Source organism: uncultured Photobacterium sp., from assembly GCF_947502415.1.
Taxonomy (GTDB): domain Bacteria; phylum Pseudomonadota; class Gammaproteobacteria; order Enterobacterales; family Vibrionaceae; genus Photobacterium.
In genome coordinates this window covers 1-57,671 of sequence record NZ_CANMZV010000010.1, presented here as the reverse complement: position 1 = coordinate 57,671, position 57,671 = coordinate 1, and the positions used below count along the sequence as shown (strand labels likewise).

The 57,671-nt window shown below is 45.9% G+C and carries 47 protein-coding genes, 1 pseudogene and 1 CRISPR repeat array (1 of these 49 running past the window's edge); of the genes and pseudogenes, 28 read left to right on the top strand and 20 right to left on the bottom strand.

The features are described 5' to 3' along the window. The 6 genes and pseudogenes from cas4 to Q0852_RS12295 all read right to left on the bottom strand — a co-directional run. Nucleotides 1-237 carry the start of a CRISPR-associated protein Cas4 gene (cas4, locus tag Q0852_RS12320; RefSeq protein WP_299018331.1) on the bottom strand. Its footprint begins 387 nt before the window's first position, so only the first 237 of its 624 coding nucleotides appear in the window; its start codon is at nucleotides 235-237; its stop codon lies off the left edge, out of view. Nucleotide 238: 1 nt separating this feature from the next. Next, on the bottom strand, nucleotides 239-1,111 hold the full coding sequence (cas7c, locus tag Q0852_RS12315; protein WP_299018330.1) for a type I-C CRISPR-associated protein Cas7/Csd2: 873 nt from the start codon (nucleotides 1,109-1,111) through the stop codon (nucleotides 239-241). Nucleotides 1,112-1,121: 10 nt separating this feature from the next. Next, a complete protein-coding gene (cas8c, locus tag Q0852_RS12310) occupies nucleotides 1,122-3,116 on the bottom strand; it encodes a type I-C CRISPR-associated protein Cas8c/Csd1 (protein WP_299018328.1) in 1,995 nt (664 codons plus the stop codon). Continuing rightward, a complete protein-coding gene (gene cas5c / locus Q0852_RS12305; RefSeq protein ID WP_299018326.1) occupies nucleotides 3,113-3,847 on the bottom strand; it encodes a type I-C CRISPR-associated protein Cas5c in 735 nt (244 codons plus the stop codon). The genes cas8c and cas5c overlap by 4 nt, the downstream gene beginning before the upstream one ends. 12 nt (nucleotides 3,848-3,859) lie before the next feature. Further along, on the bottom strand, nucleotides 3,860-6,355 hold the full coding sequence (gene cas3, locus Q0852_RS12300; RefSeq protein ID WP_299018325.1) for a CRISPR-associated helicase Cas3': 2,496 nt from the start codon (nucleotides 6,353-6,355) through the stop codon (nucleotides 3,860-3,862). A 341-nt stretch (nucleotides 6,356-6,696) separates the two neighbouring features. After that, a CRISPR array of direct repeats spans nucleotides 6,697-8,181; the repeat unit is 32 nt; unit sequence GTCGCTCCCTCCGCGGGAGCGTGGATTGAAAC. A gap of 24 nt (nucleotides 8,182-8,205) precedes the next feature. After that, nucleotides 8,206-9,390 (bottom strand): annotated as a pseudogene (locus Q0852_RS12295) (acyltransferase family protein). 687 nt (nucleotides 9,391-10,077) lie between these two features. On the opposite strand from Q0852_RS12295, the gene tal reads away from it, so the two are divergent. The 12 genes from tal to Q0852_RS12235 all read left to right on the top strand — a co-directional run bounded on the left by tal (nucleotide 10,078) and on the right by Q0852_RS12235 (nucleotide 22,289). Then, complete coding sequence (gene tal / locus Q0852_RS12290; protein WP_007465273.1) at nucleotides 10,078-11,028, top strand: transaldolase; 951 nt, start codon at nucleotides 10,078-10,080, stop codon at nucleotides 11,026-11,028. An 83-nt stretch (nucleotides 11,029-11,111) separates the two neighbouring features. Further along, nucleotides 11,112-13,106 carry a transketolase gene (gene tkt, locus Q0852_RS12285; protein WP_299018323.1) on the top strand — a complete coding sequence of 665 codons (1,995 nt, stop codon included), beginning with the start codon at nucleotides 11,112-11,114 and terminating at the stop codon, nucleotides 13,104-13,106. A gap of 637 nt (nucleotides 13,107-13,743) precedes the next feature. Next, on the top strand, nucleotides 13,744-14,121 hold the full coding sequence (locus Q0852_RS12280) for a RidA family protein (protein WP_299018322.1): 378 nt from the start codon (nucleotides 13,744-13,746) through the stop codon (nucleotides 14,119-14,121). Between the two features lie 679 nt (nucleotides 14,122-14,800). Continuing rightward, nucleotides 14,801-16,144, top strand: a complete 1,344-nt coding sequence (locus tag Q0852_RS12275) for an APC family permease (protein ID WP_299018321.1) — start codon at nucleotides 14,801-14,803, stop codon at nucleotides 16,142-16,144. A 57-nt stretch (nucleotides 16,145-16,201) separates the two neighbouring features. Then, nucleotides 16,202-17,365 (top strand): amidohydrolase, encoded by a 1,164-nt coding sequence (locus Q0852_RS12270; protein ID WP_299018319.1) that lies wholly within the window; start codon nucleotides 16,202-16,204, stop codon nucleotides 17,363-17,365. Nucleotides 17,366-17,376: 11 nt separating this feature from the next. Then, nucleotides 17,377-18,162 carry a phytochelatin synthase family protein gene (locus Q0852_RS12265; protein ID WP_299018317.1) on the top strand — a complete coding sequence of 262 codons (786 nt, stop codon included), beginning with the start codon at nucleotides 17,377-17,379 and terminating at the stop codon, nucleotides 18,160-18,162. Nucleotides 18,163-18,388: 226 nt separating this feature from the next. Next, on the top strand, nucleotides 18,389-18,790 hold the full coding sequence (locus tag Q0852_RS12260; protein ID WP_299018315.1) for a DUF2170 family protein: 402 nt from the start codon (nucleotides 18,389-18,391) through the stop codon (nucleotides 18,788-18,790). Then, nucleotides 18,787-19,473 (top strand): PspA/IM30 family protein, encoded by a 687-nt coding sequence (locus Q0852_RS12255; protein WP_299018314.1) that lies wholly within the window; start codon nucleotides 18,787-18,789, stop codon nucleotides 19,471-19,473. Before Q0852_RS12260 ends, Q0852_RS12255 begins: the two co-directional genes overlap by 4 nt. 61 nt (nucleotides 19,474-19,534) lie before the next feature. Further along, complete coding sequence (locus Q0852_RS12250) at nucleotides 19,535-20,557, top strand: potassium channel family protein (protein ID WP_299018313.1); 1,023 nt, start codon at nucleotides 19,535-19,537, stop codon at nucleotides 20,555-20,557. A gap of 26 nt (nucleotides 20,558-20,583) precedes the next feature. After that, a complete protein-coding gene (locus tag Q0852_RS12245; protein WP_299018312.1) occupies nucleotides 20,584-21,216 on the top strand; it encodes a YjfK family protein in 633 nt (210 codons plus the stop codon). Between the two features lie 30 nt (nucleotides 21,217-21,246). Further along, nucleotides 21,247-21,663 carry a DUF350 domain-containing protein gene (locus Q0852_RS12240; protein ID WP_299018311.1) on the top strand — a complete coding sequence of 139 codons (417 nt, stop codon included), beginning with the start codon at nucleotides 21,247-21,249 and terminating at the stop codon, nucleotides 21,661-21,663. 11 nt (nucleotides 21,664-21,674) lie between these two features. Next, nucleotides 21,675-22,289 carry a DUF1190 family protein gene (locus tag Q0852_RS12235; protein WP_299018310.1) on the top strand — a complete coding sequence of 205 codons (615 nt, stop codon included), beginning with the start codon at nucleotides 21,675-21,677 and terminating at the stop codon, nucleotides 22,287-22,289. Between the two features lie 61 nt (nucleotides 22,290-22,350). On the opposite strand, the gene Q0852_RS12230 is transcribed toward Q0852_RS12235, so the two are convergent. The 5 genes from Q0852_RS12230 to Q0852_RS12210 all read right to left on the bottom strand — a co-directional run bounded on the left by Q0852_RS12230 (nucleotide 22,351) and on the right by Q0852_RS12210 (nucleotide 26,999). Beyond that, nucleotides 22,351-23,643 carry a cytochrome c peroxidase gene (locus tag Q0852_RS12230; RefSeq protein WP_299018309.1) on the bottom strand — a complete coding sequence of 431 codons (1,293 nt, stop codon included), beginning with the start codon at nucleotides 23,641-23,643 and terminating at the stop codon, nucleotides 22,351-22,353. A 224-nt stretch (nucleotides 23,644-23,867) separates the two neighbouring features. Then, entirely contained in the window at nucleotides 23,868-24,164 is a 297-nt protein-coding gene (locus tag Q0852_RS12225; protein WP_299018308.1) for a hypothetical protein, read from the bottom strand. 156 nt (nucleotides 24,165-24,320) lie between these two features. Beyond that, nucleotides 24,321-24,920, bottom strand: coding sequence for a short chain dehydrogenase (locus tag Q0852_RS12220; protein ID WP_299018307.1), 600 nt, complete (start codon nucleotides 24,918-24,920; stop codon nucleotides 24,321-24,323). A gap of 192 nt (nucleotides 24,921-25,112) precedes the next feature. After that, nucleotides 25,113-25,583 carry an arsenate reductase ArsC gene (locus tag Q0852_RS12215; RefSeq protein WP_299018306.1) on the bottom strand — a complete coding sequence of 157 codons (471 nt, stop codon included), beginning with the start codon at nucleotides 25,581-25,583 and terminating at the stop codon, nucleotides 25,113-25,115. Nucleotides 25,584-25,820: 237 nt separating this feature from the next. Further along, the gene (locus Q0852_RS12210) at nucleotides 25,821-26,999 is read right to left on the bottom strand and encodes an MBL fold metallo-hydrolase (RefSeq protein ID WP_299018305.1); all 1,179 of its coding nucleotides are present in this window, start codon (nucleotides 26,997-26,999) and stop codon (nucleotides 25,821-25,823) included. Between the two features lie 110 nt (nucleotides 27,000-27,109). Between Q0852_RS12210 and Q0852_RS12205 the strand changes: the two genes are divergently transcribed. Together Q0852_RS12205 and Q0852_RS12200 are read left to right on the top strand one after the other, a co-directional pair. Beyond that, complete coding sequence (locus Q0852_RS12205; protein WP_299018304.1) at nucleotides 27,110-27,721, top strand: TetR/AcrR family transcriptional regulator; 612 nt, start codon at nucleotides 27,110-27,112, stop codon at nucleotides 27,719-27,721. Nucleotides 27,722-28,526: 805 nt separating this feature from the next. Further along, nucleotides 28,527-29,039 carry a TetR/AcrR family transcriptional regulator gene (locus tag Q0852_RS12200; RefSeq protein ID WP_299018303.1) on the top strand — a complete coding sequence of 171 codons (513 nt, stop codon included), beginning with the start codon at nucleotides 28,527-28,529 and terminating at the stop codon, nucleotides 29,037-29,039. Between the two features lie 924 nt (nucleotides 29,040-29,963). Here Q0852_RS12200 and Q0852_RS12195 read toward each other — a convergent pair. The 3 genes from Q0852_RS12195 to Q0852_RS12185 are packed head-to-tail and all read right to left on the bottom strand — an operon-like array spanning nucleotide 29,964 to nucleotide 33,164. After that, nucleotides 29,964-31,088 carry an ABC transporter ATP-binding protein gene (locus tag Q0852_RS12195; RefSeq protein WP_299018302.1) on the bottom strand — a complete coding sequence of 375 codons (1,125 nt, stop codon included), beginning with the start codon at nucleotides 31,086-31,088 and terminating at the stop codon, nucleotides 29,964-29,966. Between the two features lie 46 nt (nucleotides 31,089-31,134). Continuing rightward, nucleotides 31,135-32,148 carry a UDP-3-O-(3-hydroxymyristoyl)glucosamine N-acyltransferase gene (locus Q0852_RS12190; RefSeq protein ID WP_299018301.1) on the bottom strand — a complete coding sequence of 338 codons (1,014 nt, stop codon included), beginning with the start codon at nucleotides 32,146-32,148 and terminating at the stop codon, nucleotides 31,135-31,137. Nucleotides 32,149-32,171: 23 nt separating this feature from the next. Continuing rightward, nucleotides 32,172-33,164 (bottom strand): hypothetical protein, encoded by a 993-nt coding sequence (locus Q0852_RS12185; RefSeq protein ID WP_299018300.1) that lies wholly within the window; start codon nucleotides 33,162-33,164, stop codon nucleotides 32,172-32,174. A gap of 449 nt (nucleotides 33,165-33,613) precedes the next feature. Between Q0852_RS12185 and Q0852_RS12180 the strand changes: the two genes are divergently transcribed. From Q0852_RS12180 to Q0852_RS12135, 10 genes are all read left to right on the top strand, one after another. Further along, nucleotides 33,614-34,846, top strand: a complete 1,233-nt coding sequence (locus Q0852_RS12180) for a maltose ABC transporter substrate-binding protein (RefSeq protein WP_299018299.1) — start codon at nucleotides 33,614-33,616, stop codon at nucleotides 34,844-34,846. A 48-nt stretch (nucleotides 34,847-34,894) separates the two neighbouring features. Beyond that, the gene (locus tag Q0852_RS12175; RefSeq protein ID WP_299018298.1) at nucleotides 34,895-36,181 is read left to right on the top strand and encodes a carbohydrate ABC transporter permease; all 1,287 of its coding nucleotides are present in this window, start codon (nucleotides 34,895-34,897) and stop codon (nucleotides 36,179-36,181) included. Nucleotides 36,182-36,183: 2 nt separating this feature from the next. Further along, nucleotides 36,184-37,020, top strand: coding sequence for a sugar ABC transporter permease (locus Q0852_RS12170; protein WP_299018297.1), 837 nt, complete (start codon nucleotides 36,184-36,186; stop codon nucleotides 37,018-37,020). A gap of 13 nt (nucleotides 37,021-37,033) precedes the next feature. After that, nucleotides 37,034-38,881 (top strand): glycoside hydrolase family 13 protein, encoded by a 1,848-nt coding sequence (locus Q0852_RS12165; protein ID WP_299018296.1) that lies wholly within the window; start codon nucleotides 37,034-37,036, stop codon nucleotides 38,879-38,881. Between the two features lie 245 nt (nucleotides 38,882-39,126). Next, a complete protein-coding gene (locus tag Q0852_RS12160; RefSeq protein ID WP_299018295.1) occupies nucleotides 39,127-40,989 on the top strand; it encodes an alpha-amylase family glycosyl hydrolase in 1,863 nt (620 codons plus the stop codon). A gap of 221 nt (nucleotides 40,990-41,210) precedes the next feature. Continuing rightward, the gene (locus tag Q0852_RS12155) at nucleotides 41,211-42,011 is read left to right on the top strand and encodes a TrmB family transcriptional regulator (RefSeq protein WP_299018294.1); all 801 of its coding nucleotides are present in this window, start codon (nucleotides 41,211-41,213) and stop codon (nucleotides 42,009-42,011) included. A 207-nt stretch (nucleotides 42,012-42,218) separates the two neighbouring features. Beyond that, on the top strand, nucleotides 42,219-43,382 hold the full coding sequence (locus tag Q0852_RS12150) for a glutathionylspermidine synthase family protein (RefSeq protein ID WP_299018293.1): 1,164 nt from the start codon (nucleotides 42,219-42,221) through the stop codon (nucleotides 43,380-43,382). A gap of 148 nt (nucleotides 43,383-43,530) precedes the next feature. Next, nucleotides 43,531-44,964, top strand: coding sequence for a hypothetical protein (locus Q0852_RS12145; RefSeq protein WP_299018292.1), 1,434 nt, complete (start codon nucleotides 43,531-43,533; stop codon nucleotides 44,962-44,964). 179 nt (nucleotides 44,965-45,143) lie between these two features. Then, nucleotides 45,144-46,697, top strand: a complete 1,554-nt coding sequence (locus Q0852_RS12140; protein ID WP_299018291.1) for a hypothetical protein — start codon at nucleotides 45,144-45,146, stop codon at nucleotides 46,695-46,697. 344 nt (nucleotides 46,698-47,041) lie between these two features. Further along, complete coding sequence (locus tag Q0852_RS12135) at nucleotides 47,042-48,028, top strand: DUF3187 family protein (protein ID WP_299018290.1); 987 nt, start codon at nucleotides 47,042-47,044, stop codon at nucleotides 48,026-48,028. Between the two features lies 1 nt (nucleotide 48,029). Here the strand turns inward: Q0852_RS12135 and Q0852_RS12130 are convergent, their stop codons facing one another. Next, complete coding sequence (locus tag Q0852_RS12130) at nucleotides 48,030-48,962, bottom strand: LysR family transcriptional regulator (protein ID WP_299018493.1); 933 nt, start codon at nucleotides 48,960-48,962, stop codon at nucleotides 48,030-48,032. Nucleotides 48,963-49,090: 128 nt separating this feature from the next. On the opposite strand from Q0852_RS12130, the gene Q0852_RS12125 reads away from it, so the two are divergent. Together Q0852_RS12125 and Q0852_RS12120 are read left to right on the top strand one after the other, a co-directional pair. Beyond that, nucleotides 49,091-50,134, top strand: a complete 1,044-nt coding sequence (locus Q0852_RS12125) for an HlyD family secretion protein (RefSeq protein ID WP_299018289.1) — start codon at nucleotides 49,091-49,093, stop codon at nucleotides 50,132-50,134. 25 nt (nucleotides 50,135-50,159) lie between these two features. Continuing rightward, nucleotides 50,160-51,719, top strand: a complete 1,560-nt coding sequence (locus tag Q0852_RS12120) for a DHA2 family efflux MFS transporter permease subunit (RefSeq protein WP_299018491.1) — start codon at nucleotides 50,160-50,162, stop codon at nucleotides 51,717-51,719. Nucleotides 51,720-51,770: 51 nt separating this feature from the next. Here Q0852_RS12120 and Q0852_RS12115 read toward each other — a convergent pair whose 3' ends face one another. The 3 genes from Q0852_RS12115 to Q0852_RS12105 form a co-directional block, all read right to left on the bottom strand. Further along, nucleotides 51,771-52,085: an AzlD domain-containing protein gene (locus Q0852_RS12115; protein WP_299018288.1), complete on the bottom strand. Its 315-nt coding sequence runs from the start codon at nucleotides 52,083-52,085 to the stop codon at nucleotides 51,771-51,773. Next, nucleotides 52,082-52,828: an AzlC family ABC transporter permease gene (locus tag Q0852_RS12110; RefSeq protein ID WP_299018287.1), complete on the bottom strand. Its 747-nt coding sequence runs from the start codon at nucleotides 52,826-52,828 to the stop codon at nucleotides 52,082-52,084. The genes Q0852_RS12115 and Q0852_RS12110 overlap by 4 nt, the downstream gene beginning before the upstream one ends. A gap of 142 nt (nucleotides 52,829-52,970) precedes the next feature. Beyond that, the gene (locus Q0852_RS12105) at nucleotides 52,971-53,858 is read right to left on the bottom strand and encodes a DMT family transporter (RefSeq protein WP_299018286.1); all 888 of its coding nucleotides are present in this window, start codon (nucleotides 53,856-53,858) and stop codon (nucleotides 52,971-52,973) included. Between the two features lie 113 nt (nucleotides 53,859-53,971). On the opposite strand from Q0852_RS12105, the gene Q0852_RS12100 reads away from it, so the two are divergent. Beyond that, nucleotides 53,972-54,289: a DUF4442 domain-containing protein gene (locus tag Q0852_RS12100; RefSeq protein ID WP_299018285.1), complete on the top strand. Its 318-nt coding sequence runs from the start codon at nucleotides 53,972-53,974 to the stop codon at nucleotides 54,287-54,289. Between the two features lie 74 nt (nucleotides 54,290-54,363). On the opposite strand, the gene Q0852_RS12095 is transcribed toward Q0852_RS12100, so the two are convergent. Beyond that, entirely contained in the window at nucleotides 54,364-54,909 is a 546-nt protein-coding gene (locus Q0852_RS12095; protein ID WP_299018284.1) for a 3'-5' exonuclease, read from the bottom strand. Nucleotides 54,910-55,048: 139 nt separating this feature from the next. Here Q0852_RS12095 and Q0852_RS12090 point away from each other — a divergent pair, with 139 nt between their 5' ends. After that, nucleotides 55,049-56,542 (top strand): tyrosine-type recombinase/integrase, encoded by a 1,494-nt coding sequence (locus Q0852_RS12090; protein WP_299018283.1) that lies wholly within the window; start codon nucleotides 55,049-55,051, stop codon nucleotides 56,540-56,542. Between the two features lie 335 nt (nucleotides 56,543-56,877). Here the strand turns inward: Q0852_RS12090 and Q0852_RS12085 are convergent, their stop codons facing one another. Further along, a complete protein-coding gene (locus tag Q0852_RS12085; RefSeq protein WP_299018282.1) occupies nucleotides 56,878-57,357 on the bottom strand; it encodes a hypothetical protein in 480 nt (159 codons plus the stop codon). Between the last annotated feature and the right edge of the window lie 314 nt (nucleotides 57,358-57,671).

The window sequence follows — 57,671 nt, the reverse complement described above, 5'->3', positions numbered from 1 at the left end:
CAGCAAATCCAATTTGCCCGTCAACCCTAAGCTCGGGGCAGCAACCGCTACCCCGCGCTCATAGCGGATCCCCTTGCGGGTTTCCGGCTCGCCGTGATCCACACGATCATGCAGCTGAATGCCCTGAGCCGTTAAAAAGTTATCGGCCCAGACCTGTTCATTATGTATCAGCGCACACTGGCGGGGACAAAACGCGTAATGCTGCAGGGCGGATAGTGGGATCAGGCGAGTATCCATTTTAAAATCCGTCAATAATTTCAGGTACTAAGCCCGGCAAAGCATTAAGCAGACTGTCGTTTAACGCTGACGTATCTAATGGCAATCCTTTGTTCAAGTGCTCCCGGACCGTTTGGTGGACTTTGGCTGAAGAGTATTGGCCGGATTTGCTGTCGTGCTGCCACCAGATGACTTTTTCTACCATCATGGAGCCTTCCGGACGGGCCGATGACGCATCCCCTTCAAAAAGCCGGGGCAAGACTGCTTTGATCACTTCGGCATCTTCATTACTGAATCCGGTTTTCTCGGCCAGTTGAGGCGTCATGGCACCAAAGGTTACATAAGTGGCACTATCCACACGGTGTTTCATGCCCATGGTGTCAGAACTTTTTTTGTTACCATCCCCTTCGCCACTGACGCTTTTGGTGATCTGGGTGCTGGCAATACTGATAGGCTCAAGACTGAATGCCGACTGGATGGTGACAGGGCCGCGGATAGGTAATGAAATCCCTTCACTACCCGATGTTTTCGAATAGGCAAAAACCTGACCAAAAGTCCTTACATCCAACCATTTACTACATACGATTCTAGCCGCCTCGGTGATCGGGGTTTTCTTGGTATTAAAGACATTCTTACCCACGCCGAACTCTTCAGACTCCGCCCGAACACGCAGGCTAGGCATGCCATCGGTTTTCTTCTCATCAGACTGAACGAAAATGGAATGCCCTTGCTCTTGCAGGCGATCACGCAGTTTTCGTTTCAAACAGACATCCGTCACTTCCCCATAACCATCATAGTCCTGACGGGGGCGGTTACCATTGAGCGGGTCGCCGTTCGGATTGGCATGGTTTACTCGGAAAATAATGGCAAAATCAATTTTATTATCAAGTGGCATAATGATGTCCTTATTCTTGTTCAGTTAATTCGGTTTCAGCTTTTTTTGCCATCAACTCAAGGCGCTGGCTGTGGAAGCCAAGCAGAAATTCGGCTGAAAGCGCTTTGTCACTGCTGAAACTTTCGCTGTCAAATGCGCCCAATACTTCATCCAGGGCTTTTTTACGGTTAAAAACGAAACCGCCATAAGTGCCCTGCAGGCGATGCCAATATGGTTGCAATGACAACTCAATGGTTTTCCAGGTCGAAAACGGGCGGTCGGCAAAGCGCTGCATTAAACGCGCCGCATTGGTCAGGCGCTTTTCGCCCGCTTTATTAAGTGCAAATTGCTCAACATTTTCGGCAATCGCCAGCAGGCGGCCATACAAGTAGTCGCGTGAGTGGTTGTCTGTTTCTAGCGCCATAGCGTATTTTCTCCCTAATTGGCGAATGGCATAACCACGGTAGAGTGCACAGGCTACGCCAAGATTTTGTTCCCATTGCCACTGCTCATCGATTTTGAAACTGTGGCGCTGCGCAGCACGCTGAGTGGCTCGGCGCATCATATCGACAGGTATCGAACGGCGCTCTGTAATACAAGGCAATAGCCGTTCAGACAGATTTTTCTTCAGGCTCTCATTGCTCTTGATGATATCGCCATACACCGCCTGCAAAATGGCCCAGGCACTGGGCGTGCAGCGATACCATTTCGGCTTGCCTGCCTGCTGCTTTTCTTTGCTGGCCCGCTGCCACCAGGCGCAATCCCGATGCCAGGCCTCAAGGTTTGAAAGGTATTCATAAGGCAGAAAATCGCGGTAATAGGTGATCCCCATCCGGCCCGGGGTGGCCGAATCCAGCCCCATGACCACAATGGTATCGGTAGCAGAAAGAGAAACGGCAGAATGGCTGCCTTTTAGCTTATGCCTGAAGAGATGCCCGAACCGCTTACCCAGATCCCGGGTGTGATCGGCGCTATCCGGTTGTTGTGAATGCTCTGTTGGTGCAACCTGTTCGGCTAAGTCATCATCCCCCCAGCCCCAGCCAGCTTCAAAGTTGTCATAATCCTTGTCTTCAAGATCGGGATCTTCCATCGGCTGGATGATCGGGCTCCCTTTGACTGCCCATGCAATAATGACTTGCTCACCATTGCGATACCCCTGACGTTCAATTAGCCAGCGCAAGGTATTATGTGCCTTCTGAGTCACCTCAAAACTAACATTTGCCGCTTGGTGGGAATCAAAAAAGCGCCCGCGGAAGGTATAGCCCGATTTATCATTTGATGAAATAAGCTTGGCTTTATCGCCGGTATGCCGGATTTTTGCCGGATGATTAACCGCCGCGGCGGCCTCTTTTCCAGTAACCAGACACAGCTCCGCATTGCTGCTGTTGTTGATATCAAAATCAATCCACGCCTGTTGTAAGCTTGTGTCTTTCCACGTTTCCGGGCATTTATCACCGACACATTCCACACTCCAGCACACCAGTGCACTACCCTGTTCAAGATGCCCTTTCTCTTTCGGCAACACTTTAAACAACAATGGCTGCGGTTGTTCATTATCCTGCCAAGAGGTTAGTAACTGCAGCTCTTCATCAGCAAAGCAGATCCCGGCGGCAACGAGATCCGCCATCACCCGCCCTTTACGAATATAGCGATAAACTGCCTGGGCTTTTAAGTGAGTAAACGATGATGAAACCCAGCTCTCCAGTAACTGGCAATACTTGTCATAAAATGACGGCTTCGCCCCGCCATAGGCTTTGTAGTCAGCAGCGACATATTGCAGCTTGTCACAAAGCGGATGAGGTGGCGGCTTGCTACCAGCTCGTCCAGCCGACTCTTCTGTCGCAGGCAAAATGATCTGGGTCTTTTCTAACACGCTGGCGCGCAGGAACTCCCCCTGCTCATTAATCGTGATATGAATATGGGCATTTTGCGGGGTGTGGCAAATCGGCATAATTTGCTCTGATAGCGGTAAATCCAGTGCCTGAGCCGCTTCATAGGTCTGATACAGCCTGGTTAACCAACTCATAGCCCACCCTCTTCCTGTTCAACCGCCTTCAGGTTGTCATCCAAACTGAACGTTTTGACCGTCATCGAGCGAACCGTGCGTTTCACCAACATAGGATCCTGACCTTCAAACTGTGCAGGCGAAGCAAATTCAATGATCCCTTCACGCATAACCGGATACCAGAAACGGCTTTCAAGTTGTTTGCCTCCGGTTTCATCCGGATAACCAAAGCCATGGAACATCAGGCCAAAGCCGAGTTCGTCGAGATGGTCATATTCACTCTCTCCTACGCCGAATTCACAAGGTTCGACATAGCCCTGACAGTCGCGGGTTCCCAGAAAAATATCCTGCCGTCCGCCTTTTTCAAGCATCCGCCGGGCAATGGCAAAGTGCTTGCCATCAATACGATCTTTCGCCAGCTCCGGTCGGTGCTCGTTCCATTCAAAGTGGGCCTCTACCTGATACTCAACATCATGCAGGAAGGTATAAATCGCCAAGCTGTTACCTCCTCCCCATACCAGTGGTTTGGTTCCTTTGGTTTGGGTGCGTATGGGTTTAATTACCCGTACGCGATCGATAACCCAGGTAAAAGTCGGCTTCCAGTAAACGGATTTTAGAATTCCTTTTAATGCTTCATAAGTAGGTATGTGATAACTGCATTTTTCGCCACCGATTTTGGTGACGGGATCGGTAAACAGGGCATAACGTCCCCATACCCGAAAACTAATGCTGTTCTTAGGCGTTGTTTTCACTTATCTGCCTCCTTAGCAGCAAATAAAGCTGGATGACGACACAGGTTCAGTACTTAAGCCGAAATCTGTGTCGTAATATTGTTCAAGAAGGTAATACACCCCAGAGCCCGGCTGTGTTTCAGCTACAGCCTGTTCATCAATAAGCTTGCCCCAGACATTAGGAAAAACATTGACGCTGTATTTTTGAGCCTGTTTCAGAGCGTGATAATAAAGCTGGGCGTCAAATTTTTCGTCTTTGCTACATAGCGTGTTAATGATTTCAGCCGCCGATATTGAGCCATTCACCAACTCTGTTTCAGGCTGCTGATAAGGTACAATCACCGCCTGAGTTGGCGCATTGATTGCTTGGAAAATCTTCCCGGCTTCCATGAAAGACTGCTCTAAACGCGGCAGGCAGCCCTGAGCCACGCGCTGTTTATTTGAAGCGAATGGATGGTCAGAATTATTAGATAACAGTTTCAGAAGTGACGTAGAAATCTGCTGGCTATCTTTGCACCGATAATCCATATCATCCGCTTGCTGATAAAAGTAATATTCAAAATAACGCTCCATCGCCTGCGGGCAGAGCAAATCGTCAAAACCTTCATTCATTACCCGCTGTGCGACTTCTTTCCCCTTATCAATATCAATGAGCATCCGGGTATTTTCTTCCCGCGGATTAACCACATACACTGTCGCACAGGATTGCCGTCCATTACGGTTACAACGGCCAGCGGCCTGAGCAATCGAATCCAGTCCGGCAAGAAAACGAATAACCGTGGCAAAATCGACATCAACGCCGGCTTCTATCAACTGGGTGCTGAAACACATTACCGGTTCCCCCGCATCCAGCCGCCGGCGAATACAAGCAAGCAGTTTTTTCCGATGAGCAGGGCATTGATTGGTGCTTAAGTGGAACAGTGCCTCGCTATCAATCTGCCCCGCACACGCCTGATATAAATCCTGCGCCCACAGCTTGGTGTTAACAACGGTTAAGCAACTGCCTTTAAGCTCAAATTCACTCATTACCAACTCAGCAATTTCATCTAACTCCCAACCGGCGGGCTTACAGGCATTTTCTACATGGACTCGTTTTAAGTCATTAAACAGCTGGGACACATCTTCAACTAACTCGCCAAATACCGATAACTGCCCCTTATGGGGGTTATCGAGCTTATCGAGCAATGGCTGGGTTGCCGTGCATAACACCGCTGTTGATCCTGTATGCCGAACCAGAAAGTCCAGCGCATTACAAAACAGATGGGTACAGTTAATGGGCAACGTTTGAATTTCATCAAAAACCAGCACACTGTTCGCCAGTTGGTGAAGCCGCCTTACGCTGCGCGTTCCTCCGGCAAACAAGGCCTCTAAAAACTGCACCATGGTAGTGACAACAACCGGTGCATCCCAGTTATCTGCACTGATTTTGCTTTTCCATGTTTGCGCCTCCGGCTCCAGGCTGGAGTGGTGTTCTAGCACCCAAGGATAAAGATCGCCCTCTTGTTCGAGCACATCACGAATCACCGCGGCGTTTTGTTCAATGATTGACGTAAAAGGAATGATGTAGAAAATCCGATCCATCTTGTGCTTGCAGGCATGGTGCAGCGCATAACGCAAACTGGCATAGGTTTTACCGCCGCCTGTTGGCACGGTCAGGCTGTAAACCCCTTGCGGCTGCGAGGCTTGCTGCCGGCATTGCTGTGAAATTTTCTGACGAATATGATCGATTGGGTTACGCGGTGATAATGTGGTGAGTTTATTTTCAAGCCGTTCGATCGCAAGGTTCCAATCTGGCTTTTCAGGCTTAGACAAGCGCTCTTCCAGCCGCCGCGGCTCGGAAAATTCCGCGCTGTTTAGACGATCGGCATCAACCACGCAACTAAACAAAAAGCGAGCCAGAAAGCCCAGCGAAAAACTCTTGGTGATGCTGTTAGCTTGACTGGGTGAACCGAGTATCTGACGGATACAAGCCCCCATTTCTTTTAATACAAGAGGCGCTTGTCCATCATCACCAAGCAGCAACGCCAGTTGTTCAAGCAACTGGGGATCGGCATGTTGACAACACTCAGAAAAATGCGTTTTGTCATCCGCCTTCTGCATCCTTCTGTCAAACCGGTTGCCTTTATTGATATCAGCAGCCAACGTATCAATAAGCCCACTGTGATGAGAGGCTATACTTAACGCCAGCAACTGCCCACAGAGTTCACCTTGCCCCTGCCGACCATACTGTCGTAAATGCTTATATACATATTGCGCTCCAGCAGTGGCGTGATCAATTTTACCTTTATGACTTTTGGCATCGACATAATTCAAAGCATCGGGGTCAATCAATCCTTGCGCCGATTTTATATAAGACTGAAACGCACCGCTGTACTTGCCGAAGTCATGCAGTAGCCCAAGCAATTTCCCTGAATTGGGTAATCCAATTTTTTGTGCAAACTGGGTTGCTAAATCACTAGTTTGCGATAAATGTTCAAATACAGTTTGTTGACTCGCATCATCTTCACGGCAATGAGCTATAAATGACATGGCTGCTATCTTTTATGACAAATATGATAAAAGTTTTAGCCTTTCATTACCTGAATAAATAAACAACGATCACAAAATCAACATGTTTTATACTGCGTCACTTTATATGCAAGTGAGCTCACAAAACAATTCTCTTTATTGATAGTCAGTACAACTACAAGGGGTTGCGCTAACCCTCTGTTCTCATAAAATAACGAGAAGTGAGCGAATAGCTAATCTATTGAAAGTTAAGTTCTTTAATAAATCGAAATATTGAACTGGTTTATATTGATGAATGAAATATAGGGGTTAGCGTTTTTCACTCATTTTCTGTACATTATTTAAGCCCTCTCCGGAAGGCTGTCGCTCCCTCCGCGGGAGCGTGGATTGAAACTGTGATACCCATACGGAAGACTAGTGTAATCTGGTCGCTCCCTCCGCGGGAGCGTGGATTGAAACAGTACATTAAATGCATCGCCAAATACAGGCAAAGTCGCTCCCTCCGCGGGAGCGTGGATTGAAACAGCCTATTGGAGTTGGGAGCTAAAGGCAATAATGTCGCTCCCTCCGCGGGAGCGTGGATTGAAACAGGCGGGTTGATATTTGACACGTTAGACATTGCGTCGCTCCCTCCGCGGGAGCGTGGATTGAAACCCATAAGTACCGCGAATGTAAATCCTACGACCATGTCGCTCCCTCCGCGGGAGCGTGGATTGAAACTCCAACACAAACAAACCAACGTTCAGGCCCTTTAGTCGCTCCCTCCGCGGGAGCGTGGATTGAAACTTGGTGGTGCTCCCATTGACAACCTCGCGCCAGGTCGCTCCCTCCGCGGGAGCGTGGATTGAAACATTACACATAAACAAAAAGAACAAATCTTTTTATAGTCGCTCCCTCCGCGGGAGCGTGGATTGAAACCGTGCTTTGGGAGGTGTCCGGCGCTGGTGTGAATGGTCGCTCCCTCCGCGGGAGCGTGGATTGAAACTTATAGAAGTAATTGAATATCTGGAACTTAAATCGGTCGCTCCCTCCGCGGGAGCGTGGATTGAAACCAGCCGCCCCGCTATGACCTCTATCTCGCTGCCATGTCGCTCCCTCCGCGGGAGCGTGGATTGAAACACCGCTTGCGTAGTCAGTCCAACATTTGATATCAAGTCGCTCCCTCCGCGGGAGCGTGGATTGAAACTCAAATGAACGCATACCACCAAGGCCAAGCAACCCGTCGCTCCCTCCGCGGGAGCGTGGATTGAAACCTCATGAAAAGGATTTAAGTTATCAAACCATTTGGTCGCTCCCTCCGCGGGAGCGTGGATTGAAACCTGCAATCAATGACCGCTCAAGACCGTCAAGCATGTCGCTCCCTCCGCGGGAGCGTGGATTGAAACTAAATGAACTGGCCGCGATGATTGGCTGTACTGGTGTCGCTCCCTCCGCGGGAGCGTGGATTGAAACGTCAGTTGACCAATAGTAAAACTCATTGTCTGTAGTCGCTCCCTCCGCGGGAGCGTGGATTGAAACTTGCTCGGTATCAACGTCGTCAGGCTTCTTGCTAGTCGCTCCCTCCGCGGGAGCGTGGATTGAAACAAGGTAAGCCTGCGCTTCGGACAGACGAACCGCGTCGCTCCCTCCGCGGGAGCGTGGATTGAAACAATTCGTTTTTCAAACCTTCATTAACAACAACTTGTCGCTCCCTCCGCGGGAGCGTGGATTGAAACCGCTTGATGGCGTCGAATGGTCTATTGTTGACACGTCGCTCCCTCCGCGGGAGCGTGGATTGAAACACTGATGTATACAACAAAGGTATCCGTAACGGCAGTCGCTCCCTCCGCGGGAGCGACACAGATACTTCACAAGCAGTTAAAACCTCTCGATTAAGACACGTTCGAAACAACAAACTGCTGAGCTTGATATTTCTTACGCAGATACCTCATTGCCGGTCGCTCTAAACCGTAGTAGCTAAGCGCAGAAATAAAGATTGTCACTGCCATAAATGCTGTCATACCAGAGATTGCAGCTAACCAACTGGTTTGTAAAAACCATGAAGCCAGTGCTTCAGGCGTTATCAGGTTTAACATTTCAACGCCTGCCAGCAAAAGCACCGCATGCCACAGGTAAACCGAATAAGAAATATCCCCCATAAAACGCGTCACCCGGTTATCCATTAGTTTAAACACCGGTGTCTGGCGCTCAGACTGCTGCGCTGCAATAAATACCAGTAGTGAAAACACCAGTACCACATACACATTGTGACTACCTTCTTTCGATATATGCATCAGATATAGAGAAGCTAAAAATACACTTAATAAAGCAGCATCGTTATCCAGCCATTTCTTCAGAGCCGATGAAAGTACAACATTGCGCAACCAAGCCCCCATGGTAAAACCACATAAGCCACGGATAAATGCGAACAAGTCACCGGTCACATCCAGTGAGCCATGGTTTTTGTTAATTCCAGCCCAAATGAAAATAATCACCACTGGCATCCACAAGCTGCTACGAAGCCGCATAGACTACATGGGAATCAATAATGGAAAAACCATATAGCACAACCACTCCACACTTAATGACCATGAAGAAATATTCCATGACAGATCTTTATTAATAACCGCATGCAACATCGTAAAATTAGACATCAGTGTGTCTGAGCGGTTAAACGGCCCCGCAAAGGCAGGAATGCCGCTCATACCCCAACTATCAAAAAGCGGTCCGCCATAAAAACCAGTAGCAGAAAAATATTTTATAGACTCCCACAACACCAAAATCAGCAATGTAACAAGAAACAAAGGATAGATCCGCGCAAAACGCAGCCACATAAAATACCGCCACTTAGCTACCGTGACTCCTTTTGAAAAGGTCTGCTGATATATGTGCATCATTACAAAGCCACTAAGCACAAAAAACAGATCCACCCATAAGTAACTATTCTCAATAAAATGGGTATACTCGCTAACAGGCTCTTTCCACTGAACAAAAAATATCAGGCGGGCATGAAAAAAAACGACACAAAGCGCCGCAAAACCACGCAGTGGCGTTAATATTGGAATTTGCTTATTCATGTTTGTCCTCACGACTCATACAGAAAACATGAGAATTATCTCAACTGATTGTTTTTCATGCGCAAACATTTATTCGAGGCACTTCAATGTATCCATTGAAACTCCCGAACTCATTTAATTTGCAGACACCCCATAATCATTAATTCAACCCCAATCTTTTAGCTAAACGGTAAAGCCTGCCGCTATCAATTCCCAATTGGCGAACGGTTGCAGTCCAATTATGACTCTTTAACTTCCAGCGCATGACGAATGTACTGAGCCTGAAACGCACCAGCTGTATCATGTAGGCAATCAGTTAATCAATGTCGTCATAACCAGACAAACGTCACTAAATTAACCGTCCTAAAACGTCCATCACTCGAGCAAAAGAATACAGCAGTGAACATATGCTCACGCAGTTCACATTCATTTCCAGCCATAACTTTCAACAGATTTTGTCTTCTTATTATTTAAATAAGGAAATAAGACAAAAAAATGCGATCTATGCACGATTTGATATGTTTGATAATTGACAAGTTGCAGTAAAAAGCTAATTATCAGCACATCAATTGTTCTCGAATGATCCATATGTTCACCACCCGTGTATGGGGGCAAAACATTTGGGTTATTTACAGGTAAAAATACCTTTTCTGGCTACACTTTTAGCTAGCAATCAGATAAGCCCTAACACATTGAAGGTCGAAAGATATGAGCACTAAACTGGAACAACTTCGCGCGCTAACAACTGTTGTTGCTGACACCGGCGACATTGAAGCAATCAGTAAGTATCAGCCTGAAGATGCGACGACTAACCCGTCTCTGATCCTTAAAGCAGCTCAAATCGCTGAATACGCTCCTCTAATCGATCAGGCTATCGAGTACGCAAAAGCACAAAGCAACGACAAAGCACAGCAGGTTCAAGACACTTGCGACATGCTTGCTGTAAACATCGGTAAAGAAATCCTGAAAGTTGTACCTGGCCGCATCTCTACAGAAGTTGATGCACGTCTTTCTTACGACACAGAAGGCAGCATCGCGAAAGCTCGCCAGCTAATCAAAATGTACAACGATGCTGGCATCACAAACGATCGCATCCTGATCAAGCTGGCTTCAACTTGGGAAGGCATCCGCGCTGCTGAAGTGCTGGAAAAAGAAGGCATCAACTGTAACCTGACTCTACTATTCTCTTTTGCTCAGGCTCGTGCATGTGCAGAAGCAGGCGTATTCCTGATTTCTCCTTTCGTTGGCCGCATCATGGACTGGTACAAAGCGAAAGAAGGTCGTGACTTTGAAGCACAGGAAGATCCAGGTGTTATTTCTGTAACAGGTATCTACAACTACTACAAAGAACACGGCTACAACACTGTTGTTATGGGCGCAAGCTTCCGTAACACAGGCGAAATCCTTGAGCTAGCAGGTTGTGACCGCCTGACTATCAGCCCGCAGCTACTACAAGAACTAAGCGACGCTGAAGGTGAAGTAGTTCAGAAACTTTCTGCAGACGTAGAAATCAAAGAACGTCCAGCAGCAATGACGCACGCTGAATTCCTATGGGATCACAACCAGGATGCAATGGCTGTTGAGAAACTGGCTGACGGTATCCGTAACTTCGCTGTCGATCAGGGCAAACTAGAAGCAATGATCGCAGAGCGTCTATAAGCGTTAACTAAATATCAGAAAGCGGCCCGGTTAGCCGCTTTCTTCCTTTTTCGATTCAAAAATATTCTATAGTGGAAACCAATATGGAACGTAAAGTGTTAGCAAATGCAATCCGCGCCCTGAGCATGGATGGTGTACAGCAGGCAAACTCAGGTCACCCAGGTGCACCTATGGGCATGGCAGACATCGCTGAAGTACTATGGCGTAGCCACATGAACCACAACCCACAAAACCCTGAGTGGGCTGATCGCGACCGTTTTATTCTGTCTAACGGCCACGGTTCAATGCTGATCTACTCTCTGCTGCACCTAACAGGTTACGAGCTATCAATCGATGATCTGAAGAACTTCCGTCAGCTTCACTCAAAAACACCAGGTCACCCAGAATACGGTTACGCACCAGGTGTTGAAACAACGACTGGTCCACTAGGCCAGGGTATTACTAACGCTGTTGGTATGGCGATTGCTGAAAAAGCAATGGCTGATCAGTTCAACCGCGAAGGCCACGACATCGTTGACCACTTCACATACGCGTTCCTGGGTGACGGCTGTATGATGGAAGGTATCTCTCACGAAGCATGTTCTCTGGCTGGTACGCTAGGTCTGGGCAAACTGGTTGCTTTCTGGGATGACAACGGCATCTCTATTGACGGTGAAGTTGAAGGCTGGTTCTCTGACGACACGCCTAAGCGTTTCGAAGCTTACGGCTGGCACGTAATTCCAGCAGTTGACGGTCACGATCCAGAAGCTATCAACGCCGCTATCGAAGCAGCTAAAGCAGAAACTGGCAAACCAACGCTTATCTGCTGTAAAACAATCATCGGCTTCGGTTCTCCAAACAAAGCGGGTTCTCACGACTGCCACGGTGCGCCACTAGGCGCTGAAGAAATTGCAGCAGCACGTGAATTCCTAGGCTGGAACCACGGTCCATTCGAAATCCCAGCAGACGTAGCTGCTGAGTGGGATGCGAAAGAAGCTGGCACAGCTAAAGAAGCAGCATGGGATGAGAAGTTTGCCGCATACGCAGCAGCACACCCAGAGCTAGCAGCTGAATTCAAACGCCGTACAACTGGCGAACTTCCTGCAGAGTGGGAAGAAAAAGCAAATGCTATCATTGCAGATCTTCAAGCTAACCCAGCTAACATTGCTTCACGTAAAGCATCTCAAAATGCACTAGAAGCATTTGGTAAGCTACTTCCTGAATTCATGGGCGGTTCTGCTGACCTTGCGCCATCAAACCTAACTATGTGGTCTGGTTCTAAAGCGCTTGAAACAAACGACTTCTCTGGTAACTACATTCACTACGGTGTACGTGAATTCGGTATGACTGCGATCATGAACGGTATTGCCCTACACGGTGGTTTCGTACCATACGGCGCAACTTTCCTAATGTTCATGGAATACGCTCGTAACGCAATGCGCATGGCTGCACTAATGAAAGTGCAGAACATCCAGGTTTACACTCACGATTCAATCGGTCTGGGTGAAGATGGTCCGACTCACCAGCCAGTAGAGCAGGTTTCATCGCTGCGTCTGACTCCGAACATGAGCACATGGCGTCCATGTGATCAGGTTGAGTCTGCAGTAGCTTGGAAATTCGCTATCGAGCGTAAAGACGGTCCAACATCGCTGATCTTCTCTCGCCAGAACCTAGCACAGCAAGAGCGTACAGAAACACAAGTTGCTGACATCGCGAAGGGTGGCTACATCCTGAAAGACTGTGAAGGCAAGCCAGAACTAATCCTGATCGCGACAGGTTCTGAAGTAGAACTAGCAACTGAAGCATACGCACAGCTAACCGCTGAAGGCCGCAAGGTTCGCGTTGTTTCTATGCCAGCTACTGACCTGTTCGACAAGCAAGATGCAGCTTACCGTGAAGCGGTACTGCCATCAGACGTAACTGCACGTATTGCTATCGAAGCTGGCATTGCTGACTTCTGGTACAAGTACGTTGGTTTCGGCGGCCGTATCATCGGTATGACTACCTTCGGTGAATCTGCACCAGCAGGCGAGCTGTTCAAGATGTTCGGCTTCACAACTGAAAACGTTGTGAACACTGCTAAAGAGCTACTGGGCTAATTCATTCCCTAAGCACTTATTAAATTTCAAAGCCAGGCGAATGCCTGGCTTTTTTCATTCTTATAATCTTTGCTTTGTATAACCTCGCCCCAGAAAATGCCCTCAGCGCATCCATACCGCATTTCGCACCTCTGACGACTGATAAAGCTATAAATGAATACTATCGCCTGCTACAGGCTATCCTACGGCGATTTATCTCTCTATTTCTATGTCTCTATATCAATCGACCTCGGGAAACGAGCCATCAGTTACGAGCAACATAATTCCTCTATTCTCCTGCCAAGCCACCATAGTCACTTCATGCTCTCCGCTATGTCGCTATGTCACTATGTCACTATGTCACTATGTCACTATGTCACTATGTCACTATGTCACTATGTCACTATGTCACTATGTCAATAGTGTTAAAACTAACATTCCTCCCCTTTCAAGCAGGAAAAGAGAAAAAAATTCCACGCTTCTAGGATTTTAAAGCAATAAAGGCGAAGGATTTCCCTGGTTTAAGGCGTACATTATAGCCATGCAAAAAACATGGTTATTAGCTATTGCATACATGCCAAACAAACTCGTTGGCAAAAACCAGCAAAGATGATCGTGAAATTCAGGAACCAACATAATTAATCCAAAGTAGGACATCATGGTAGAGACAATCAACACAGAAAAAGCACCAGCCGCTGTCGGTCCATATGTACAGGCGAAAAAGTTCGGTAATATGCTCATCACTTCCGGTCAGCTACCGCTTAACCCTGAAACAGGAACCATGCCTGAAGATGTAGCAGAGCAAGCCAAGCAATCTCTGGCAAATGTAGAAGCGATTGTAAACGCGGCAGGTCTGACTAAATCTGATATCGTCAAGGCAACCGTATTTGTAAAAGATCTGAATGACTTCGCGACAGTAAATGAAGTATATGGCGCATTCTTTGGCGATCAATGCCCAGCCCGAAGCTGTGTAGAAGTTGCTCGTCTTCCTCTGGATGCAAAAGTAGAAATTGAAGTTATCGCAGTATCTGCTTAATAGCTCTAATTTCTGTTTAAAGCCTGCATTGCAGGCTTTTTATTTCTATCATTTCCAATAAATCAAACACTTCAACTTTATACCTTCTTACTAGACTAATCGTTAAAACGTCTTCAAATAAATACCTACCTATCGAATTAAAGCGACACATCCTAACCCGCTCATCAAGCGATAAAACTCCCACTACAGATAAGCAACTTATAAATATTTATATCGATACCACGCCGCACCTATTAATATTTCAGTTATAAGCCTCATTTATTATTAATCTTTACTCTAAATATCAAATATGTGACAAAGCCCATACTTTTAAAGTGGGTATTTGGGTGATTTCCATTTCAAATCAACACCTTATTTATGAGCTCCATCACAAATTTACACTTAATTAATAAATAATAAGATAACCAAGATCAACACAGAAAAGAAATTTCATGCATAAGCGTAATTGATAGAAAACATTTCCATCAAACTGTTCTTATGAAGAAAATTTGAAATTTTTTTCTCCAATATAAAGCGTATTCTCCATTTGAACTAAAAATATAAGCACCAGGAAATAATCACCTCAACAATCTATACAAATATTCATAAGATTTTTGATAAAAGATTAAATTAAACCGAAGGATTTCGGCGGCTCCCTAGTGCAAAAATTCTGTATTGGAACGCAAAAGTAGGTCGTATCATGACGAAACAAAAATTAGGACTCGCGAGTATAGTCTTACTCGGATTTAACTCTATCATTGGCTCCGGAATATTCTTGCTACCAAGCTCTTTATATCAATTAGCTGGTGACTGGTCTGTCGCTCTTATTCTTATTACTGCGATTATTGTTGCCACTATTGCTTTTTGCTTTGCGGAAGCTTCCGGTTATTTCAGCCAAAACGGTGCCGCTTATGTATATACCAAGGAGGCCTTTGGTTCATTTGCCGGTTTTGAAGTCGGCTTCCTGAAATGGATGATGCAATGTATCGCATGGGGGGTTATGGCTGTTGCACTCACTAACATTCTTGCCAATACCTTCGGTTTCGAAGAAAACCAAATGCTAAGAAATGGCATCATTGTCGGTATAGTCGGTTCACTAACGTTGCTGAACCTAGCTGGTGTCGGCGCAGCCAAAGTGGTTAACAACATCTCAACCCTGGCGAAAATGGTGCCTTTGGTTGTATTGATTGTTGGCGGTATTTGGTTCATTAACCCGGAAAATATCATCCCTACCTTTTCAGCGGCTGAATCAACAGCTGAGCCAGCACAGTATTCCCTGACTTTTGAAACACTCGGCTCTGCACTGATCCTTTGCTTCTACGCTTTCACTGGCTTTGAAACGTTCGGTACTGCTGCTGAAGACATGGAGAATCCAAAACGCAACCTTCCGCTTGCCATCATTATCGTTATCCTTGCTGTTACCGTATTCTACGCCGCCGTTATGGCTGTTTCTGTCGGTATCCTAGGCCCAGATATTGCCAACTCATCAGTACCTTTGGCAGATGCAGCCAAAGTTGCATTCGGTGATTTCGGTTTCTATATGATCACCATTGGCTCTATCATTTCGATTGCAGGTATTAACGTTGCGGCGTCATTCCATATTCCTCGCGCCCTGCTGCCTCTGGCAGATGACAAAATGATTCCAGCCATATTTGGTAGCAAAAACGAAAAGGGTATTCCAACCGTGGCTATTTTGGCTTCAGGTCTGGTTACCATCCCTATTGCACTGTCTGGTTCATTCACCACTTTGGCGATGCTGAGTGTTGTTACCCGTTTTGCCCAATACATTCCAACTTGTATTGCCACTCTGAAGTTCCGCAAACGTTTTGAAAATGACGAAAGCACTAAAAACAACTTCAAAGTACCGTTTGGTCCCATTGTTCCAGTAACTGGTGTTTGTATTTGTGTCTGGTTGCTAGCGGATCAGAGCCTGACCAAAATCCTAGTCGGCCTGGGCGCCATGGTACTGATTTCTCCGCTTTACTTTATTGCCCGTAAAAGAGCGGCTGAACAACAAGCAAAATCAACTACAGCTAAGGCGTAACTAACTCGTAAACCCAAGCCAGAGCTTCAGGCTCTGGCTGTCACCCGGACATAATAGATGATGAACACAATTGAAATTGTTAATGAATGGCATCAGGAAATCACTGAATGGCGTCATACGCTTCACAGTATGCCAGAGGTAGGATTTGAGCTTCACAACACATCTCAATATGTCGCGAACAAACTTGAATCATGGGCTATAAGAATCGATCGCAGCTTCGGTCAGACCGGTGTTGTCGGTATCATTGACGGTACGCTGGGAGAAGGCAGAACTATTGCCTACCGTGCTGATATGGATGCATTACCAATGCAGGATCAAACCGGCAAGCCTTATGCCTCGCAGAATCCGGGAAAATCCCATGCCTGCGGACATGATGGCCATATGGCAATGCTGTTAGCAACCGCTCGCTATTACTCAGAGAACAGAAATTTCCGGGGTCGCATCATCTTTCTTTTCCAGCCAGCCGAAGAGATCGGTGCCGGTGCCAAAGCCATGATGAAAGACGGCGTATTCGAGAAATATCCGTTTGATGAAGTTTACGGCTTCCATAATATGCCACGCCTGCCGGATAACACGATTTCCCTACGCTACGGCCCGATCACAGGTGCCGGAGAGAAATTCAGCCTGATAGTGAAAGGGTGCAGCGGCCATTCAAGCGTGCCGCACAAGTGCGTAAACCCGATAACAGTTTCAGCCAAAATCATCACAGCATGGCAGTCTATTGTATCGGAGTGTGTGCCTTGCTCTGAAATGGGTGTACTTGCTGTAACAAAAATCATGAGTGGTGAGGTATTCAACTCAATACCTGAATCAGCCGAAGCCGGCGGAACCATTCGATTCTACGAACGAGAAGTCGGTGACACCATGCGCCGTAAAATGCAGTTGCTTGCCAGCTCTATTGCCGAAGCGTACAACGCCCATGCCGAGGTGGAATTTGAAGTACTCTGTCCCGCCACCGTCAACACCCCAGAACAAGTTGATTGCGTTATTGATGTGGCTAAATCAACAGTTGGAGCCGAAAACCTCAACACCAATGTCGAGCCGAGTCCGGGCGGTGAAGACATGGCGTTTTTCAAAAAGGACGACAGTATAGGCGCCTGCTTTTTCATGATTGGTTCTAAGGGAACCAACCTGCATACGTGCGATTTTGATTTTGATGACAGCATCATCCCACTGGGTGTCACGATGCTATGTCGAATTGCCGAACAACGATTAGTGTAAAAAGGTTAACTATGAAAACAATGCTGAAAACATCATTACTTTCTCTTGCGCTCGCAGCTGTACCAACAACAGCGGCTTTTGCAGATGTGATTGATTGGTCGAGTGACGAAGGTATTACCCGTCTTGAGCAATCTCACTTTAAAACAGACTTCTTCAAGCTGGCTAATTTCTATGATGCCCAGGACAACAAAGTATACTGCGGCGTGGCATCTACTTCCATCGTGCTTAATGCGCTTCGTGTGCGTCAGAATGTCACCGAGATTCCTCTGGACGAATCATTAATCGCCCCGGAAGATCGCGCTTACTTCCCTCAGGGAGACTGGAGTCCGTTCTACGAGCGTTATACCCAGAATACGGTTTTAGGCCACGGTCAGAAAACCCGATTGCAGATCATGGGTCAGCCAGTAACTGAAGGCGCAGGTCATGATTACGGCCTACAGCTTGATCAAATGACAAATTTACTGACATCAAACCAATTGAAAGTAAAAACGGTATTTGTTGACAACCTGAACCACAAAGCAGATATGAAAGCAGAACTGGTTCATGCATTGGAAACTAAAAATCAGTATGTTGTTGTGAACTACTCTCGAAAAACACTCAACCAACCGGGTTCTGGCCATTATTCACCGATTGGTGCATACCACAAAGGATCCGATTCATTTCTGATCATGGATGTATCCAACGCCAAAGCCAACTGGGTTTGGGTTGAAAGTGATCAACTGTTCGACTCAATGGCAACCATGGATACCAAACGCAACCGTGGGTATTTGCTGATCAGCGAAGGGCTGAAAGGCTAACCTTTGCGTCTCCGGCAGGCTCCCCCTCCTGCCGGCTCACTTCATCATTTCTGCCCCTTTCCGGGTTGCTGTTCAATGCGGTCCACTGAAATTTAATGCAAACCCTCCCTGCCGCTCACAAAAAAGCTAACAATTTGCCACGCTCTGATAGTAATTTATTAGATTAACCCCATAATATAAGGATATTTTTTCATAAGCCCTCTCACTAAATCATGAAGGTATGACTATGACGTGGCAATTAAATGATCTGCTTCCGGTTCTGTCCGCACACGCTGGCTGGCAGGTCACACAACAGGAGCAAACTCTTGTTATCCGCAACGAAGACAACATCGAAGCGTATCTGGCGGTAGCCGGTGAGCAAATCCTGGTTGAGGTTCTGCTGTTTCCTCATCAGCAGGTTAGCGATACCGTGGCGCTGAATGATCTGATCCTGCGAACCCACAAAATGTTCCCGCTTTCAACCATTGGCATTAACGAAATTAGCGGTGAAAGCTATTACGTGGCTTTCGGTTCGCTATCTTCACAGTCAAAAGAAGAAAGCATTCTTATTGAGGTTGCGACTCTGTTCCGCAATGTTGAAGCCTTTATCGATCTATACCAGGAATACCTAACGGAGAACGCATCATGAGTGTCTGGAAAAAACTATTTACCGCAATCAAAGGCGGTGCCAACGAAGCTGCTGAAAACATCGCGGATAACCAGGCACTGCGTATCCTTGATCAAGAGATCAGAGAAGCAAAACAAGAGCTTCGCCGCTCTGATGAAGCCTTAGTCGGAATTGTTGCCAAGCGTAAACTATCGCAGCAAAAGGTCGATGCATTCAATAACGGTATTGATGAATATGAAGGCCATGCCCGTACAGCAATGGAAAAAAGTCAGCAGGAGCTAGCACTGGAATGTGCACAAAAGGTTGCCAACCTGCGTAATGAACAAGAAGCCGAACAAGTCTATCTTGATCAGTTCATAAAATCAGAACAAAGCATGCGTACAAACATCGCGCAGGCCAAAGACAAACTGCGTCAACTTGAACAGCAAGTCGATGTCGTTAAGGCAAACGAAGCGGTGCAAAAAGCACAATCCGCTGTATCGGCAACCAATGTCGGTGCAAACGCCAAAATGCATACTGCTGTTGAGTCTCTGGAACGGATTAAACAGCGCCAGGCTGAAAAATCTGCCCAACTAGATGCCGCAGCAGAAATGGCCGAAGAGCAATCTGGCAGCAGCCTGGATAAAAAATTGGCCGAAGCAGGAATCACAGCTCCCGGCAAATCATCCGCTGAAGATGAACTGGCACGAATTCTAGGCAAATAAGGCTATCGCCTTGATTTTTGCTTTATCGATAACGACAAGCAGGTAAGTAACGGAGGTAACAATGGCACTATGGCTCTTCTTCCAACGATGGGCTATCAGGAATTTCAGTCAATTAAATGGCAGGAACCTCCTGCTTACCTTGCTTGGATATGCCGCGATCAGCTGGTTATTACTGGCGTTCGCCGGTGAAAATGAGCTAACCGGCTCCTTCACTAATTTCATCTATTACCTATTTGTCACCGCCTCTACCGTTGGCTATGGTGATATGTCACCGACGACCGCCATGGGCAAATGGGTGGTCTCCCTGTTTGTGATCCCCGGTGGCCTTGGGCTGTTTGCCATGGCTATCGGACGCATCGCCAGCCTCTTTATTCGATATTGGAAAAGCGGCCTGATGGGAAAACGGAGTCTCAAAGTGAACAACCATATTTTAGTACTGGGCTGGAACGAGCAACGTACCTTGCACCTGATCAAAATGTTGCAACACGAGGAAAAAGGTCGGCGCCCGATCGTCTTATGTGTCCGTCCAGAAATTGAAAACCCGCTGCCGGGTGAAGTTGAATTTGTCCGAGTGGCCAGCTTCACCGACCAGGAAGGGATGGTCAGAGCCGGGATAGACAGTGCCAGCTGTATCCTTATCGACAACCCCGAGGATGATATTACCCTTTCAGCTGCTTTGTTCTGTACCAGCAAAAACCCCAAAGCGCACCTGCTGGCCTACTTCAAGGATGAAGCGCTGAGCCAGCTGCTGAAACAGCACTGTCCGAATGCCGAGTGTATCCCTTCAGTAGCCGTTGAAATGCTGGCTAAAGCGGCCGTCGACCCAGGTTCGAGCGAACTCCACCATGAATTGCTCAGCACCACCGAGGGCATGACCCAATATTCCGTACGCTACCCGGCGAATTCCCCGAGTACGACAATTGAAGCCTTGTTTGCGACTTTCAAGCAAGACTATGAAGCAACCCTGATAGCCATTGATACCGGTGATGGTGTCGAACTAAATCCTTCCCTACAACGTGAAGTGCCACCAGGTTGCAAACTCTTTTATATCTCCGACGAGCGAGTTAATAATTTTCGCTGGTAAGACGTGATAGCTGTTCAGGAGCCACTATGTTTGATTGGTTTAAAAAAAAGAAATCTACCCCGGAGCTTCCCAAAAGCCCGGAAATTCTGGGCTTACGCCTTGGAGGGGCATTTGAACTCGATGATTTGAAACTGCGCCTTATTGAGCCGGATCTTGTCATTGAAGGGGCGGCGCGTACCCAGCTCATCAAGGCTGTCGGTGAAGTTTGCCTAGATGAGCAAACCCGCCTGCTTCGCTATTACACCGATGATGACGGCTTTATCCAGGTACTGACTCATGGCCCGAATGAAGCCGATGTAAGCGAAGTAAAACTCTATTACTTTTATGACAGCAAACCCATTGATTCCGACAGCCAGTGGCAGCACTTGCTGGATAACCAAATCGTTCAGGATTCATGGGAGCTAGAAGGCCAACACTTTGAAAAAGTTTGGGAAAATACACGTCCAGTCGCTATGACAGAGAAAACCTGGCTGGAAAACGGTACCATTAGCGAAACCGATCAGTTTGTGATGATCTACGAGCGAAATATCGGCAATGATGTTTATGAATCGCTGATGGTTGCAGGGGAAGAGAAAATAATCAACAACCAAGCTGAGCACTGCCTTGCCACCAGCACAGGCATTAACCTGTCCCCGACTGATTTCAAACTGATTGGCTAAATTAACTTTCAATATCTTTAAGGAAACCACATGGAAGTTTTTGCAAACTCTCTTGCTGGCCTAGGTGCTTTTTTGCTTTATTTTGCACTTTCTTTGGCCTTTTTATTACTGTTCAAAATTATTTATGTACGCTTCACCCCGCATGATGAATGGAAGCTAGTCAAGGACCAACAGAATACAGCGGCGGCAATTGGCCTTTCCGGTTCAATTCTGGGCTACTGCCTGGCAATTGCTGGCGCGGCAAGTAACTCTGTCAACCTAATCGATTTTGCACTCTGGGGCGTTATTGCACTCATAGCTCAGCTTATCGCTTTCTATATCGTCCGCTTCGGGTTTATGCCGAAAATTGTCGAGCGTATTGAAGCCGGAGAAATTCCCGCAGGTATTCTTATGGCTGCAACATCGGTATCTGTCGGCCTGCTAAATGCCGCTTGCATGACATACTAGGAGCAACCGCCATGAAACGAAGCAAGAAGGTTGTTCTGGCGAGTATGCGCAAAGACTGGCGTACCTTCTCGGTAAAACCGTTCTCGGTCGCCTTTGCCGGTGCATTCCTGACAGGGTGTAGCGATAACACCAATGAAGGGACAATTTATCAAACCCTGCCTGACTGTATCGACGATAACCCCAATTACAGTCAGGAGTGCCGCGCCGCTTACCAGTTTGCGCTGGACGAAGCAGAAAGAACAGCTCCTAAATACCGTAGTGAATACGACTGTACTGCCGAATTCGGTAACAACACCTGTGTTCGCACCTCAAACAACTGGTTTATGCCCGCGATGGCTGGCTTTATGTTCGGGCGGCTAATGGATAATAACCGCGGTTATTATTCCCAGCCAATGTTCCGTTCATATTACCCGGGCAGTATTTTCTACGATCGCTGGACCTCGGCTGATGGTTACGACTACGGCAGCAGCCGATATAAGAAAACCAAAGTACGGGTCAGCAGTGATCAGCTTAAGCCAAAACCAACCATCAGCCGCACGATCTCCCGCGGAGGATTCGGTTCAACAGTCTCGGCCAAGTCCAGCTGGAGTAAATCATCCAGTGGCAGCAAAAGCTGGGGTGGATAAAACCAACGTACAAGAAGCCAGCATTTGCTGGCTTCTTTACTCTTTCATTCCGTCTTTAACACTATTCTTCGACATCCGTTGTTTCCGATACAACCTCAGGAAAAGGGTCGGCAAAAATCGGATTAGTCAAAAATGCCTCATCAGTCAGGGTTTCCAAAAAAGCCACCAACGCTTCTTTTTCTTCCTGAGATAAATTAAACCTCACTGGCGGCCCATTAGGATCTCGATTCCGTCTCAAATCAGGGCTCAAATTAGGATGAGGCTGTACTCCACTGTTATAAAATTCAACCACATCCATTAATGTCGCCAAACGGCCATCGTGCATATACGGTGCCCCCACTGCGATATTGCGCAAAGATGGCGACTTAAAGAACCCACCGCCGGCACCTTGATCGTCACTGGTATCCGCATCCAGGCCATTCACATGTGAGCGATCCATTGTATGGGCTGATGTCTGGTGACACGCAATACAGTCCAGGGAATCCTCCCGCCCCCCAAAACCAGAAAATAATTTATGACCTAACATCTCTTGCTCTGTAAACACCGCGGCAAAGTCCGGCTCATCCCACTCTCCCGCCATAAAGGCCTGATCAAATTTTGACTGGTAAGAAACCATCGTTCGAATAAACTGGGCCAGAGCCAGTGAAATACGCTGGCTTGTTATCGCTTCATCACCAAACACCTGTTCAAACATTGCCGCGTAAAAGCTGGTAGCGGCTAACTTCACTTCCAAATCAAACAGATTCATCCCCATTTCAACCGGGTCCTGAATCGGCATCAGCACTTGCTCTTCCAGTGTCTTTGCCCGCTCATCCCAGAAAAAGCTTTTTGGCCGGTAATACGTCGCGTTACTTAAGCCCATTGAATGGCGACCTGTTGCCCCACCATCAAAACCAACACTAAACTTAGCTGGGTCGGTAAATCCATGCTTCTGAATATGGCATGACGCACACGCTTTGGTGTTATTTGCCGATAACCGCACATCATAGAAAAGTATCCGCCCAAGGTTTGCCCCCGTATTCGTCACAGGATTAGAAAAAGGCGTATTATCCTGTAAACGAACATTACCGAAAGGAGACGTTATCTCTGTGTAGTATCGAGGCTGGGCAGTTAAATACGCCTCATAGTCATGAGTAGTACTCAATTCAGGCAAAGGTAGCCCATCTATATCCACCTTGGGCTCCGGATCCTCAATTGGCGGTGGTTCAACCGGTGGTTCTACACTACCACCATCAACACTTCCGCCAGTAACAGCATTCGAATCTTCTCCAAAGCTTTCATCATCGGATCTATCTCTGCAAGCCGCCACAGATGTCAACGTTACAGCCAACAACAAGCAAACAGAAGTATTCATAATAAACACTCCATACCCAGCCAAATAAAATACGTTGTCTTATACAGGCAGATCAGCCAGCACTTTGTACTGTAAACAATAGCAATGAACTAAGGATCTCAGTTCTGACATATGAGAGGAAAAAACTGATGCTAGGAGAAATTTATCATGTGATTAATTGTTATTGCTCCGTCGCTAGCATTATTTTGTCAAACGATAACAATGAGCAAGGTGATGCCTAAAGATTAAACCTTAATGTTAAGCAAACTGCCTGTCATCTCATCAGCCCGACGAATGACATTTGCCCCAGCCTGGTTGTAGCTTTTGGCCTGAAGTAAATCAGTACTTGCTTTTGAAATCACTTCATCGGGTGAAGATACGCCAGATACAGGAACGGAGGAAGACAAAGTGGTAGTGGTGCTTTGCTCCGCCGGCCGAGACGGTGAAAGTGTTGACTGCTGGATCTCCTTTGCGCCTGTTGTCGCCATATTTTGCGCTTGATGAAGCATATTGACGCCAGAGTGAAACGCTGAGATAGTCATAACCATATACCGAATAACAGAAAAGAAACGCAAGCATAATGAGTCATCCCCACTTCACTGTCAAACCATCAGCCAATCCTGTACCCATAAAAAATAACGCCCAATCAACAAGGATTAGGCAAAACAAAAATGTCTAAACAAATAGCGAGTGTTCAATCAGATATAGTCGGTGATATCCAATGTCTGACCATGCATATCGCCTGTTACCGCCACCTCATAGGCAATTGCGGTATCAGCGGCCGACACACCACCTTCTGTATCGATTCCCATCATAGCCATAGTTTCCTTTACGAAAACTGGTGCTACGACATTTAATCTTAGTTGATGAAGCTCTAAAGCGGCAGCGCGGACAAAACTTTCCAGCGCACCATTCACCATACTGACTGATGCACTTCCCGGTATAGGCTTACGCGCCAGTACGCCGGAAGTCAGAGTGATTGAACCCCCCAGCTTGATATAATCGGCGCCATAACGAACCAGATTGACTTGCCCCATCAGTTTATTGCTCAACCCTAGCTGATAATCGTCATCACTCAGTGCGTGTAAAGGCGCAAAATTAGCCAGACCGGCAGTCGAGATTACCGCATCGACTTTTCCGACCAATTCAAACATGGCTTTTATTGAATCTGCATCGGCCAAATCAACCTGCACATTCCCTTCGGTATAACCTGCTGCAATGATTTCATGTTCAGTACCAAGACGCGCCGCAACAGCTTTACCGATTGTCCCTGTCGCCCCTATAAGTAATATTTTCATTCCAGCTCCTCATTATCAATGTCTGTTCAAGCTGTTATTAGCTTAGACCGCCTCACCGTCATCAAACATAAAGAAAACTGTCACTATAAAATCAACGAACGGTAACTTATACGAGGTGAATTCAAACTAGGATTTACTACGTAATCTCATTTCTTCCCTCAAAATTGGTATTACTTTTATTGCATGACATATCTATATGCCATGCAATTTTTCAAGCGCCTCGATGATTTGATCGTGGCTCATATTTTCAAAATAGTAACCGCTTAATTTGTCTATCCGACGTTTCAGCGACGCTGACGCCTGATGGCATTGCTCATCGAACTCCTCTTGACTAGCGCTGATTTCTAACGGGTTATTGATATCCCAAGCAACCCGGATCCCATCAGCCAGCCAGTTCGGGCAGGCTTCACCATGTTGCTGGTCACAAACCGAAATCACAATATCCGGATGAAAGCTCGCCAGCTCTTCCCAGGATTTACTGTAAAAATCCGCAGGATCCAGCCCCATAGCTCCAATGTAGTTTTTAATATATGGATGCAGATCCCCAAGCGGTTCGCTTCCGGCACTGGCCACCTCAAACCGCTCAGGTAAAAAACGCCTGGCAATCGCTTCTGCAAGAATGCTACGGCAAGTATTATGCCGACAGATAAACAAGATTTTCACGCTGTTCCTCCCAGTCTCCTATACCCAAATAAGCTCACTCAGACTCCTATATATAAAGATCAGTTGGGTATACAACTCTTTCATTTTAGAAGGCAGTGATTAAGTTGTTAGTGACAATTTTCTTTCAAACTCAATTTCAGGACAAATTGAGTGAAGGGATTCTGACAATGAGAAATCAAGAGTTATTCTGCCAATACTTATGATAAGAACGATGAGGAGCACTTCAGCCCCTCACTATTATTCGCTTTGATATGCAGGCTCTGCCTTGGCTAACGCCGAAAAGTCCAGCCAATCAAAATCACTTTGCCACCAGTACGTAGTTCGAAGTGACTGTGAAATATCAACCGATTCACCTATCAGTGGTGTAACCAACTCAGCGTAATTAATTTCCGCTTCGGCAACCAAGTCATTAACCGGTTCATCCCAGCGATGAAGAAACAATTCGTAAGTAGACCAGTGCACCGGAAAGAGCTTTTCTGCCCGGACATCCAGGTGGGCCAACATCGTATGAGAAGCTTGCATATGTCCCCACCCCTCTACCGGATACCCCTTGTCATTTTTCACATTAGCGGCGACTTCAATAAAAGAAAGGTCAAACGGGCCCAAGCGCTCACCGATCTGCTTGAAGTGCTCACCGTATGCGGAGTCACCGCTGAAAAAGACACTTCCAGCATCCGCCTGGATCGCCCACGACGACCACAAGGTAGTGTTGGAATCAAACAGGCTACGACCCGAATTGTGGTTCGCTGGGGCTGCCGTTATCGTCACCGAATTGATTTTTTGGCTTTCCCACCAGTCAAACTCTTCAATATTGACCGGTTTCACTCCCCACTTTTCAAGATGACGACCAACGCCTAATGGCACAAAGAACTTCACATTCTTGCTGGCATAAAAACGAGCCGTACTTTCTTCAAGATGATCATAATGATCATGCGAAATGAGGATAACATCCGGCAACGGCAACTCTTCCCTGCTCACCGGCGCATCGACATTACGCTGGAACCAGTTGGCAAAAGGAGCAGGCGCGGCATAATCAAAAACCGGATCAATCAACATCCGGGTTTCATCTGCTTCAATAAACAGAGATGAATGCCCTAGCCAGGTAACCCTCAGCGACTTACTCGGCTCAGCTAGCAATTCAGTATCAACAGGCTGATACTGGAGCCGATGCTGTGGTTTGTACTGTCCACGATTGATGAAGAATTTCCACATCATCGATAACATTCCTTCTCCCATGTCTACTTTCGGCAAATTCGACACAACCTTGCCATCAACAAACTGTGGTGACTGAGCAATGCGTTCCAGGTGAACGTCCTCACTGTGCACATAATCGCCATCCACGTTATTATTTCCACACAAAGCAAGACCCAACACACTGGCCACTGCCAGTAAGGATGCTTTTCGAGTTGTGTTCATTTTTTTGACTAGCCTCAAAAGTAAACGGTGGTGTATACTTTTGATGATATCTTGAATTCACCAAAAGTAAACACGATCGTTTACTTTTAAATTCATCATTGGAACGAAAAATGGTTAAAGTCGCTGAAATTAAACAAGAAAATATCATTCTTGCTGCTATAGAAATTTTTAAAGACAAGGGATTGGAACAAGCGAGTATGGAAGCCATTTCGAAAAAAGCTGAAGTCTCGAAACGGACCCTTTACAAATACTACCCAACCAAAGAAAGCTTATTCAGCGTGATTATTGAGCGCATGCTTTCTTGTGTGCAGACATTTAGCGCTATCCCTCTTGAGCCAGAAAAATCAATCAAAGCTCAGCTCACAGCAATAGCCCAAAGGGAAGCCCAACTATTATGTTGTCCAAATTTTGTCTCCCTGGCGCGAATGGTGCTATCGGAATGTATGCGCTCGGGCGATTCAGCCACCATCATGCTGGAAAAAGTGCAGCAGCTGGAGGGCGGTCAGGGCCTGACCAAGTGGATTGAAGCCGGTATCAAAGCCGGAAAATTGGATGTCGCTGAACCGAAAATTGCCTCCGAACAATTTATCGGAGCCCTGAAATCAACACTCTTCTGGCCGCAGGTGCTTGTGCATGTTCCAACAGCCAGTCAGCAAGATCAGGATCTCGCTATCGAAATGGCTGTAGCGCAATTTTTGAGTGCTTATCTGAAAGAGAATTAACGGCGAAAGTAATTGCCAAACACGCGACAAGATTTGCTTTTAGCCAGTTCAAAAAAGCCCCCAGAATGGGGCTTTCAATACTCAGATGGCATCTATATCGCTTTCGCAAAACACCTGACGAGAAAAAGCTCCCTACGATATACCAACAACGCCATCAGAACCAGCATACTCAAAGAAAACCAAATCCATGTTGTTGTATCTACCAACTCAGGCTAGGATTCTGTCAACATTGATGCCACCAGCCCCATCACCCACCTCATAAACAGCTGCAGGCTGCTTAACAGCACGGTAGGAACCCCTTTAGCCAACTATTCTTTCACTAACCGACCTTACCTAACAAGTACCAGTTCATGTGAGTCACTGGTACTTGTTTATAAAATCAACGATTAGGTTTTTTACTCTAAACCTCTCCAATACACTTTCCCTTGCATTCCTTCGGGAAGTTAGTACCGCACTAACGCAAAGCTAGCGTCCATTTTTGGTACAAAAGGCCTCTTTAAACCAACCATCGCTAACCAACCATTGAAGAGGCCTTCTTCTCCAAGCAGGAGTAAGTATCAGTTTTATAAATAGCGACTAAATAACAGCCCATACAGGTGACACCGTAACAATGAACCAGTATACCTCTTTAGGATTATTAACTAACTTCTTGTATCGAACATTATTCATAATATACCTAAATATAAAGGCCGGATAATCAGACAGTATATATGCGTAGGTCTAATAAAAAGATAAAGCCACTGGATCGATTGATAAATACTGTTATTATGGCGTTTACCCTATAAGAACTCACCCAATAATTACAATGCCAAGAGTAAGCCAAGCTGTCGCAGCTGAAACCAGACGAAAAATTATTAACGTCTCATTCGAAATTGCTATGAATGAAGGCTTTGAAAAACTAACATTTGGCACTATTGCCAAAAAGGTAGGAATAACCCGTTCGGGTATCAATGCGCACTTTAAACTCAAGGCAGATTTGATTACTGAACTAAAACCTATGTTCATAGAAATCATCAAGCGCCCGCTGATATTCACCTCGTCTGATGCCTTTTTTACTTCATGGGTCTATGCTATTCATCACGAAGCTGAATTCATCAAAGCCCTCAAACATGCTGGCCCCATCATCTCGCCATCTCAAGAAGCGAAAGGCCTTTTTGATCAAATAGTTGGTGATGAAACCGACATTGACCGCTGTATTTATATGAGCATAGGTTACGCTGTTGTCCACCTATCCCAAGAAGAACTGACCCAAACCGAACAAGCTCAGAAAGCCCCAACTAAAGACCTTTGTATTGAAGAAATTACAGAGGTTGCATAACCTACTTAACCAACTACAGCAGCTAAAAAAATAACATGAGAGTTTTCTAATAATATACCTCCTATATTAGAAACCTCTTATGCTACGACACTTATAAAATTTAAATTCCACCACAAAAAATAATTACATATGCCTTAACTCATAATTAAATCATGAATATTAATGATGTTGAATTTGGCGTTTTAAAAGACCAGCATACAAAAAATACATATAATTTAACTACAATACATTCGATTTTTGTCATTCCAAAGATAGGCGCCGCTTCCAGATTTAAATTAAAACAATCATAAACATATATTATAAATACTGAATATAAAAATAATAAGAGACATCTTTAAAACTTAATTAAATTAGTCATAAAGACAACATACCTTTACTCAGCCCATCACCAAAACGCATTACCAACTTAGACTAGATAATCATCCATTTAAATAATAACTTTAATATCAATGTGTTACGCACAGCTCTTTTTATACAAAAAGATGCAACTGTCATCTTTTTGTCATAAAACATCTGTATAATTTTTTGTGCTTTTTACAATCAAGAAAAACTCATAAAATAGGATGTTTTATATCCTAAAAGCAATATCAAAAATTACTCACACCTAACTTGCAAAAAATCATTGTTGCATAATAATTGATAAGTAATACCGTCTTTAAGATATAAAAGCTTGCTGTCTAATGTGCAAAGTTATACGGCTTCTTTAAGCCTCCCCGATTCCAGCGTAAATAGAAATCCATGATAAAAACGCTTATCGCTTCATAAACATTTACTTTTCAATTAGATAGTATCACTAAAAAAACCGAGCATCCTGCTCGGCTGGTATAGAATAGAGGAATAGATAACTGATATCTAACCAAGAACGCATCATCCTTTGCGTGATAGAGACGTACCCAATAAAACGTAAACTAGTAACCCATAACACTAAGCCAGTGTCAGGTTCTCTCCTGTTGCAATATCAAAAATGTGGCTAAATTCAGTATCAAAGACAAACTGCTTCTCGGTGTTAATCGCCGATAAGGACAAAAGCGGATCATTGATTCTGCAGATCATCTCGTGTTCTGCCACGTTAAAGTACACATATTTCTCGTTACCCATATTCTCAATAACTGAGATCTTCGCTGTAAGGGCATTCGCAATTCCCTCACCATCCTGCAAAGAAATATGCTCTGGTCGCAAACCAAAGCATACTTTCTGATCAACATAGTGTTCCAGCTTCTCGGTAAAACAACTCGGTAACGCAATCAGCTTGCCGCTATCAAGCTCTACATAACAGCTCTCACCCTGCTTACGCAGATAAACCTCAACCAAGTTCATTGCAGGTGAACCAATAAACCCGGCAACGAAACGGTTACGAGGATAGTTGTATAGATTTACCGGCGTATCGACCTGCATGATTTGACCGCTGTTTAAGACGCAAATACGATCACCCAAGGTCAGTGCTTCCGTCTGATCATGAGTTACATAAATCATGGTTGCCGGATTACCTTCCTCTTTCAGCTGTTGATGAAGCTGAGCAATCTTCACACGCATGGAAACACGTAATTTGGCATCCAGGTTTGATAACGGTTCATCAAACAAGAAAACATCAGGCTTGCGTACAATGGCACGGCCAACCGCAACACGTTGACGCTGACCACCGGACATTTCCTTCGGTTTGCGATCGAGCAGATCTGTGATCTCCAGCTTTTCTGCCGCTTCACGCACCCGTTGTTCTATCTCATCTTTCGGGCGTTTTTGCATTTTCAAGCCAAACGCCATATTGTCGAAAACCGTCTTATGCGGATAGAGCGCATAATTCTGAAATACCATCGCAATACCGCGCTCTTTGGGCGGTAAATTATTAACCACTTGATTACCGATACGGATCTCGCCACCGGAAATAGATTCCAGCCCGGCAATCATTCTCAACGTCGTTGATTTGGCACAACCGGATGGCCCCACGAACACCATGAACTCCCCTTCATGGATATCAAGGTCGATGCCATGTACGGCTTTAAAGCCGTTTTCATATTGTTTTGTTACTTGGCTAAGCTTCACATTTGCCATGTATGACTCCGAAAATTTTTCACTAATCCAGAATGACACCAGATGGTCAGATTAATTTCCTTAACCATCTTCTTAATAAACCTGGTGACTCTGGTTCCACAGTAGATGCCGACAGCTTTGGCTGGGGCTGCCGAGAAAGCTTGTTCAAAGCTGCTACTGTGCTTAAAAATTGAGATGACTCTCGTGCAGGGTAACCACAAAGCTGGCTATTGGGCTTGCAGGATTTCGTCACGCCAGCCTGACCTTTGATCACAGTCCCTTTTCCAATCCGCAGGCCACCGGCCAGGCCGGCCTGACCATGAACAATGACGTGATCTTCCAGTACCGTCCACCCGGCAATACCGACTTGAGAGACAATCAAGCAGTGCTGACCTATTTGTACGTCGTGGCCTATCTGGATCTGGTTATCCATTTTTGTACCCCGACCGATAACTGTTGAACCGAATGTGCCGCGATCAATCGTATTATTCGCACCAATCTCGACATCATCTTCAATAATGACCCGTCCTACACTCTCCAACCGGATGTATTCACCTTGCTCACATAAATACTCAAAGCTGTAATTACCTATCGAACAGTTCGCATCAATGGTGACATTATTGCCAATCACCGTGCCTTCTTTGATAACGGTATTAGCGTGAATCACCACGTTATCGCCAATAGTGACACCATTCATGATCTTTACGCCCGGCATGAAATAACAGTCTTTACCGATAGAAGCATGATTACCGATATGAACGTCGCTGCGATCTGAGGTATTAGTTTGATCTTCCAGCCCGTATCGCTTCACTTTATAAAAACGAAGCAGCTGATTAAGACGGTTAGGATCAATTTTATCAATCACGATAAGTGTTTTACCCGAAATTGATTCAATAACAGACGGCCCAATAATCACCTCGGCCTTGGTTGTTTCCAACGCAGCCAGATCTTTCTTCTGATGAAGAATAGCTAAACCGCCCTCGGAATCATCACGAATATCGACAATATCTGTGATCTCTAAGTCTTCACGGCCAATCAGTTGACCACCCAGCAATTGGGCAACTTCAGATGCAGTAATCATGTTCTATTCCTAATTAAATTATCCTAGAAACGATATTGCGCGAATAATTTAAAATTGTCACTGTCCTTATCTGCAGTTCGAACATCATTTGCTTCGTGTTTTTCACGAGTTAATTCAACTTCAGCAGATACCCACCAGTTATCACCAACAGTTTGCTGATAACCCAGAGTGGTCTTGTTGATGTTTTCAAAATAGGTATCAGTTTTACCATTGTTATGCGAAATTTTGGTTTCTTTTTCACTAAAGCGATGTTTCACAAATACTCGCTTACCTTCACCAAAACTATAAGCTAACTCAGGTTCAATATAACGCTCTGTAAAATCTTTATTAGATTCTGTTTGCTGATCTTCATAATAAAGCTCTGCAGCAACAAAGAATTTACCTAGATTCATAAACGGCTTAAAGCTGACATGGAATAAATCTGTATCTGACTCACCCCATTGACTTTTATCTGAGTTTTTCCAACCAACAGCAACATCACTGTAGAAACCCCACTGGCCTTCATTGTTCCAGTAGCCAAGCCAGGTACCGAACTCATGCTGAGCTTCAGTTGTATTCACCTTATCATTATCAGGTGTAAGGGTATAGCCGTCTTCATACTGTAAGCTATAGCCTAAACCCGTGTTTAAACTTTCTGATAACACATAACGGTAATTAGTCGTAATTTCATATTTTGTGGTTTCAGACTTTTGATATTTACCGTTTGCTTTACTCTGTAAAGTCGTAATTTCTGTAATTTTATAATTACCGAACACATTCAAATCATTGAAGTTATAGAATCCATCAATGTAACTATTTTCTTTATGCTTTTCCTTAAAGTTACCTTTAGGATCATCTAACCAAGTATACTCAGTTTCTTTAATTTCATAAGCAACGCCAACGTGACCATTAACATTCGTTACCACATTCACAAGCTGGTCAAAAGTATTCGATGTATCAGATGGTGCGACCTCTGCGTGTGCGTAACCAGCAGCCAAAGCATTTACAATCAGTACCGACAGTAAGGACTTATTCATTCCCGTGATCCTTGATGTTTGGAATTATGTTGTTTGATAGTGGTACATGGCGTACGACTAATTCTATTGATACGAAATTAAAGATCAACCAAGACATAAGCGATTTCTTGTGATGATATTCACACTAATGTTTATTTTACGTAATTCATTAACTTGTCAGCTATAGGAAATATTCTTATTAATTATTTATTTCTTTAAGGGATATTTATGCGCCACAAAAATAAAGCTAAATTAAATTTTGAATAATGCACTATATAAATAGAGGCATGACTGCCACTCTTATAGAATTCCCCCTTATCAATAAATCAAGCCATTTTATTACACCGTTATTGATTGCAATCACACTTCAATCAATAACGTTTGATTATTACTTGACTGGTAACTAAGCAGAACTAGTATGTGCGTAGTACGTGGCGTACTACTACTTAAGAATTCAAAGGTAACAGGAAATGAAAAAGATCATCTTATCTGCACTTCTGTCATCTGGGCTAATAACAACAGCCCTACCATCCATGGCGTCACAAACCGTCCAGCCGGAAGAAGGCGCAGAGTTACAAGTTTGGGCGGATAAAGGTGCAAGCACCGACTTCATGCAATACGCTGCCAAAGAATTTAAACAGCAATACAAGGTAAATGTCGACGTTCGTTCAGTCAGCCCGCTAAACTCGATCAATCGCCTGATCCAGGATGGTTCATCAACCCGCGTTGGTGACGTTGTCGAGTTTCCTCATGACTTTCTTGGCCGAGCAGTAACATCCGGCGTCATCATGGAAAACCTGGTTAGTGGTGAACGTATCGAAAAAGACTTCATTCACAGTGCCGCCGTTGCCGCTAAAGACAGCAAAGACGTGAGCTACGGTTTCCCTCTTTCTTTCGAAACTCTTGTCCTTTTCTATAACAAAGACCTTTTGCCTCAGGCACCAACCAGTTTCGAGCAGATCATCGAATTCAGTAAAGGTTATACCAACCCGAAAGAGCACAAATATGCGCTACTTTGGGATATCCAGAACTATTATGAATCCCGCATGTTCCTGTCTATGTACAACGGCTATGAGTTCGGTAATGACGGCAAAGATGCCAATGATGTAGGTATTGCCACACTAGGTGCTGTTAAAGGTATCGAAGCCATGTTGGCGCTGCGCGAAACGACGAATACCAACTCGGAAGACATGAACCAGGTTCAGGTTCGCCGTGGTTTGTTCACCGAAGGTAAAGCGGCAGCCATCATTGACGGCCCATGGGCTGTTGAAGGCTATGTCAACTCAGGTATCAATCTGGGCGCGGTTCCTGTACCTAGCTTTAAAGGCAAAAAACCTACGACTTTTTCTTCTGTAAAAATGTTAGGCGTTTCTGCATTCTCTCAATACCCTCGTGCAGCCCAACTATTTGCTGACTTCGTTACTTCGGAAGATATGCAGCTTAAGCGCTTTGAGATGATGAAGGCTATCCCTCCTCACAAAGGTGCAATGGAAAAACTAGCCAAGACAGGCGACGACTTTACCAAAGCAATTATCGCACAGGGCTATCACGCTGACGCTATGCCTTCAATTCCTGAAATGGGTTATGTATGGCAACCAGTAACTGCGGCACTGGCCGACATCTGGAACAACAAAGCTGATGTGCAAGCTTCTCTGAAAAAAGCGGAATCGGTTATCAAACAGCAAATCGCTATGCAGCAGTAAATCTGCAGCAATAATTCGATTCGCCATCAAGAGTAAAAGAGTAGATATATGTTAATTAGCGTAGAGAAAAGAGGATCGTTCAACGTTCCTCTATCTCTCCTTGTCATGGGCGCAACCCAACTAAAAAATAACCATTATCTAAAAGGGTTATTTTATCTCAGCGCACAGTTATTATTCGTCACCTACCTGCCGGATCTGATCGCTGCGCTGCAAGGTTTAATGACCTTGGGGGACGTTGCCCAAACGCGGAGAGGCTTCGATATTATTCAGGGTGATAACTCTGTATTCATGCTGGTTGAAGGCGTAATTAGCCTGATCATGGTGCTGTTTTTCACATGGATTTACATCGCCAATGTGAAAGATGCCCTGGCTGTCAGCAAAACAGAATTACCGCTGGCTAGCCAGCTACGTAAATTCTACGACAATAACTTTGCTTTTATTGCGTTAAGCCCGGCAGCACTGGCCGCGACCTTTTTCGTTATTTTACCCATTGTTATTACCGTACTGGTTTCGTTTACTAACTATTCGGCGCCTAATCATATTCCGCCGCGTAACTTGGTTGACTGGGTTGGCTTCGGTAACTTCCTCCAGCTGTTTCAACTAAAGATCTGGTCTGAAACCTTCTTTGGCGTAGCGGTATGGACCGTTATTTGGGCATTGTCCGCGACCTTCTGCGTTTTTGTCTTCGGTTTTGTTCTTGCGTTAGCAGTTGAAAAAAAAGACATCAAATTCAAGAAGCTATGGCGTTTTGTCTTTATTTTGCCTTATGCAATTCCAGCGTTTGTCACCTTACTGGTGTTCCGTCTATTGCTCAATGGGATCGGCCCGGTCAACAACCTGCTATCTTTCTGGGGCGTTGATGCGATCCCATTCCTTACCGATCCGATAATGGCAAAATTCATGGTTATTGCCATCAGTGTATGGGTAGGTGCACCTTACTTCATGCTCTTGATCTCTGGAGCATTGACCAATATCCCAGCAGACCTCTACGAAGCCAGTGAAATTGATGGTGCAAGCAAATTCCAGCAGTTCTTTGAAATTACCCTGCCTATGGTGCTTCACCAAATCGCCCCATCACTGGTAATGACCTTTGCCCATAATTTCAACAACTTCGGTGCTATCTACCTGCTGACCAACGGCGGTCCAATTAACCCGGATTACCGCTTTGCAGGCCATACCGATATTTTGATCACCTGGATCTACAAGCTGACGTTGGACTTCCAGCAGTATCACATTGCCTCTGTGGTTTCGATCATCATCTTCCTGTTCCTGTCTGTTATCGCAATCTGGCAGTTCAGACGCATGAAATCCTTTAAAGACGATGTGGGGATGTAATTATGTTGGCTAAAAGAAAAATTAATCTAGCAAACAGCTTGGTTTACCTGTTCCTTATCGCGAATGCTGTCATTGTACTGGCCCCTATCCTATGGACCGTCATGGCTTCATTCAAACCGGGACAGAACCTGTTCAGTACCAGCTTTGGCGGATTCGGTTTTACCCTGGATCATTACAAAACCCTACTGTTCGAAACACCTTATGTTCAGTGGTACAAGAACACCCTTATCCTGTCAGTTCTGAACATGCTGATCTCCCTCGTTCTGGTAACGATGACGGCTTACACCTTCTCGCGTTACCGCTTCAAGAACAAAAAGAATGTCTTGATGGGTATTTTGGTTTTGCAAATGTTCCCGGCATTCCTGTCAATGACAGCAATTTATATCTTCCTGTCTAAGTTGAACCTGATTGACAGCTATCTGGGCCTATTACTGGTTTATGTCACAGGCTCACTGCCTTTCCTGGCATGGTTGGTTAAAGGCTATTTCGACGCCATCCCGACTTCGCTGGACGAAGCGGCAAAAATCGATGGCGCAGGCCACTTTACAATCTTCTGGGAAATTATTTTACCGCTTGCGAAGCCAATTATGGTGTTCGTTGCCTTGGTATCTTTCACCGCGCCATGGATGGATTTCATTCTACCGACCCTGATCCTCCGCAGTGAAGAAAATCAGACCCTGGCAGTCGGGATCTTCAGCTGGATCTCTTCTCAATCAAACGAGAACTACACCCTGTTTACGGCAGGCGCATTACTTGTCGCTGTACCGATCACCCTTCTTTTCATGCTGCTGCAAAAACATATTGCGAGCGGCCTGGTAAGCGGTGCAGTTAAGGAATAACAAAGGAAATACCATGATCACGAGAAGTTCGCTGATTCATACAGCAAAAAGTGCATTTAGCTACGCGAATGACAATGAAACACTGCATATTCGAATGCGCAGTGCTAAAGGTGAAGTGGGAAAAGTAACCTTGTGGATTGGCGACCCATACAAGTGGGAAGAAGGCGGCCTTGACGGTGGTAACCTCGAAGGCAGTGACGCATATGGTTGGAGCGGCGGCGAAGAAGTCGACATGGAACTCGAAGGCTCGACCGATCTTTACGATTGCTGGTTTGCAGAATATAAACCGACACGCAAGCGCACCCGCTATGGTTTTATCTTAACCAGCTTGGACGGCAGCGAGACGCTGCTGTTCGGAGAGAAAAAATGCGTTCCTTTAACCGATGATCAGCAGGAAAACAGCAAGGCTCTGAGCCACCTGAGCAACTTTTACTGTTTCCCTTACATCAACCCGGCAGATGTACTGAAAACACCCGCCTGGGTTAAAGATACCGTCTGGTACCAGATTTTCCCTGAACGTTTTGCCAATGGCCGCCCGGAAATCTCACCGGCCAACGCCGAACCTTGGGGAAGCACACCAACCAATGATAACTTTATGGGCGGCGATCTATGGGGTGTGATTGATAATCTCGATTATTTGCAGGAACTCGGCATCAACGGCCTGTATTTCTGCCCGATCTTTTTTGCCAATGCCAACCACAAGTACGACACCATCGACTACATGCAGGTTGATCCTCACTTTGGTGGCAAAGAAGCATTTAAAGCACTGGTCGATGCAGCCCACAAGCGCGGCATGAAAGTGATGCTCGATGCCGTATTTAACCATATCGGCAGCGAATCACCGCTATGGCTGGATGTGGTCGAAAACGGTGACAAATCCAAATACAAAGACTGGTTCTGGATTAAAGACTTCCCTGTTTATCCGGATAAACCGCTGGAAACCTGGGACTTCACTAACCTGAACTATGAAACATTCGGCAATGTTCATACCATGCCGAAGCTGAACACGGAAAATCCGGAATGCCGTGCCTACCTGCTCGACGTTGCCCGCTACTGGGTTGAAGAGTTTGATATTGATGGCTGGCGCCTAGATGTGGCCAATGAAGTCGATCACCAGTTCTGGCGTGATTTCCGCAAAGTCGTCAAATCGATCAAACCTGACTGCTATATCCTAGGTGAGATCTGGCACGAAGGCATGGCATGGCTACAAGGCGATCAGTATGACTCGCTGATGAACTACCCACTGACATCAGCAATCAAAGAATTTTTCGCCTTTGGCCACACTGATGCACAATCGTTCCAGTGTGATGTCAACAATTCATACCTTAACTATCCGCGTAACGTAAACGCTTCAATCTTCAACCTGCTGGAGAGCCACGACACATCGCGGATCATCAGTGAAGCAGCAGGCAGCAAAGAAAAGGCAACACTGGCCTACCTGTTCATGTTTACCCAAGTCGGCAGCCCATGTATCTACTATGGCGGCGAAATTGGTATGGAAGGCTACAAGGCGATGGGCAGCGAAGCACACCGTAAATGCATGGAGTGGGATGAATCGAAACAAGATCAGGATTTCAAAGCATTCATCCAGTCACTGATCAACCTGCGCAAGGAGTTTTCTGATTTACAGGCGCCGTCCCTTCAATGGCTGCATATCGGAGAGCAACAGAAAACACTCATCTACCAACGTGGTAACATGATAATTCTGATAAACAACGAGCCAGCAGAAAGTGCGCTGAAATTACCAGCCGAATTAGCTAATAAGTCAGTGAAGAACCTATTGACTTATAAAGACGAAGAATTTGAAAATCAGATGATACTTCCTGCTTATGGATATAAAGTTATCAAAGTCGAGAAGTAATATTTGACTTTCAGATAAAAAGTTAATAAAGCAATCAAAACAAATAACGAATGTGCTTTTGCAACATTCACAGCTTCGCAATATTTTAACAGGAGGAGAGATTAAAAAGCAGAGACCATTACATAACCAGCCATAATAAAGAAACACCCTAAAGTTTATAAACAATCTCACTGCCCCTGGATATTCTCCTGAATATCCAGGGCTTTGAAGATATATCCAAACAAACGATAGAATTAAAGGACATAATGAAAAAAACAATAATCTTACTCTCTGCTCTGATTTTCTCTCAGGCTGCTATAGCTGACTGGAATCAAGCGTATTTCAGAGGAACCGCAAACGGATGGCAAAATGAAGCCATGACCTATTTAGGTAATAATAAATGGCAAATCACAAAAACCTTCCAGAACGGTACAAATAATATTGTGCCTGGTTTTAAAATAGACCGATTCGGTGACTGGCAAGAAAGCTACCCTCAACAAAACTTCACTGTAGAACCAAACAAAACCTATATCATCAACTTCTACGATAATAGCCAGCAAGTCTTTATTCATGAGAAACCAGCACTGGAAATGCGTGACAGTACCATGTATTTCGTCTTTCTGGACCGTTTCTCCGATGGTGATTCAAGCAACAATGCCGGTCACGACAGCCGTTCTTATTCCGCTGACGGCAGCAACCTGAAGAAATACCAGGGTGGTGATATTCGTGGCCTGATCAATAAACTCGATTACCTCAAAGATATGGGTGTCGGTGCCATCTGGATTACTCCGCCGATCGACAACGTTGATGGTGCCAACCAATACGGTGATGCGGCTTACCACGGCTATTGGGGTAAAGATTTCTTCAAAGTAGATGAGCACCTGGGCACCATTGATGATTTCAAAGAGCTGGTAGCAAAAATGCACAGCGCGGAATACGACATGAAACTGGTGCTGGACTACGCACCAAACCATTCTAACCCAAATGACGAAATGGAGTTCGGAGCCCTTTACCGCAATGGCCAGTACATTACCAATTACCAAAGTGATGTTGCCGCAGGAACCAACTGGTATCACCACAATGGCGGCGTTAGCAACTGGAACGACTGGTATCAGGTCACCCATCACAACCTGTTCAACCTGACCGATTTCGATCAGAACAACCAGGCGACCTATAACTACCTGACTGACGGTGCAAAATTCTGGATTGATATGGGTGTTGATGCCATCCGCATCGACGCTATCAAGCACATGGAAAAATCCTTTATCCAGCGCTGGACAGGCGATATTTACAGCTATGCCCAGTCAAAAGGACGCGGCTTCTACTTCTTCGGTGAGTGGTTCGGCGCCAGTGCAACATCTAAAACAGGTATCGACGGTATGGCAATTGATTATGCCAATACTTCCGGCTCAGCACTGCTTGACTTCGGCCTGCGCGATACGATGGAGCAAGTACTTACAAACCGTACCGACATGTACACGCTGAACAACTACCTGAAAGAACGTGACCACGCTTTCGATGCTTCCGATTGGCAGGTAACCTTCCTGGACAACCATGACATGGCACGTATCAGTACCGCGCTACGCTCAGACAAAAACACCTTTGGTCCAAGTAATAATGAGCCCGGCGGCCGTCAAAATGCAGACTTTGCTCGTCAGCGTCTGGAGCTTGGTCTGGCGGTAATTATGACATCTCGCGGTGTACCTTGTATCTACTACGGCACCGAACAATATGCCGCCAACTTTACCGTCAACAACTTCGGTCAGGTCGGTAGCGATCCGTTCAACCGCGAAGTCATGCCTAGCTTCGACCAAAGCACACCAGCCTATGGGTTAATCAAGAAACTCAGCCAACTTCGCGCCGATAGCTTTGCAATCCAACAAGGCTTATATATCGAGCGCTGGGTTAATGAAAACGTTCTAGTATTTGAGCGTAATGCCGGTGACGACATCGTGCTTGTTGCAGTTAATATAGGCCCTGCCACCAGCGTTAATGTCCAGAACATTGGTCTGGCTAATGGTAGCTACCCGAACCTTCTAGATTCAGACTCCGTGGTTGTTGCCAATGGTAAAGCGCAAATCAACCTGCAACAAAACGAAGTGGTTGTTTTACGTACAATGAAAAAATAATTAATAGATTATAGGTGATTATTTAATATTTTGACCAGAAACCGTTGCCAATGATTAATAGGCCAGCGATATTGCTGGCCTGTTTTATTTTATTAGCCGAATTTTATAAAGCTGATAGCAATAACGTGATATTGCCCTGAATATTCTCATTCCAAAACATATAAAAGCATGAGAGAATTGTATTAATTTGTAAGTAAACGGATATTTATTTAGGGGGAACGTTGACTCAGTTAGTTGATAAATTAATGGCTTTCGGTTTTTCAAAAACAGATGCACTCGTTTATTTATGCCTGCTGCAAAACGGGCGTTCAAGTGGATATAAGATTGCCAAAGAAATATCACTGTCCCGATCGACGGTTTACTCTTCTATCGATAATTTATATAACAATGGTTATATATTTCTCTGCGATGGTCAAACAAAAGAGTATGAAGCTAAATCCCCGGATTTGATCTTCGAACAGATCGAGAAAAAGTGCATAGATAATATTCACTACCTCAAGACTGAATTAAAAAACCTGATATCTGAAGATGAAAAAGAATTTATCTTCAATGTGGCAGGTTTTGAAAACCTGAAACAAAAAGTGCGCGAAGTGCTTAACCATGCAGAGAAAGAAATCTATATCAATACTGATTTCAGCCTGCATGATTTTAAAGAGGAACTCGTCCAGGCGGTTGAACGTGGAGTACGGGTCATCGTTTTCTCCTTCAAACAGCTGGATAAACCGCATCCAAATATTGAGATCTACTCCCGTTCAGCGGACGAAGAGTCGCTATACCCGTCCAGACGCCTGATAGTAGTCGCAGACATGCACCGTTCGCTTATTTTCTCGAACTTCAATGAGTCTGTCGGGGTTTACACCAACAACCCGCTCATTAACAAGCTTGTTGCGGAACATATTCACAGCGATATTTACCTTTCGGAATATGAAAAAGGGCTGGATTGCAACCAACACGTTTTCCGTGTCAACAGCCTGCACGAACACACCAACGAGATGTATGTTATCGAGCATCAAAAAGACTAATCAAAGCCCGCCAGACAACCCGTCTGGCGGTTTCCTTCTTTTTAAGCATCCACAATACTTATTTTTCCAGCCACTATATCTTCATCAGTTTAAATTATTCTCAAAAGACTCAAAATGCTCTGATTGGATCAGATTATTGTTCAGTTTGGTATAAACCCTATAGAATGGTCATCAAACGAGTAAAAACAACGATATAAGGATAACCCTATGCTTCGAATCGAGAGCAAGGAGCGGCCTAATTGGCGAGATCTCGCAGCAGAATTCGGTTTTGGTTTCCACACTATGTATGGCGAACCCTATTGGGACGAAACCGCTTATTACCAGTTCACCCTTGATCAGATCGAGCGCGATCTGGAAGATCCTACCGAAGAGATCCACCAGATGTGCCTGGACGTTGTCGACACCGTAGTACGAGACGAATACTGGCTACGGCGTTTTCAAATCCCCAAAGCAATGTGGCAAAACGTTCTCGACTCCTGGCAACGCAAAGAACCTTCCCTCTATTCACGACTCGATTTTGCCTACGACGGTAAAGGACATGCCAAACTCTACGAGAACAACGCAGACACCCCGACGTCTTTATACGAAACCGGGTTCTGGCAATGGCTTTGGCTGGAAGATTTAGTCAACAAAGGCTCAATAAGACGAGATGCGGATCAGTTCAATATTTTACAAGAACGGCTAATGGGGCGTTTCCAGCAACTTGCCAGCCAACAACCGGGGCAAACCCTACACTTCGCCTGCTGTAAAGACACCGAAGAGGACCGCGGGACTGTACAATATCTCGAAGACTGCGCAAAAGAAGCCGGCCTTTCGACCGCTTTTGTCCATGTTGAAGATATCGGGCTTAACGGCAAAGGTGAATTTACCGATCTCAAAGATCGCCCGATCCGCTGGATGTTCAAACTCTATCCATGGGAGTTTATGTTCCGCGAGGAATACGCCCCCCAACTAGCTGGCGCTAAGGTGAACTGGCTGGAACCTATGTGGAAATCAGTGCTCAGTAATAAAGCGCTGCTACCGCTGCTATGGCAAAAATTCGAAGGCCATCCAAATCTGCTGCCCACTTATTTTCCTGACGACCCAAAACTCAGCAACCTGAAAGACTATGTGATCAAGCCAATTTTTAGCCGCGAAGGTGCCAATATCACCGTCGTCCAGAATGGCCAGCAAACCCTCCGTGTTGACGGGCCTTATGGCGATGAAGGCGTGATCTTCCAGGCCTACCATCCGCTTCCGAAATTCAATGATTACTACACTTTAATCGGCAGCTGGCTGGTAGATGACAAAGCAGGCGGTATCTCAATCAGGGAAGATTCATCCAAAGTCACCCAGGATATGTCTCGTTACCTGCCACATATCATTTTATGATGGCAAGCTTCTTTATTTAGCCGAATTCATATACTACGTTACCCAGCAGTGGCCAACTCGGCCACTGTTTTTTTTATTAGCCTCATTCCTCTTTCTTACGCGCATTACACTAATATCATCAATACCATAATCAGTTACGAGGTGTTCTATGCGCGTATTAGGATTGCTCTGCATCAGCTTTTTGATCGCATCCTGTGCCAGCCTGCCAGAGCCATCCGTTCTTTATCCGGCACAGCTACAAACTTGTGCACTTAAACTCACTAACTTCAAACAAGAAGTTCAGCAACAAGATGTGCAAGATGCCCAACTACGTTGGCTGCCCCAGTACCCTCACCTGGCTTTTGATCGCTTCAGCCTTGCTTTGCTACCAGAACTCCAATCACCTAAAGACAAAACCTTATGGCTCAACTATGTTTCCCGACAAGCCGCTATCCAGCGCAAAGTAGAATTCCAAAACCTACCTCATAAAGCCGGTATCAACTTTGACGCTCAGGAAAACTGTGCCGCACAGCTCACAGCCCACACTTTAAATGACAAACAATTTTGGGAGCAAATAACGCAATATCCACCAGAAATTCCCTCGAATTATCAAGACTGGCAACGTGTCATTGGCCTTTATCCGATTAGCCAATTATTTGCAGCCCCTGCTATCGATAAAGAGAAAACACGCATCATCAGCGATTTTATCGCTCCACAACATGACTACATTGTGAAATATGGAGTGAATGACAAGCCATCACTGAATCAAGCCACAATACAGAGGTGGTTCCACAAGGCAAACGAAAAATCAGACCTTGAATGGCCGCTATTGACCGATAGCCAAATTACCCAGTTATTAACGTATTACGCCCCAGAGTTTATGGTGGAATCGGTATCACTTGATGATAAGCCCGGCCAGGTAGAATACAGGCCTGATGGGCGAGCCGCAGTAAACATCAAGGAGCCGGCACTCTATGTCAGCCACAGCTATACCCGTTTCCATGGCAAAATATTACTTCAGCTGCAATACAGCCTCTGGTTTTCCAACCGAACAGCCAAATCGAGTCTTGACCCCTATGCCGGAAAATTCGATGGCGTTTTAGTACGGTTAACATTAGATCCTCAAGGACAACCGTATATTCTCGACAGTATCCACCACTGCGGTTGTTACCATATGGTATTTACCCTTGACCCCACTCTAAGATTTGCCCCGAAACAGGCTGGCACAGAAGCCCCTATCACCTGGTATATCTATCCAAACAAAAAGGCTAATAGTTTGCGTATTACTCTCTCCCACGGCGAACACATGCTTAAAGAGGTGCATTGGGGAAATAGCAGCCCTAAAGCTCGCTCTTTGAGCTTACTCAACTATGATCAGCTACGTAGCCTTCCACTTTCTGAGGAAAACAACAAAAGCCTGTTCGACGAGCAGGGAATGCTTTCAGCCAGCCAGCGGTTAGAACGCTTTTATCTGTGGCCATTCGGAGTGAAGTCCCCCGGAGCGATGCGACAGTCCGGCCATCATGCCACCGCCTTTATCGGTGAGCGCCACTTTGACGACGCAGCAATGCTGGAAGCATTATTTTTACCTCCAGGGAAATAGTAAAAAGCCTTACTTCTAAGTAGGTATTTCCCACGGCTCTAGCCTAGTCACAACCTCAATCCATCTATACTCATTAGTAATTTTCAATGGAATGTGCTCCATCCTGATTACGACTTAAATAACCATAATGTCATTTGGGGAGAGTTACCCAAACATATATAAATTCAGAGAGTACAACCATGAAAGCCATCCGACATACTGTTTTCACTCTGTTGCTCTTGCTACTGTGGTCTTTTCCTGCAAGCGCAACCCACTGGCATAATCCGCCATCTGAAAGGTTACCCGTTACTCAGTTAACGCCACGTACTGGTGCCATCACCTTCGAACAGGTGACCTTCTCACTTGAAATCGGAACAATCAGCAACAGTGACTGGGGACAGCTAAGAGTAAAACCAGATAAGCTAAGAAACAGAAGTGGTAAGTTACTGGGTCCCGGCTATATCAATGTTTTCACCTATCCTCGCAACCGAGGCAGACAGGCCAGCTGGGTTGTTGATAATCTTTTTGTTCCCGGCAGCCAATCCACACAAAAATCAAAAATATCACCTAACACAATCAAACATGGAACCAAGCTACCAACAGGTGAATTATCAGCCTCATCAAATCTCTCCACACCTCCATCACAACCAGAGGCTACTATCTACTTCGATCTCCGTCCCGGAATAGATGGTCAGGGCAATAAACAAAGGCTGCGGGCAACGGTACTTTTCAGCCAGCAACCACTGCCAACCATTGTTGCTATCGCTCGGTTGGTAAATCGTTTCTCCCCGCAAAACTTCTCCGTTAGCAACACGATTGTAAATGCCGAGGGGGCAGGCCATGTCGACGGGCGGATCAGCCCTGAATCATCGACAATCCCAACCTCCTTATCACTAGGGCGTCCTCCACAACCTGTCAGCCCAACACCGAGATTGCCTGACAATATACTCTTTCCTATTCAGGTTATTCAAGCTGAACAACCAAATCTTGATACCGGTCGAAACCAATGTGTACCAATGGCCCACGCCAATGCATTGCAATACCTGGAAGACAGGTACGACAACATTCCTCTTGTATGGCGATTGCCGCAATTACACATTCGGGGAATAGGTAAAATCGGCTCAGCCGGAGATGTACTGATCTGGGAACCTGTGCCTGAAAACAGCCTGGTCGCCAACATCGACAGCTACAGCCGGAGGGCCGGTGTTCTCGATCTGGACACAGGAGGCTATACCTCATTCTGTGGTTTGATCCGTGGGGCATTTGGATACCTGACTGATTCTGGCTCGCTCGCTGTCACCGAATTCCGTCATCAGGGAAGCAGTTCAGCTTTACTTGGCAGCGGAGCTGACTGTGATAACGGTACGATACTAATGGGAGATCTCACCTCATCACAAGAAGGAGCTAATCCGACCTGGGAGTGGATGTTTGATCAGCTTAGCCAAGGGCGGGCCGTCACCATCCTCTTCAGCTGGTATGACGTTGATGGAGACTGGCAAGGCGGACATAGCGTCAGAGTATACGGTGCAGCCAAATTCAATGATAAGAAATATATCTATACACTCGACGATGGCAACCAGGGCGATAACTTTAGCAACGTTACTTCTCCGCGTACTCAGCAGTGGGAGGTTGCCGATACCGGACAACCCGGACTTGACGGTGTCCCAGACGGTCGCCTCAATATGAACGGCATGAGCTGGGAAATTGACTTTGCTCTCTCCTATGAGGCCAAGCCTACATTATTCATTCCTTAGCAAACACCCCAGGCCAAGCCAATAGGCAGTAGAAGCCTGAAAATTACACCTTTCCGCTAATAGAGCCGCTTACAGCGGCTCTCTGCTGCTGATAATGACTAATAGCAATCAGCATATTCACAGTCTCTATCTTAAGAAGCAATTGCACAATTGAGCCTTTCTTCTCGCCACGCCTTCACTACACTCAAAAATTATTATCAGGGAAAATATCCGCTTTAATTCAGCTCCTGCTCTCATCTCTAATATAAAGCTGGTTCAGATAGCGGTCAGGCAAAATAGGTTATACAAAGTGCTTATCAAATCATTCATCAAAACAACAAAACATAGCAAAAAATGGCATTGTGATGAACCAATACAGAATCACTGCTTATATAACAGCATCAATAGCAGCGCTTTACTCTACCAGTTCGGCTTTGGCTGAAGGCATCTCGCGCTATGACGATTACGGTCCGTTAAAAACCTACGCTCAATCGCCCATTCAATCCAACAGCCTGACTCCGTTGATGCGAAACGGATTCAGCTACCAACCCGGAACCATCGAAGTTTATACCACTGGCACCATTGCCAGCGTATGGGCTCACACCAACGACTACAGTGCCGATTATTACCAAAATGCCCTATCGCTCGGTGGCTTGTGGCAAATCAATAATAAATGGGTTGTCGAGCTCGACTATACCTGGCGATTTACTGCCAATAACTATCTCGATAATCTGACTACAGGATTTCATGACACATTTGGTATCGGGCAGAATGGACGGGATGAAGTAGAAGATCACTCGTTTGATATATCGGTTCCCGAATACGGCGTCGAAATTCATGACTTCAACCGGGAAACCCTGAGCAGTGCCCTGAGCTTCTATACCAGCTACCAACTGTTTGAGGACGATCATCACGGCCTGTCCATCGGTGGCTCACTCTATTACAACTATGTTCCAAGCGGCCCTTTTGAAACCAGCAATTTCGAACAGGCATTGCAGCTGAACTATAGCTATCGCCATAAAAAGCATTCGTTTTACAGCATGCTGGGGGCCTCGTACCGACGAAATGATAAAGTGCTAAGCGGCATTAGCTACAACAGTGTTGCGCTTGCCGCCGGGGTCGGTTATCAATACCGGATTAGGGACAAACATCGACTTTTGCTGGAATATCATATTTACGAGGGAGCTACAAATGCAGCGTCAGATCTCTCCGAACCCTCAAATGAAATCCTGCTTGGCTATCGTTACCATTTAAAGCACAGTGCGATTGAAGTTTCGATGATCGAGAATGTCTTCAACATGGATAACAGTACCGATATTGCCTTTAGTCTTGGTTACCGCCACCGTTTCTGATTTACATTGTAAAGTCAGCGGCCTTATTCGTCTCTAGCAGCTCTGTCCGCTGTTCAAAACGGTTAATTAAATAATCAATCAATACCCGTAAACGTTTGGGTATCAATTTGCGCTGCGGATACACAAAACTTACCGGTACCATTGGCATATCCCAGTCAGGAAGCAGCTGAACTAATTGGCCACTAGCTAAATGCTCACGACATAAAAACTCAGGTAAAATTGCAATCCCCAATCCATCCAGGCAAGCCATCAAAGATGAGGTGATCGTATTAACTCTAAGTTGATATGGAAGATCAATAAACACTTCATTTTCATCCTGCATCAACTGCCAACGGGGCACTTTTACAGCTTTATTATAAATCTTTACCTGATGGTGAGGGGGCTTTAAGTCTTCCGGTGTAGTAATCTGACCGTATTGTTCTAAATACCGGGGGCTGGCAACCATAACACGCCGAGAATTATGAAAGGGACGTGCCACCATACTTGAATCCGACACATCGCCAACCTGCGCATACAAATCAATTCCCTCACCGATAATGTCAACTTCCCGGTTAGTCAGCTCCAAATGAATCGATACGTTCGGGTACAGCTTCAGAAAATCATGGATATATTGCCCCATCACCTGCTGACCAAGTTCAACCGGCATAACAACATTCAAACGCCCACGCACTAAATCCTGATTTGCCGTCACCTGAAGCTCAGCCTGACTCATGATCTCCAACATTTGTACGCATGACTGATAGAAGATTTCACCTTCGGGCGTTAACGTCAGATTACGGGTTGAACGTGTGATTAAGCGCACACCTAGATGTTGCTCCAAATCAGCCACCTTACGGCTGACCGTAGACTTCGTCATGTCCAATGATTCAGCTGCTTGGGTAAAGCTTCCACATTCAACAACTTGAGAAAAAATCGCAACGGTATTTAAGTCCATCTCAAAGCCCATTAATTAGATTCCTGCAACAGTGTTTCCCTTTTTTCCTATCCAATCAACCAATCTTTTTCAATTACACTTTGTAACACAAAAATTTCTCAGTATTTATTCCAAAGGTAAGAGGCTTCATGGCAAACAACTCCCAATCTAACAAGACAAAAGCCCCGCTGATCGCAACCGCCATCATGTTGGCATTGGGTCTTAGTGCCGGCGGATACTGGTTTAGCTACGGACAATATTTTGAATCAACAGATAATGCTTACCTTCAGGGCGATATTACTAATATCAGTTCGAAGGTATCGGGCTATATCACCGAGTCATTCGTTATCGACAACCAAGCCGTACAAGCCGGACAATTACTGGCAACAATTGATGACCGTGATTTCATTGCTGCCCGTGATAAAGCCGAAGCCAAGCTCGCTGTCAGCAAAGCGGCTATCAATAATCTAAATGCACAACACAACTTACAAAATACCGTTATTCGCCAGTCCGAAAGCCAAATCGCTTCCGCTAAAGCTGAATACGAGCGAGCACAGCAGCAAGTTACCCGCACCAGAAGCCTGCTAGAGCGCGATTACTCCTCCCAGGACGAACTTGATGATGCCGTATCTCATCAGAAAGTCACCAAGGCGCAACTCGATAAGGCCACAGCAAGCTATCAGGCCGCCAAGGATCAACTTGCGGTCATTACCAGCCAGATAGTGCAGGCTGAAGCCTCTGTGAGCGAAGCCAAGGTTCAGCTAGAGCAAGCCGACCTGAACCTTAGCTATACAAAAATCTATGCGCCGGTTGACGGTATTGTCGGCAAGCGTAGCCTCCGCGTAGGCTTGTACGTACAACCAGGTATGCCGCTGATGAGCCTGGTACCGACATCCAATGTCTGGATTGAGGCCAATTTCAAAGAAACTCAACTCGCTGATATCCACCAGGGACAGAAAGTTAAGGTAGAGCTGGATGCCTTCCCTGATAGCCCGTTGGAAGGTGTGGTGGATAGCTTCTCACCCGCAACCGGTGCGAAATTCGCACTGCTGCCACCGGAAAACGCAACTGGCAACTTCACTAAAATAGTCCAACGTGTGCCGGTCAAAATTACCATCAGTGATCCAGCTACACTAAAAGGACGCCTGATCCCTGGCCTCTCTGTTATCACAACCGTCGACACCCGAGGTTAAGACGATGAGTATGTCTGCCTCTACCATGAAGCCCTCTGCCACATCTGGCAGCAAACCAATCGCGCCAGAACAACAAGATGTCCCCCGCCGTCACTGGATTGCCCTGATTGGTGGTTTAATCGGGGCATTCATGGCAATCCTGGATATTCAGATCACCAACTCGTCACTTAAAGATATTCAGGGTGCGCTATCTGCAACGCTGGATGAGAGCTCCTGGATCTCGACCTCCTACCTGGTCGCCGAGATGATAGCTATCCCGCTTAGTGGCTGGTTATCCAGGGCTCTGGGAAAGCGTCGCTACCTCACGTGGACGACATTGATATTTGTTAGCGCATCCTTACTGTGCTCTTTTTCCTGGAACATGACCTCAATGATCATATTCCGTGCATTACAAGGATTTAGCGGTGGCGCCCTGATCCCGCTGGCATTTTCTCTGGTTGTTCAACTGCTGCCGATCCAGAAACGTGCTATCGGGATGGCAATGTTCGGGGTCACCGCTACCTTTGCCCCATCTATCGGCCCGACACTTGGAGGATGGCTCACCGAAAACCTGTCATGGCACTACATCTTCTATATCAACATTCCCCCAGCGATACTGGTGATCAGCATGATCCGCCACGGTCTGGACGATGAACCACTCAATATATCCAGCCTACTCAAGGCTGACTGGATCGGGATCATCACGATGGCGCTGGGACTTGGTTGTCTGGAAGTAGTACTGGAAGAAGGAAACCGTGAAGAATGGTTCAGCTCTGATTTTATCGTCACCCTATCGATTATCTCGGCTGTCAGCCTGGTCTATTTTGTGATCAACGAGCTACAACAAAAGCAGCCGCTGGTCAATTTGAGGCTGTTGAAAAACGGCCAGTTTGCGATGTCTTGTATTGCCTACCTGATCCTGGGAATGGCATTGCTGGGCTCGATTTACGTCCTGCCGCTCTATCTGACCCAGATCCAGCACTACAACGCGCTAGAGATCGGTGAGGTTTTGATGTGGATGGGCTTCCCGCAATTATTAATTTTCCCGCTGGTACCCAAACTTACCCGGATTATCAAACCCAAATACCTGGTCACCTTTGGCTTTATGATGTTCGGGATCAGCTGCTACGTTAATACCCATATGAGCATCAACTTTGGCGGTCAGCAGCTAATTTTCTCGATGCTGCTGCGCGCAATCGGCAGCCCATTTATTATGGTGCCGCTGTCATTGGTCGCTATGCAGGGGATCAGCAAAGCAGAGACACCGGATGCCTCGACACTAACGAATGTGATGCGCAACCTGGGCGGTGCTTTCAGTATTGCGATTATCGCAACCATGCTGGATAACAAAACACGGGAACATCTTGCCCATATCAAAACCGCCCTGCCAAGTATCAGCAGCGATGCCTGGTACCAATTAAAGCAGCAGGCTGGCTTTTTCATCCAGTCCGGTAGTGATTCCGGTACCGCAATGTTGCAGGCACAGGCATCAATAATGGGAACCATGCAGCGTGATGCGGCAATCATGGCCTATAACGACGCATTTCTGATGATGAGCGCCTTCCTGGCCGTTGCCGCCGTGATCATGCTGAGTTCGAAAAACTAAACAAACCAATGTAAAAAGCGGGTCTTTCTGACCCGCTTTCAACATCCAGAATTATCCCATCCAGTGATGGAGAACAAAGAAAAGAGCCATACTGATCACCGCAGTCAGCAATACATTCTTCGTTTTCCATGCCAGCACAGCTGCAACCACAGCAGCGATCAGGTAAGGATTGGAAATAGAAACCGATAACTCCCCTTCCGGCATAAATACAATCGGAGCCCAAATCGCTGTTAATACCGCCGGACTCGAATAGCTCAGCAATCGCTGCACCTGCGAATTAAGTCTTACCGGCAAGCGGGGTTCGAGAAACAGGTATCGGCTGATAAAAATCACAGTCGCCATTGAAAAAATTATTAACCAGATCATACCGCCTCCCCACGCTTTTCATCACCAGCCTTTTCGACATAGGTTTCAGTCAGATAGCCAAGTGCCATCGCCACCAGGCTCGCTAACATTAAACCGCCATCAAGTGCCCAGTAATGAAATAACACCGAAAGCAAAAGCGCTGAAATTACGGTAACAATCATCGACAACCGAACTATCGTCGGGATCACAATGGCAATAAAGGTCGCAGCTATCGCAAACTCTAAGCCCAGCTGATCGAGCGCCGGAATATACTTACCGGCCAGAATCCCAGTTAATGTCGCCACATTCCAGCAAAGATAAAACCAAATCCCAGCCCCAAATGCATACCAGCGTTCAAACTGCTTCGGTGAATGATGGCCACAAATAGCAAACAGTTCATCGGTTAAAAGAAAGCCCAACAATGCACGCCAGCGAAGCGGCAAACGGCTGACTTTATTGCGCATAGAAACACTGTAAAGCAGATGACGGGAAGTAATAATCAGGGTTGTCAGCAAAATGGTCCCCAAACCAGCACCGACCTTAATCATTCCCATGGCCGCCAGCTGGGCAGCTCCGGCGAAAACAATCGCGGACAGCCCCTGGCCTTCAAACGGAGTTAATCCGATATCCATCGCAAATGAGCCAGCCAATAAGCCCCAGGGGATCACTGCAATACTCAAAGGAGTAATAGCGAGCGCGCCTTGCATAAACAAGCGGCCCTTACTTAACTGATTGGTTGTTGTATGTTGTGAATCTAAGTCCATGCTTCCTCATGCATTTTTAAAGTGTTCGCTGTGTATCATTGCCTTTATCAGCTCTTCAACATATCAAAATTGCCGCGTAACACTAAACAATAAAAAGCGGCAGTCATCCGAAGACGACTGCCGCTTACATTTTTGTTCCGATTTATGCAGTAGCAAGCTGCTGCGGCATGGCTTTGGGCTTCCGCTGTGCCAGCACCACACCAGCCAACACCATTCCGCCACCAACGTAGTGATAAGCTGCCAGCTGCTCATTGAGCATCACACTGGCAATACCAGCCGTGATCACCGGCATCAGGTTCATGAACATCGCCGCACTGTCAGCACCTAAACGTTGAATTCCCTGCAACCAACACCAAGGAGCAATCACCGACGCAAAGATCGCCGCGTACATAATCAGCGGTAAAGACTCGGAAGTAACTGTCACACGCTCGCTGCTAAGCAGAAGCGGGGTTAGCATCAAGACAGCCAAAACTCCCTGAACATATACCGATTGCCAGTTACTCAGCGGCATTTGCCAGCGTTTCAGCAACACACAGTACAAGGCATAGACAAACGCAGCCAGCAGTACCAAAGCATCTCCTTCGGTAATACCTTGTGCCACAAGGATACTTATATCGCCATGGCTGAGCATTAGCACCAAACCAGATAAAGAGAGCACTGCACCGACAATCGCCAATGGCAACAGCCGTTGCCCGAGCAAAGGCACACTCAAAAACATGCTAATCAATGGCACCAGCGAGATGATCAATGCCATATTCGTTGCCGTGGTTGTCGCTGCGGCAAAATAGCCTAACGACTGGTTCAGAACCATACCAAGTAAAGCCAGGAATGCCAGCTTAGGTAGATAAGGACGGATCACCAAACGGCTGCGCCATACCGACCGCAACATGAAGGGCGTAAGCACCGACATGGCGAAAAACCAGCGGTAAAATGAAATGGCTCCCGGATCGATCACGCTACACGAGAGCTTGTTAACAATGGCGTTCCCTGCCCAAATTGAAACTGTTAATAAAGGAAATAAATAGAACATGGTCTGCCTAAAAATTGGAGTTACAGGTATTTATAAAAATCACTCTTTGATTGGGCTTTATTCTGGCAGGTCATTTTAGAAATAAATATCTCTGAAAAGACATCCTGACTCTATTGTCAGACATTTACCGATATCTCCTTACTGTCCGTATAGCCCCCTACTTCTCCACCATCAAACCGCAGTTCCTCGAACTTAAACCAGGCTATACAGAAGTCGCGATCAAAAAACGGCGAAAGGTCACAAACCACATCAATACTGTCCATGCGATAGCGATGTGTAATATGGCCGAACTGGCCGGAGGGATAATGACCGATGTCTCTGTTCCAACCAAATGCCGCTGGATCCCGGTTGGCATGACAGTCGAGGTGAAAGATACCGCAGGCAACCTGTTTTTTCGGGCTGAAATCACCATGAACGTTCGCTTTGCTTAGCGAAGCTTTTCTGTTTGAGCTTCATCAACCAATCAAAAAAGCCGCATAACGCGGCTTTTTGTAGTTCTTCGGATTTATTCTTCCGAACGAATAAACATAGTTGTGGCTAAGCGCGCCAGATTATAAGCATCATCATAGCCTGAATGCTGGCGTCCTTCCCATTCCACGCCAGCCATATCCATAGCCGCACGCTGACCACAACGCTTATTGTTCACATGGCGCTGCAAACGGAATAAGGTCGCTAAATTCAGATATTCAGTAAAAGGAACCTTGATGCCCTTCTCTTTACATTCAGCCCGCAAGATTAAATCATCACGTCCCCAGGCTGCATAGATTTTATGTCGGCCACCAAACTTCTGCTCAATCGACTTCAGGATTGCCGCAAGTGGTTTACCGTTTTTCTCTATCACTTCCGGCTTGATACCGGTAAGCTCAGTACAAAACTGAGATACTTCATCTCGTTCTGGCTTCACAAAATGCTGTGCTCGCCGCACTATCTCACCGTTCGTCAAATCAAGCTCGGCAACACCGATCTCGATAATTTCACCGGTTCTCGACTCACGACCATCATTCCAACAACACATTTCGAGGTCAAAGCAGACAATACGATTAAAATTCATTACTTTTCCGGGCACAACGCTAAAACTGGGCTGGAAGGATACCATCTAGCGCCCGGTTCGCCAAAGATCTGAAGGGTATGAGAGCGCGTTAAGTGGATGATTTCAGAGTAACTCGCTGATTCCTTAGGGAGTTACAAGCATGATGACACCCAACAAACCTGTACCCTCATATCACCACAATACATGCTCTGATTCGTATAACAATACCTCGGAGGTCAAACAAGAAGTCACACAAAAGGTCAATCACAGAGGTCACACAAATGACGCTGAAGGTACCCTGCACTTCTCAATCCTGAAGAAGGTGAACACCTTTTACCTGCGAATCCTGCACTACACAGGAAAACCAAAACGAAAGTCCGTTACTGTGTCATTAAGAACAAGCCAGCGATACCGAGCCGTGGGGAATGCTGATTACCTGAAGCAAAGGCTGGTTGATGGAATTGGGGGCTATACGGACTTTGAGGATGTCAGGACGACATCTCGGACTATCGCCCGTCATGAGCTGAGTAGTGAACGAGAACGTTATGATTGGTTCGCGACAGATAGCCGCCAGATTGTTCGTAGAGTGGTTCCTGGGTGCCGTAATGGTCACGATATAGAACTACCTCATCAGCATGCCCAGTTATTTCCAAAGACGGTAGAGCCATCAGAACGTGAACCGAAAATCACGATTACATCCCTGATTAAGCGGTTCATTGAAGATAAGATTGCTTCCCACGCTTGGAAGCCCTCTACTGAGTACTGCCGCAAAGCCTCGCTCACCACACTAGAGAAGTTCATCAAACAGCTAGGCTTGCATACTAAGCACCTGACGGACATCAAGCGCAACGACCTTATCAAGCTCAGGCAAGCGATGATTGATGACGGCTTTAAAGCATCAACCGTCAACCTGCGTATGGGTGATTTTGTATCGCTGTTCGAATTTGCGGAGATAAATGAACTTATAGACAAATCACCAGCAATTAAGCTAAAAATCCGTGAAAATTCGCCTATCAACAAGAAAGAGAAAGCTAAGTCGATACCGACGGAAAGCATTCCCGCGTTACTACAACACATTGATAACTTCGCAGTGACTCGAAAAGTACAAAAGCCCCACTCCCCTTACCTTGGCTGGATTGCCCGTATTGCAGCGATAACAGGTTGTCGGATTGCGGAGCTTACACAGTTAAGAAAGGCTGATGTAAAACAAACGGACGTTGGGAACTGGTATATCTCTATACATGAGGACTATGACGGCAACTCAGTCAAAAATTCAAACTCAATCCGTGACGTCCCGCTTGTGGATGGCGCTTACGAATTTGACCTAAAAACTTTTATAGCCGAAGTGGTTGAGACACTTGATGATGATATGGATTACCTATTCCGAACCAAAGGCAAGGCACGGAACACGCTGAGTAACTGGTTTAGCCTGGCTATGAAACACTTCAAAGGCAAACTGACCAACTCAATATCTTTCCATTCGTTCAGACACTCACTTAGTACCTTGTGTCTTAACAAAGGTATGCCGGAAGCATTCACCAAACTGGTACTTGGACATGCAGGAGGAACGATTACTTATGGGTTATACGGGGCGGCGGGGGTTAATATCGATGTTCTGTATGATGAGTTGGTAAATAAGGTATTCGTAACCTAATTGTCGTAACAACTAATGTTGGTATGGGGGGGGCCCCACCAGCCACATCCCGGCACACACGTCACCCGCTACGGTAGATAAATCAACACCTTACAGTGGATCACCTAAAGCTAGTCAAACTATGATAAAAATACAAAACAAAAATAACAGCTACACGTTAATGAACAAGATCATTCCTTCTCACATAGCTAGATGGCGCTACTTATTTAACGTGGATATATAGCTCACATATGTACCAGATATTGCCCAAATAAAATATATAAACGAGCTGTTAAAACATATAGAAAGGAACAATGTAAAAACAACTAAGTGCAATACGACATGACCTTTGTCATTCATGACAATTCTCCGTACGGTAACGGGCTCGCGTTCTCTGCCTCTGTCGCAACCTCGGCAAGAAGAAAGGCTAATGGGTTCTCTTGGCTGCCAGAAAGCTCTACCTGCTGCTTTGAGTTCCATTTATCGTGGTTTCGGCACTGCAGCCAATACTCAATGGCACGGGTATCCGGCGGAAGTTCTTCGTAGTAATCAACGACGGAGCCGTTGTTTAATACGCGCTGTTTCTTCACTGAACAACCAACAGCTCGGCTAAATAACTTAGACGCTACTTCCGCATCTGCCTTCATTTTGCCCGCACGTTTTGCCGCATCGAACTCAGGGTGCCGGATAGACCAGTTGCGGATGGTATCAACGCTTACTTCAAAGAAGTCAGCTAACTCGCGGTCGATGGCATTGAGCAGACACAGCTTATACACCTGTTCGGCGTATTCGGGTTTGTACTTGTTGTTATAGGTATTTCCCTTCGGCGCGACCATGGTTGAGCTCTTATACATTAGCGATGGCTAAATTATATCATTGGGTAAGTTAAATTAGAATTTACTAATGTATGTCGCGCGCGCGTGTGACCTGAAGTCTTAGGGTATGAAGACAGAAATAGACGGTTTGTAGGGGTTGTAGGCTTTCTGGAAGGGGGGCGTATGTATGAGAGCGACTCAAATAAAATACTAGCCCAAACTTCGACTCAAAATTACCCCACTTATGGACAGAATGTGTCCCCCCTGTGTCAGGATAGTTGTCGCCTAATTTAAATCCGTAGATTAGACAGGGGGCGGTAAGCAAAATATATGTC

Coding starts and splice junctions, on each gene's coding strand:
- cas7c (WP_299018330.1), bottom strand. CDS start 1,111: ATGCCACTTGATAATAAAATTGATTTTGCCATTATTTTCCGAGTAAAC.
- cas8c (WP_299018328.1), bottom strand. CDS start 3,116: ATGAGTTGGTTAACCAGGCTGTATCAGACCTATGAAGCGGCTCAGGCA.
- cas3 (WP_299018325.1), bottom strand. CDS start 6,355: ATGTCATTTATAGCTCATTGCCGTGAAGATGATGCGAGTCAACAAACT.
- tal (WP_007465273.1), top strand. CDS start 10,078: ATGAGCACTAAACTGGAACAACTTCGCGCGCTAACAACTGTTGTTGCT.
- tkt (WP_299018323.1), top strand. CDS start 11,112: ATGGAACGTAAAGTGTTAGCAAATGCAATCCGCGCCCTGAGCATGGAT.
- Q0852_RS12280 (WP_299018322.1), top strand. CDS start 13,744: ATGGTAGAGACAATCAACACAGAAAAAGCACCAGCCGCTGTCGGTCCA.
- Q0852_RS12275 (WP_299018321.1), top strand. CDS start 14,801: ATGACGAAACAAAAATTAGGACTCGCGAGTATAGTCTTACTCGGATTT.
- Q0852_RS12270 (WP_299018319.1), top strand. CDS start 16,202: ATGATGAACACAATTGAAATTGTTAATGAATGGCATCAGGAAATCACT.
- Q0852_RS12265 (WP_299018317.1), top strand. CDS start 17,377: ATGAAAACAATGCTGAAAACATCATTACTTTCTCTTGCGCTCGCAGCT.
- Q0852_RS12260 (WP_299018315.1), top strand. CDS start 18,389: ATGACGTGGCAATTAAATGATCTGCTTCCGGTTCTGTCCGCACACGCT.
- Q0852_RS12255 (WP_299018314.1), top strand. CDS start 18,787: ATGAGTGTCTGGAAAAAACTATTTACCGCAATCAAAGGCGGTGCCAAC.
- Q0852_RS12250 (WP_299018313.1), top strand. CDS start 19,535: ATGGCACTATGGCTCTTCTTCCAACGATGGGCTATCAGGAATTTCAGT.
- Q0852_RS12245 (WP_299018312.1), top strand. CDS start 20,584: ATGTTTGATTGGTTTAAAAAAAAGAAATCTACCCCGGAGCTTCCCAAA.
- Q0852_RS12240 (WP_299018311.1), top strand. CDS start 21,247: ATGGAAGTTTTTGCAAACTCTCTTGCTGGCCTAGGTGCTTTTTTGCTT.
- Q0852_RS12235 (WP_299018310.1), top strand. CDS start 21,675: ATGAAACGAAGCAAGAAGGTTGTTCTGGCGAGTATGCGCAAAGACTGG.
- Q0852_RS12230 (WP_299018309.1), bottom strand. CDS start 23,643: ATGAATACTTCTGTTTGCTTGTTGTTGGCTGTAACGTTGACATCTGTG.
- Q0852_RS12225 (WP_299018308.1), bottom strand. CDS start 24,164: ATGACTATCTCAGCGTTTCACTCTGGCGTCAATATGCTTCATCAAGCG.
- Q0852_RS12220 (WP_299018307.1), bottom strand. CDS start 24,920: ATGAAAATATTACTTATAGGGGCGACAGGGACAATCGGTAAAGCTGTT.
- Q0852_RS12210 (WP_299018305.1), bottom strand. CDS start 26,999: ATGAACACAACTCGAAAAGCATCCTTACTGGCAGTGGCCAGTGTGTTG.
- Q0852_RS12205 (WP_299018304.1), top strand. CDS start 27,110: ATGGTTAAAGTCGCTGAAATTAAACAAGAAAATATCATTCTTGCTGCT.
- Q0852_RS12200 (WP_299018303.1), top strand. CDS start 28,527: ATGCCAAGAGTAAGCCAAGCTGTCGCAGCTGAAACCAGACGAAAAATT.
- Q0852_RS12195 (WP_299018302.1), bottom strand. CDS start 31,088: ATGGCAAATGTGAAGCTTAGCCAAGTAACAAAACAATATGAAAACGGC.
- Q0852_RS12190 (WP_299018301.1), bottom strand. CDS start 32,148: ATGATTACTGCATCTGAAGTTGCCCAATTGCTGGGTGGTCAACTGATT.
- Q0852_RS12185 (WP_299018300.1), bottom strand. CDS start 33,164: ATGAATAAGTCCTTACTGTCGGTACTGATTGTAAATGCTTTGGCTGCT.
- Q0852_RS12180 (WP_299018299.1), top strand. CDS start 33,614: ATGAAAAAGATCATCTTATCTGCACTTCTGTCATCTGGGCTAATAACA.
- Q0852_RS12175 (WP_299018298.1), top strand. CDS start 34,895: ATGTTAATTAGCGTAGAGAAAAGAGGATCGTTCAACGTTCCTCTATCT.
- Q0852_RS12170 (WP_299018297.1), top strand. CDS start 36,184: ATGTTGGCTAAAAGAAAAATTAATCTAGCAAACAGCTTGGTTTACCTG.
- Q0852_RS12165 (WP_299018296.1), top strand. CDS start 37,034: ATGATCACGAGAAGTTCGCTGATTCATACAGCAAAAAGTGCATTTAGC.
- Q0852_RS12160 (WP_299018295.1), top strand. CDS start 39,127: ATGAAAAAAACAATAATCTTACTCTCTGCTCTGATTTTCTCTCAGGCT.
- Q0852_RS12150 (WP_299018293.1), top strand. CDS start 42,219: ATGCTTCGAATCGAGAGCAAGGAGCGGCCTAATTGGCGAGATCTCGCA.
- Q0852_RS12145 (WP_299018292.1), top strand. CDS start 43,531: ATGCGCGTATTAGGATTGCTCTGCATCAGCTTTTTGATCGCATCCTGT.
- Q0852_RS12140 (WP_299018291.1), top strand. CDS start 45,144: ATGAAAGCCATCCGACATACTGTTTTCACTCTGTTGCTCTTGCTACTG.
- Q0852_RS12135 (WP_299018290.1), top strand. CDS start 47,042: ATGAACCAATACAGAATCACTGCTTATATAACAGCATCAATAGCAGCG.
- Q0852_RS12130 (WP_299018493.1), bottom strand. CDS start 48,962: ATGGACTTAAATACCGTTGCGATTTTTTCTCAAGTTGTTGAATGTGGA.
- Q0852_RS12125 (WP_299018289.1), top strand. CDS start 49,091: ATGGCAAACAACTCCCAATCTAACAAGACAAAAGCCCCGCTGATCGCA.
- Q0852_RS12120 (WP_299018491.1), top strand. CDS start 50,160: ATGAAGCCCTCTGCCACATCTGGCAGCAAACCAATCGCGCCAGAACAA.
- Q0852_RS12115 (WP_299018288.1), bottom strand. CDS start 52,085: ATGATCTGGTTAATAATTTTTTCAATGGCGACTGTGATTTTTATCAGC.
- Q0852_RS12110 (WP_299018287.1), bottom strand. CDS start 52,828: ATGGACTTAGATTCACAACATACAACAACCAATCAGTTAAGTAAGGGC.
- Q0852_RS12105 (WP_299018286.1), bottom strand. CDS start 53,858: ATGTTCTATTTATTTCCTTTATTAACAGTTTCAATTTGGGCAGGGAAC.
- Q0852_RS12095 (WP_299018284.1), bottom strand. CDS start 54,909: ATGAATTTTAATCGTATTGTCTGCTTTGACCTCGAAATGTGTTGTTGG.
- Q0852_RS12090 (WP_299018283.1), top strand. CDS start 55,049: ATGATGACACCCAACAAACCTGTACCCTCATATCACCACAATACATGC.
- Q0852_RS12085 (WP_299018282.1), bottom strand. CDS start 57,357: ATGGTCGCGCCGAAGGGAAATACCTATAACAACAAGTACAAACCCGAA.